Source organism: Neobacillus sp. FW104-15D2, from assembly GCF_058790155.1.
In genome coordinates this window covers 1-57671 of sequence record NZ_JBYTCJ010000032.1, presented here as the reverse complement: position 1 = coordinate 57671, position 57671 = coordinate 1, and the positions used below count along the sequence as shown (strand labels likewise).

Here is a 57671-nt window from a genome sequence, read left to right as displayed (position 1 = left end):
CTAATATCTTGTTCAAGGAGCCAAGGCTTTTGTGTGATTAGCTTTTTTGAAGACTGATAAATTTGGAAGTTATCTTTTCCTAATTCCTTTGCACGGTACAGTGCAGCATCTGCATTTCTGATTAGTGTTTCTGGATCCAATCCATCATTAGGGAAAATAGAGATACCGATACTTGATGTAATATAAAGTTCATATTCCTTTATTAAAAATGGCTTTTTAAATAAATCTAAAATCATTGTTCCCAAGTCAATCAGTTTAGAAGATTCGGTTAAGTTAGACAAAATGATGACGAATTCATCCCCAGAAAGACGCGCTGCAAATTGGTCTTCCGTGAGTAGGATTTTAATCCTTTCAGCAATGCCTTTTAATACTTCATCTCCAATCAGATGTCCCATGGAATCGTTAATCCTTTTAAAACCATCAATGTCTAAGTAAGCAAGGGCAAATTTCTCTCCTTTTGTTTTTTTATTTCTCCCAATCAGTTCAGTCAGTTTTTGCTCAAACAGTCTCTTGTTCGGTAAATCAGTAAGATAATCATGATGGGCTAGATAATGCATTTTTTCTTCAGTTAATTTCTGATCTGTAATATCAGAAACAATTCCATTTAATTTTATTAACTTTCCTTCACTATCTATCACAGGAATAGTATAGGATTGTACCCATCTTATCATTCCATCAGCATGAACAATTCGATATTGCTGATGAAAGGAAAGGCCTTTTTTAAAATCATCCTGTCTGGAATCGTAATGTGGTAAGTCTTCTTCAAAAATAATATTCTCCCAAAGAAAAGACTCCTCAATCATCTCAGCAGTTGTATAACCGCAAATTTTCTCAAATCCCTTTGATAAAAACTCCATTTTGTTCGTTTTTAAATCCTGGGACCAAATACCAACATCAAGATTGTTATAGATATTATGGGATTGCTCTTCGCTTTCTTTGAGTTTTTCCTCAGCCAGCTTTCTATCGGTAATATCATTAATAATACCAAGTAGTTTAATTGGATTATTTTTTTCATCAAAAACAACATCCCCTTTTTCGTATAGGATTCGTTCTTGACCATCAGTTCTTAAAATACGGTATTCAATTTGATAACTTCTATTTTCTTTAAGAGCTCGATTCACGTATTTTTGTACGCGGTTACAATCATTCGGATGTACAATGTCTAGGAATTTATCAAAATCCGGCGATTGTTCCCCTTCCTGAATCATCCCTAAAATTCGGAAGACCTGTTTAAACCAGATAGCTTTTCCAGTAACAATATCCTTTTCCCAGGTTCCAACATTCGCCGCTTCCTGAGCAAAATTAAAACGTGATAAGGTATTATTGATTTCACTCGTGTCCTTAGCAATTCCAAATACCCCAATCACTTGATCATTTTCTATTATTGGGATGGTATGTATATTAAAATCTATATATCTTCCTTCTTTATGGAGAAGAGAAATATCGGAAATCTGAGGATTTCCTTTAATCGCCTCTTCAAATTTAAGGATCGTTTCTTTAGCATTAGGTTTATCAATGTAATTTATAAACGTACCTTTTTGTTTCATCTGGCTGGTACCCCAATTTGTCTACCCTTTTATTAACCGATAAAATATTACCGCACAGGTCCATGGTAAAAATAATATCAGGATGATGGTCAAATAATATCTTGTAAGCTTTATAATTATACAAGTCTATTATTTTATCTGTATCAGCGGCAACAATTTTCTCAAATTTTCTTTTATTTGAAGGTTCCAAAAAATCATCTCCTTCCTGTTGGAGAAAAACATATATTAATACTAATAATATTACAATTTACGACAAAATTGGCGGTAAATTTAAAAAAATTTTAATACAAAAAAGCCTTGATAACTTTTTAGTTACCAAGGTTTTATTTTAATATCGAAAGGGATTGGAATTTTTTCTAAATATTTACTTCCTGCAGCTTGGAAAGCAAAGGCCGTGAATTCCTCCATAGCACTTCGACAGAAACGTTTAAAAAATGAGAAAGGATTTTGCTGCTTATCATCTCATTCGTGTCTCCAGAATCAAAAACTTGTCCTTCTTTTAATAAAATCGTTTTATTAAAAAAAGGCAAAACTTCTTCTACATGATGGGTTACATAAATAATGGAAGGTCCGTTGTGATTCTTTGCAATTCGTTCGACCGATTCCAAAAATTCTTCTCGGGCAAGAAAATCAAGTCCATTTGTTGGCTCATCAAAAATTAGTAAACCAGGATCAGCCATAAGTGCACGGGCAATTAGAATTCGCTGTTTTTCACCTTGAGAGAGAGATTCATAATTTCGATTCGCATATACCATGCATCCCATTTCCTCAAGCAGAGAGATTGCCTTTTTTCTCATTTCATCCGTTGGTGTTTCGTAGAGACCTATAGATGCAAAAGCACCGCTTAATACCACTTCGAAAGCATTATAGCCTGGATGAAATTTTTCCTGTATGGATGATGAAACAAAACCAATCTGCTTACGGAGCTTCTCTCCAAGATACGTTTTTCCAAATTCTTTTCCAAGAACCGTAACTTTGCCTTTAGTTGGGAAATAGTAAGCATTAAGTAAGTTGAGAATGGCTGTCTTTCCTGCGCCATTTAATCCAAATAACACCCAGTGCTCACCTTTTTTAACTTCCCAATTAATGTTTTGCAAGATCCTTTTTCCTTCTCGTATTAATGAGACATTCTCAAGGTGAAGAACCATACTGAAACTCCTTTCTCATTAAGTTTTATATTTTTTATCTATTCATAATTATTACATAATTAGAGATTATATCAATAATAAACTTTGTTTCAGAAAAACTTACAGCAGCCAATCACACTCCAAAGGTCGAAAAAACCCACCGTAATATTACGGTGGGCTCAACTTAATGTTTCAATTATCATAAACCTTTTACTCTATATAAATAGAAATCATCTAAACTTCCCCATGCACCGCCATCCGCTTTTATTCTCGCCCCTATGGTAATGATTCCATCTGTTACTAGAATTTCATTGATTTGAGGATTGTTCCAACTTACCCAGCCACTCACAGAAGTGTTCATCTTATACTCTTGGCCGCCGTTCTTAGAATAAAGATACATCTCAGGATTCTTAGCATCACCGCCCTGCACGAACATTGATAAATTATAATATCCTGGTTCCAGGCCGGTAATCGTCTGCTCTACTTTGAAATTAACAGCATCACCTGAATAAAAATGCAGAGAATAATTTCCCGATTTAGCATCTGAAGCCTTGTCTTGATAATCAGTATGTGGAGTGGTTCCGTTCAGATAAGTGACTGTCCACATATTTCTATCAGCCTCTTCAAACCCTGCGTTCTTTACGAAGTTTTCTGGTTTAATCTGAAGGTTTGCAGATACAGTGTTTCCACCTTCAACAACACCTTGAATAACATAAGATCCTGCGCCATTGCTAATTGCCTGTTTCAGTGCTTCTTCATCCCATGTAACATTAACGGATCCTTTACTGCCATCATTTTTAGATTTCTTATTGAACCTTCCTGGGGATAATAGTAAACTCAAACTAGATTAATTAAATTAATTAATTAAGTTTATTGACCAAAGACCTTAATAACCATCCCCGTTTAAAGGGCTAAGCAATTCAAAAAGATTTTAAACACATAAATTAGAAGGTGGAAGCTTAATGAAGGTGACTAAAGAAATATTAGGACAGTGGACGGAATATACCCTAACCAACCAAAATGGAATGGCTGTAAGTGTTTTGGACTATGGTGGAATTATTACAAAAATTTTAGTTCCAGACATTAAAGGTAATCTTGAAAATGTCGTATTGGGATATAAGGATTACAGCGAATACAAATCTAACCCTAATTACTTCGGTACTATTGTTGGGCGTGTAGCTGGCCGAATTCGAGGAGCTTGCTTTCAACTGGATGAAAAGATTTATAACTTGCATGCAAATAACGGAAATAACCACTTACATGGCGGACCAGAAGGATTTCACCAAATTATTTGGAACGTTACCCCTTTTCAAACAGTATCCGAAGTAGGTTTAAAGCTTGCTCACCACAGCTTAGATGGTGAAGGAGGCTATCCTGGAAATGTCGATCTACTCGTCACCTATACTCTGAATAATAAAAATCAGCTTATCATTAACTATTGGGCCAGAAGTGACAAAACAACAGTATTAGCTTTAACTAATCATTCCTATTTTAATTTAACCGGAAACTTAAAAGATACGGTTAAAAATCACTATTTGACAATCGACAGCAGTCAATTTGTTGAATTAAATGAGGAGTTAATTCCTACCGGAAAATTATTAAATGTTGAAGGCACCCCTTTTGATTTCCGAGATTGCCGCAGACTTGGAGATGGGTTTAACGAGGAGTTTGAACAAAATAAAATAGTTGAGAGTGGATATGACCATTACTTTACTTTTGATAATCAACTTACCAACCAAGTGATTTTGAAAGATCCGAACAGCGGTCGCATGATGTCAGTGGAATCCAATGAACCGGGAATAGTCGTATATACTTCTAATAGCTTAGTTTCAGGACTCCAGTTAGCAGAAGCAAAGTCCGAAAAATACCTTGGAGTTTGTTTTGAAACCCAAGCATCTCCTGCTTCCCTTGATATAAGGGAGCTTCCGAGCATAATTTTAAAAGCAGGAGAAGAATATAAAAAACAGACCAAGTTTACCTTTAGTACTGAGAAATAAGGAGGCTCAACCCCTTTAATCAAATGGGCCAAGTCAGCCAAAATTAACGGCCTAATAAAGGAAACTATATTTAGGAAGACAGAGGGGAAATGTTTGAGTACATCACAGAAACTATTGCTTTGCATCCATGGTTTTTACGGCTTAGCAACTACAATGGCAGCTTTGTTCTTAAATCTATATTTATGGAAAATTGCCCAGGACTTAAATGTGAACGCTTTATTTATTCTAGCTACCTTCTTTTTTGGGACCATTGCCTTTATCATTGATGCTATACTTTCGAAGCGGAAAGACCGAATAGTAAGTTTCCAAATTGGGATTGGCTTAACAGCATTCTTTTACCTAGTTGTCATTATTTTACAGAAAAAAACGGCAGCTATTCCAATGCTTATTGGAATATTAAATGGTCTTGGAGCAGGTTTTTATTGGCTCGGCTATCTGGTATTAATTTATGACTTGGTCGATAATAAATCACGCTCCTCCTTTATGGGAAAACAAATGGCTGTATTTGGGATAGTAACCACTGTTGGCCCTGCATTTGCTGGCTTTATTATTACCCGTTTAAGTTTTACTGGGTACAATATTGTTTTTACCCTCTCTTTAATATTGTTTTTTATTGGTTTTCTCCTAAGTTTTCGATTGCCTAAGGACCCTTCTTCCAAAAAAACCTTGCATTTACGATTATTATGGAGACTTAACCGCCGGAAGCCGGCATTGAAACCAATGTGGGGCGGCTGGTTTTTATGGGGAATGTGTGAGGGGTTACTCGGGTTCGTACCTGCAGTTACTCTTTTTATGACAGTCAAAAACGAATTTCTTGTTGGAATTAGCTCTATCCTTTTTGGAACAGTCTCTATTCTTTCAAGCCTATGGCACTCTAAATATAATCACAAGGAGAGGGAACCATATACCATACTGACAGCCTGGTTAATTTATTTCCTTTCTGCCGTCCCTATGGTCATTAACATGAATATATGGTCCGTCTTTATCTTTTTAATAGTTAATGAAATTGGTAAAGCCCTTCTTGGTGTTTCATACTTTAGCTTTATGTTCAGGTTAATAGGAGATTTGCCAAAGTCCGGGCTTCGAACAGAATCAATGGTTATGAGGGAAATATATCTTAATGGAGGAAGAATCCTTTCAGTATTAACCTTTATTCTGATTTACTTTTTAGCAAAAGAATTTATTCATTACTACTTACTCTTTGCTATTTTTATTCAGGGCATGTTGTTTAAGATAGTCATGATTGATAAAAAGGGATTGGAGCTTAGCAAACAAACCCTTTCAAAAACGGTATAGTGTTAACCCTTACACGAAAGTCCTTGGTAACGTAGAACTACCAAGGATTTTTTTCTGCGAGGATTTGAACCCCGGCCACTCCCAGTTATCCTTTAAATTCTGGCACAAAACGGTATGAAAAATAAGATTCAGCGTTAGGGGCAGATTGAGGAGAGTAAACTAATCAAGGACTCCCACATTTTTTCGATTCTAATCAGAGGAAATAATGCATTTTGTGCAAACTATCTTTGTGTTACCTAAATCTTAATTATAAACTAAGTTGAAAAAACATTTTGTCCTTTTTTAAGGTATAGAATTCGTTTGGAAACCTTACGTTAGCAGGTAGTACGGAAATAAATGAACAAATACGAAATTATCTTCCTCACCTTAAGTAAAATATAGGACGCTAGCCTTTCTCTCCCTTAAACCATTCCACAATTCCTTCTCGCTTCAAAATAGCCTTAATGGTCTACCAAACCCGAAGATAAAATACGTTGGCTTTTGTCTTTTGTTACTTAAATTAAGTTGGTTAATTATAAATTGTAGAGATTTATGATACCTTAATAAATATATCCTTCTGGTTCTTAACCCTATAAATTGATTACAAGCAGGTGTACATATTGGATATCAAACATTTACAATACTTTATTGAGGTTTCAAATTTTAATAGTTTTTCCCGTGCGGCGGATAACTTATTTATCACTCAACCAAGCATAAGTAAAATGATTAAAAGACTTGAGACGGAATTAGGAATTGAACTTTTTGAACGCTCACGTAAGCAATTAACCCTGACAGATGCAGGTAAAATTATTTTGGAGCAAGCAAAATTAATTGATAAAGCATTTAAAAATTTAGAAACAGAATTAGACAACCTTACAGGACTAAAAAAAGGGCATATTCGTATTGGTTTGCCGCCGATATTTAATGCGCATACTTTCTTGGAAATTGTTGGTGAGTATCATGAAAAGTATCCCGGAATTACTTTTCAATTAGTCGAAGATGGTTCAAAAAAGATAGAAGAAGATGTAGGCAACAATTCTCTTGATGTTGGTGTAATTGTTCTTCCAACTAAAAATGAAATCTTTGATCATTTCTCCTTTATGGAAGAAGACTTAAAACTCATCCTTCATCCATCACACCCACTAGCAGAAAAAGAGGAAGTCAATTTAGCTGATTTGGCAAATGAATCGTTTATTTTGTTTAATAAGGACTTTGTACTAAATGACCGAATCATTAATTCATGTAATAGTGCAGGTTTTACTCCCCACATTATCTCGGAAAGTTCACAACGGTCTTTTATTGAGGAAATGGTTGCATCCAAGCTCGGAGTTTCTCTTTTACCGGAAAGTGTTTGTCATAATCTAAATAAAAATGTAAGGTCTGTAAAAGTCGTGAACCCATCAATCAGTTGGAACTTAGCGATTATTTGGGGCAAGAATCAGTACATGTCCTTTGCAGCAAAAGAATGGCTTCATTTCACTATAGAACGTCTCTCAAAAGTTTATCAAGAAGATTAATCTATCACCGAAAAGTATTTTCTTACATTTGAATAGCTTTATATTTATCGAACGGTTCTGTTTAGAGGACCGTTTTTTTATTCCTCAAAAATATAGTTGCGTTGAATATATGGAAGCGTTTACATAGCCAAAAGCTATACTGAAGATGAAATATAACCATTTTACTAATCGAATAATGCGACGTAAACTTATTTCAGACAAGAAAAACCTTTTAATAACGTGGATATAGGAATTACCAACTAGGATCCAATCATGAAAGGAAGCAACCTTATGAAAGCAAAAAAAGTAAAAGAAAGCCGTATTGTTAATACTGCTCAAGTATTATCTTGCGATTTAAATAACTATAATACTTTGTTTGGCGGCATTTTGATGAAAAAATTAGATGATGCTGCAACCTTATCAGCCCGCAGGCATTCCAGAGTTAAGGAATGTGTAACAGCCTCTACTGATTCAATCGATTTCTTATGCCCTATTCATCAAACGGATTCAGTTTGTGTCGAATCGTTTGTGACATATACAGGAAAAACCTCTATGGAGATTTTTTGCAAAGTTATAGCCGAAGATATGCTGAATGGCGAACGTAGAATTGCTGCTACAGCATTTTTGACTTTTGTAGCTTTAGATGAAGATAAGCGTCCAGTAGAAGTTCCAAGTATTATACCAGAAACAGAAGAAGAAGAGTTCCTCTACAATACAGGTAAAGAAAGAGCCGAAATGCGTAAATTAAGAAGGCAAAAAAGTAAAGAATTAGCTGCATATATTTCATTGGAAAAGCCATGGGACAAATAAAGGAGGAAGAATTTATGATAGCTTTATCTAGTATTGATGAATTAAAAGCCACTAAAGAAGCCATTGAGAAATTAAAAAATGATTATCCTAACCTATTTGAAAAACTGTTGGATACCGTTAATCTTACACGTGCATTCCAATTTAAATATCAGTATATGGGATGTTTACTCATGAATGAGAATCCTGGCGAATCTGCCCCGAGCTTTGTGTATGGCTCTGTTCTACGATTGTATAAGAAAGAATTACAAAAATTAAAAGACGATCAAGATTCCCAAGTATTAAAGCAAATTTTTTCTAAATTTAGAAATACTGGTTACGCCAAAATTAGCCTTTTAATCATGGGTATGAAACCTGAATCATTAGTGGGCCCTTCTTCTATTAGGTAATTGGGACTTAAATTTTTTAAAACTGCTATTAGCAATCCTAATAAAGGAAAGTTAATATATATCGTAACTAGCAATTCCCCCTTTTACACATTCTTTCCCCATTATAAAGAAAAAGCAGGAACCATTTACATGGTTCCTGCTTTTGTTTTTGGCTTCCCCTCAAATAACTGTGGATAAATGGTATTTCAGTACTTTGGTGCCAACTTTTTTGCATGGGTGTCTGTTAAACAATGTTGATTTTCACTCGCGGCGCTCCCAATCAAGATAGCGAAAAATCAACAATATACTTTAACACAGCCTTGATTTTTAATTCCTTCTTAAATTTCCCGTTTGTCGGCTATACGATTTAGAAGACTTATCCTCCTTAATTAGGGTAAGAAAACCCTAAATTTCATTTAATCCATACCGGTCATAAAGAGTATTAAGGCTGGCTGCCATTGAGAAAATTAATCTAATACTTTTAATGGGTATGTTATTTATCCTTTAATCCCCTTTTTAATCGATTTGTAATTAAATTGATTTAGTTTAATTTGGCTTTTTGATGAAGAATGATAGGGCAATATTCACCACTGCTAAAACGAAACTGATCGTGAACACGACCGAGGATCCTGTTGCTGCTGCCATTGATGGTTCATCCCCATGAGTTGCTAAGTAACTATTCTGGGTCGCCGATAAAATCGAAACCATAACTGCAATACCAATTGCTCCAGCTACTTGCTGGATCGTTTGAGTCAAAGCGATTCCATCTGGATAATACTGCTTTGGCAGGGAATTTAGAGTGTTTGTTTGTACAGAAGCCAAGACTGCTCCAATCCCTAACATCATGACAATATGCGTGGCAACAATCATCCATAGAGCAGTATCTGTTCCAAATTGAGAATATAATCCATAACCAATGGCAACTAAAATGGTACCGGGTGTAATAACCGCTTTCGGACCATAGTTGTCAAAGAAACGGCCAATGGCTGGAGCTAATATACAGTTTAGCAAGCTGCCAGGCAGAAGGATAAGACCCGTTGTAAAAGCAGCCACAACCAAAGCCATTTGCATATACATAGGTAAAATGACTAGCATAGACAACATATTAAAGAACGTGATAAAACTCATAATGACGCCAAGAACGAAAAGCGGATAAGTGAATGCTTTGAGATTCAGAATCGGATGCTCCATTTTCGTTTGGCGTATCGTAAAAATAATAAGTGCCACCATTCCAAGGATGATGGTTCCAATCACAGTTGGACTTATCCAACCGCCGTGTTCTCCACCTGCACTTACTCCGTAAACCACGCCACCAAATCCAATTGTAGAAAGAATAACGGAAGGGATATCTATCGAAACTTTACGAACTTCATTCAAATTCGGTAAATAAACAAGCCCGAAAATTAGAGAGAACAGTAAGAAAGGAATGGTAACCCAGAAAATCCAATGCCATGATAATGTATCTAAAATAAGGCCTGCTACAGTTGGACCAAGTGCCGGGCCCGCTAACATGACTAAGCCCATTATCCCCATCGCGCCCCCTCGTTTATTTGGAGGGAAAATCGTAAAAATAACGTTTTGAGTTAATGGCAAGTTAATGGCCAATCCAGCGGCCTGAATGACTCGTCCCGTTAAAAGAATAGGAAATGCCGGTGCTGCCGCTGCTATAATTGTTCCGATAATTGATAGTGATATAGACGTTAAAAACATCTGTCGGGTTGTAAATTTTTGCATCAAAATACCTGTAACCGGCACTAAAATACCTAAGGTAAGAAAGTAGCCTGTTGCCAGCCATTGGATTGTTGTGGCATTTACGGTGAATATCTGACTTAGTTGTCCTAATGCAATATTCAATGCTGTTTCACTAAAAAGTCCGACAAATCCCGCCACTAAAAGTGCAGCCATTATCGGGCCTGTTTTGAATTGCTGTTTCGTTACTGAATATGATTTGTTATGTTGTTTCGCGATTTCGCCTGTTTTGGTTTGTGTATTCACCTATTAAGCTCCTTTAATCATTTTTAGAAGAATTTATTTTTCCAACTGACACTTTATATACTCCTGGATCGTAGTGTCATTTGCTGAAATAGATAAGCCGTGATTTCCATTAACAGCAAAGCTCCATCTTCCGCAGTACACCCCCACATACTTACGATTTGTACACTATATCAAACTTTTTTTCAAAACGTCAACCTTATTGACAAAAACTTTTATAATGATATAATCAACAAAGTTGACAAAATGTGCTGGGGGAGAAAAAGTGTATAACATTGGAGATTTGATCATTTATTTCGCACATGGAATTTGTAAAATTGATGAAATATGTGAAAAAACCTTTCGGGCAGCACAGAAAGTATTACGTACTGCAATCAATAGAAAACAGTTAAAACATTTAACGATTAGCATTCCTGTCAGGAACGATAAAGTCATCATGCTGGATCTTCTTAAAAAGGAGGAAGCGTATGAATTACTCTAATCTTTTAAAGTTCCAGGGATTAAGTGGAATGACAAGCCTATATAACAATATTGTTAATACAGGTGATCGGAAAGAAAGCGCAAACGTTGTAAATACGCTGCTGACTAAAAAATGGAGGCCAGTCTTCATGGAAGAAAACGGTATGTACAAGATCGGAAACTTTAGGCACGGCACAAAATATCCTTTTTAATGAAATGGCTATTTCATTGAACACTACGTGGGAAGACATTAATGAGATGGGTCCTAAAGCTGATTAAGCTGATAAAATAACTTTTATCCATGATGACCTTATTGATCAATATTATTGAATAGTAAAAAGCGCCCACCTTGTTCAGCATGCTGACAAAATGGGCGCTTTCACGTATAGCTAGATTCCCCAATCTAACTTTAAAAGGTCTTTAAGAATTTTGACTTGCTCAATACCTATATTTTCTGCAATTTTATTCTCAAGCTGGGCTTTAAGAGCCTCATTTTTTTCATAGCACTCCTCACCCAAAGCTGTTAACTGGATACACTTTTCTTTCTTATTGTTTTCTACATTTTGAATTTCCACTAATCCTTTTGCGGAAAGATTTTTAATAAACTTATGTATCGCCTGCCGGGAAATTTCTACATTCTTTGTTACATAAGAAATCGCAGGCCTTTTTTTATAAATTCTGGCCATGATATACCATTCAGAATTTGAAATATAAATCTCACTTTGATGGTTCCATGTTTTCTCAGCGATTCTTCTCACCAAATTATGACGCTCGCTCAATAGGTCTATCAGATCTAAATTTTGTAATTCAGAGTTTGAAATCATACGATTCACCCCAATCATAACCTTCGCACCCTACTATACAAAATACCGTTTTTGATGTCAATTTGGTTTACTAGAGTGACTTTATCCTAAAGATAAAATCAAGCCTATCTACAAAAGCTGAAGCTTATGTTTAAGCCTTTTGTTTATACTAAATTATATTCTTTCAGGAATGCTGCCTATTTAGAGTTGCAATCTCTTCCTTTTCATGTTATTCTAATAAAGAATTATTTTTGTTCGGTGTAATGAATTGTATGAATATCGACTTTTCGTCTTGAAAATCACTTTGGGCAAGGATAGTAATACATTGTGTGTAACGCACTAGGAGGCAATAAAAATGGAACAAGGTACAGTTAAATGGTTTAATGCAGAAAAAGGTTTTGGATTTATCGAACGCGAAAATGGAGACGATGTATTCGTACACTTCTCAGCAATCCAAAGCGAAGGCTTCAAGTCTTTAGACGAAGGCCAAAAAGTAACTTTTGACGTTGAGCAAGGTGCTCGTGGAGCTCAAGCTGCTAACGTTCAAAAAGCTTAATCTTAAATGACTTATACAAAACAGGCTCTCTATATAGAGCCTGTTTTTTTATGTGTCTCTTTATAATATACAATAAAAAACCCTACTCAATGTTTTGAGCAGGGAGATGGTACAGGTAATATAAAAAGATTTAAAGCTTCAAAGGTTCATTTACATTATAGCATACTACTTGGCAATATGCGAATAGAGTTCCAAGGTATGCAGAATTGGTTGCTATTTGTGGAGTCGCTTACGCTTTTAGTCCTATAGATTTAATCCCTGATTCCATTCCCATATTGGGTTATCTCGATGACCTAATTATTGTTCCATACCCCCTTATCTAATCGAAGAAAATAGAGAAACGACTGAAGAAATTATTAGGAATGAGGGGAAACCAAAAAATTGGTTTGTTGCCGTACTATTCATTCTGATTTGGCTGTTACTTGCGTACTGGGGTGGGAAAACTATATATGGTATATATTTCATTGATTAATAATAATGGGAAATTGGGGATGATGTTCCTCCTAAGAAGATGATATTGACTGATCAGGTACAAAACCTGGGTCGATTCATTCTTAATGAGCGCAGGAAATATATGCTTCATGAAAAGCAGTCCTCTACACTAAAGTATGGTCGGCTAAAACATAAGTGTCTAACTTGAAAAACACATTTGTAAAGATTCTTATACCGGGAAATTATTATTAAGCTTCAAAACTTGTGCTAAAACCAATAGTTTGTTAAAAAGTAAAGTGTGTGATGTACCTGATCTTATTACAAACAATGGGAGGAAATCACGTGGATATTTTAGAAGTAATTAAATCTCGTCGTAATATAAAGGTTTTCAAGTCAGATCTTGTAGATCCTGATAAGCTTCAATTATGGTTACAAGCCGCCGCTATGGCTCCTAATCATCGAATGACAGAACCATGGGAAATTTATTTAGTAGGGCCAGAAACAAGAGTAAAGTTAAATCATAAAACAAATTTTGGCAATGCTCCTGTTGTTTTAGCGGTATTGTCAAAGTACGGTAAGACCAATATTGAAACAGAGGAAAACGCACTAGCAACAGCATGTTTCATCCAAAACTTCAATTTAGCCGCTTGGGCGGAAGGTGTAGGAACATTTTGGTCTTCTATAGGTGGAAATGCGAAAAATCGTGAAATTCTTGGTGTTCCGGAAGGTTATGATGTAATTGGAGTTTTAGGTGTGGGTTATCCGGAAGAAATTCCTGAGCAAAAACAACGTACACCAATTGAAAATAAATTAATCCAGCTTTCTTAGAAATACTTTGGCAGTTTAAATTTTAAAACTTTTCACTTAAAGATGAGAAACTAGTGAATACAAAAACCACCGATAGGAAGAATCGGTGGTTTTTCGCCATAACTTATTTTGTTTTTTCATCCAATTCCTTCAATGCGCCTATGAGCTGATCATTCAGCTTACCTAATGTCTCTTTATCAAGAGTGTCCGCTTCAGAACCAGCGATTGTTGGATCAAGGTATTTTTCGACTTTCTCATACATATCTTTGTTGTCTTTTTTTACTTCATCTTCGAATGAGGACCATTGGTCTTCAAGTTTTGGTCCTACTTCTTTTACTTTTTTCTGATCTCCGCTATCAATTGCTTTTGAAAGTTCACCAGTTGTGTCCAGCATCTTATTTACGCCTTCAGACACCTTGTCATTAGAATTGCATGCAGATAATAGTAATGAAGCCCCTATTCCCATTGTTAAAGCCATTAATTTTACTTTTTTCATTTTACTTTTCCCACTTTCTTAGTTTTTAACTGTAATTGATTTTTTGTTTTTTAAGCTCCTATACACCAAGATCATTACTGCTGCTAAAACAAGCATGATCTGAGGGATGGTACTTTCCCATGAAGGATAGAGCGCAAAAAACTCGATACTCGGTATATTTTCACTATTCGATGTTGGAATCACACCGGCTAATTGAAGACTATGGATTCCCATTCCTGTAAACTTGATGCAAAGATAAAAAACAATAATACTAGAAACCAAAAAGAATGGCCGAAGCGGTAATTTTAATCCAACAAACACCATCAGGTATGCAAGAACTCCAAGAATAGCAGCTCCCATCAAAAATCCTAACAGGAGGGATTGAAGCTGGATTTGGCTAGCCATACCGATATAAAACAATACCGTTTCGGTACCTTCCCGGAAAACCGCGAGAAAAGCAAGAACTCCTAAGGAAACCAGCTTTCCTGTTGATAAGGCTGTCTGGCTTTTTTCTCTTATATACCGATTCCACTCGGCAATATTGGATTGGCTGTGAAGCCAATAGCTCATATACAGTAACATAACGGCTGCAAAAACACCGGTCCACCCACCAATAAGGGCATTGTTATTACCAAAGGCACCGGATGATATAACAAACTTAACAACAACGGCAAGGATGATGCTAACCCCAAGGCCCGCTAATACCCCTGTCCAAATCCAGCCTCTTCCTTTTGATTCTCCAGATTTATTTACAAAGGACATTAAAGCAATGACGACAAGCAAGGCTTCCAAGCCTTCGCGAATAAGGATCATGGCGGCATCCCAATAAGTGTATTGGGACTTCTCCGCTAAAGGAGCAAGATAAGAAACCATATTTGTAACAGTTTTTTCTGCCTGTTTATAATTTGGCGGTTTATCATTTAGCATTGCCTGAATCACGACCAAGTCCCTTTCGGAATCCGCATATACGGAAGCGGATTGGGCAACCACTGTCCCCTCAACACTTAACCAGCTATCGCTGGCTTCTTTGATTTTTTCAAGTGCTTCTTCTTGATTTTTTTCATGTATTTCTTTCTTGGCGTCTTGTAGAATGAGAATGTAATCATCTAAAGAAAGATCTTTTTCTTTAAATCCAGGATCTTTTGGATAACCGCCGCTAATAAATTTTTCATTTACTGACTTTAATCCCTCCAATGACTGAAGGACTTGATCTGATTTCTTAATCGTAAAAGCGTAAACCACTTTACCCATATTTGACTCAATATCTCTGTAGGCGGCTGCAGATTCCCCTTTTATTCCTTCCTCAAATACACGCCACCTTTTATTAAATTGATCATATGATTTCTGAGCTTCATCTAAGTCCCCTTTTGAAACAAAGCCAATTGCCTGATCCACTGAAACCTGAGCACTTTGTAATTCCGACTTCGCATCTTCAGCAGCCTCAGCAGGTCGTTGTATCCCTAAACCTATTATTAATAGAAAAAGAATAGTAATCTTCAGTAAGTACTTACCCATGGGTTCCTCCTTGTGAAACGATCTATATGTATAAATGAGAATAAATATCAATAACATTTCCCAAATTTTATTGTATTTTGATTGAGAATGATTGTCAATGTCATTTGGAGGAACATTTAGCAAGAATACTAATATTTTTTTCACAAAAAAATCCCCACTGGTATAAGACAAGTAGGGATTTCTTAATTATTACTGATACTGGCAATTTTATCTCCGCATAATAAGAAATGAAGATTAAAATTAGAATATTACCTGCCTTTAGGCTAAAGCCTTCTTGACTATTGTTCCATCCTTTATGAACTCCGAAGGATATTGATAAACAAATGGATCCTTTACACAAACAGCTTTCCACGCATCCACACATGCAGGGTCAAAGTGCGCCCCTTTACTTTCATCCAAAAACTCCATTGCCTTTGCATGAGTCCATGCTTTTCGGTACGACCTTTCAGAGGTGAGTGCGTCATAAACATCTGCCACCGCTGTTATTCTTGCAAATAAAGATATGTTCTCACCGGCAAGTCTATCTGGATATCCTGTACCATCCCACTTTTCATGGTGGGACCTTATGATACTGAGTTCTTCTTTGAGTAAACCAAGCCCTCGACACATATCAAAACCTGTAACTGGATGAGCTTCAATCAAATTTCTTTCTTCGAGTGTAAGTTTACCAGGTTTATTAAGGATTTGATCTGGAACACTTATTTTCCCTACATCATGAAGAAGCGTTCCTTGTAGTATTATACGTAATTCTTCTGGCTTGAGTCCCATTTCTTCTGCTAATTTCAAAGCATACAATGTTACCCTGAAAGTATGTCCGGCTGTATAGCTGTCCTTCTTCTCCGTAGCAGTAACAAGAGCCCTTACACTTGATGGAATACTGTTTGTTACTCTTTCAATTGGGTCTGTAACAAATAGGGACCTAAGCGAATCAGCAACAGAACCTTTAACCGAATATTGTTTGTAAAGACCAATGATCATTACAGTCATCGAACCCAGTAGAAGATAATGATAAATCCACCAGCCAAAACTCCACAGCAATCCTCTTACCATAATAATCTGAGAGACTATGATCCATCCGGAACTATAAACAATTGCGAGTTGCAATGGAAAACGGGTAAAACGGTAAGATTGAATATATCTATACATCGTCAGAGCGTTAAATAATAGAACAAACGTAGAAACAATAAGATTCAGTGGGTGAATGTTTAGCGGAACGATGTCAACAATTTTTGGAAGTGCCATTCCGATAGAACAAAAAATGATTAAGCAAATAGTCCAAAACGGCACCAGCACTTTTTGCTTTGAAGAAAGGAAATCTATAAATTTATTATTCGAAGAAAATGAAGAGAACCACAGCCATATTGTAGCCAGCAGCATGCTTAATTGGGCTGATATACCTGGCAGGTTTGTTGGTCCAAGGAATAAAAAAGGTGTTGAAAGTCCATGAACGGAAAACATTATAGAAAGAGATAAAAAAGCAAGTGAAAGTATACTGACTTTTATATTCCTTAACCTTCTGCCAGCTACACCTACCAATATGGCTATTCCAGCAGCAAGAATGGAAACAAGGGAAACAATATAAAAATGGCCATGCGGATGGACCATGAGGGGATTCCTTACAAATCCAATGTTAAGCAATTCAAATAAAACATATGGAAAAATCATAAACAGTATTGGTCCTGCAATTACTAATTTTTTCATTTTTCTCCTCCGGTTTGAACAGTAGCCTATTACGTGTCTATTTTAGCATGAATAGAGATTTGAAAGACTATTCTTTTATCATTGAGGGGAAAAAATACTCTCACTATCTTCTTCTATAAGAATAACTCAATCCATTTAAACTAATAGGACTTTCTTCTTATAAAGTTGTCACTTGATATTTTTCAAATCAATTTTTATTTCTCTTTTTCAGGTAATCCTTGAAATATATAATATGTACGCCGGACCAATGTATTTTACCAGTTTCTATCATGAAGTAACCCAATAGAAGTTAATTCGATCAAAAAAGTGCTGCCTTTTTTTCCCTGTCAAAATAAAGTTGCAGAAAAATGGCGATAAATTAAAATCAATTCAGTTAATAGAACTGTTAAGGCATCTTTTATAGAAAATAAGTAAGCAATCTTTGTATATTTGATGTGCAGTAACACGGGTGTAAGTATATCGTTAAATCTGACTTTAGATTTAAAATTTCCTTATTATGAAATAACAATTTCGTTTCCTCACTCTACTATTCCAAGCAGCTGAAACTAGACTCAAATAAGCAGAAATCAGATGTAGTCGGTTTTCTCTATCACACCCTTACTTCATTTTCTGTAAATATAAAGAAAAGATATTTGGAAAAGATCATGAGGAAGTCACTGCTTGAATGTCGCAAAAAAAACCCTCAGACAAAGTCAAAGGGAATTTTAAATAAACAATCAAGATCTAATGCAGAAGCTGCATTACCTTTCGTACGGATTCAGCCGACCTATCTAATTCCTGCTTTTCCAGTTCGCTTAAAGGAATTTCGAAAATCTTTTCGACCCCTTCTCCTCCAATAACAGTAGGAATGCCGAGATAAAGATTTTTATATCCATATTCTCCTTCCAAGTAGGCAACAGCAGGGAGTATTCTTTTTTTGTCTTTAAGGAGGGCATCAGCCATTTGAACAATGGATGCAGCAGGTGCATAATAAGCACTTCCGTTTGCAAGCAGATTGACTATTTCTCCTCCCCCTTTTCTTGTTCGCTCCACTATCGCATCCAATCGATCTTTAGGAATCAACTTTTCTAAGGGAATACCTCCCGCATAAGAGTATCTGACCAGTGGAACCATATCATCTCCATGTCCGCCTAATACGAATCCGCTAACATCTTCAACTGAAACATTTAATTCTTGAGAGACAAACGTATTGAACCGGGCAGTGTCCAGTACACCCGATTGTCCAAAGACACGATTTTTAGAAAATCCGGTAGTTTTAAAACATACGTAGGTCATAGCATCAACAGGATTGCTTAATACAATTACAAAACTGTTAGGGGCATAATTCCGTATATTTTCTGATACATCCCTAATGATTCCTGCGTTTATTGACACCAAATCATCACGGCTCATTCCCGGTTTTCTGGCTACACCTGCAGTAATAATCACCAAGTCAGCATTGCTAATATCTGTATAATCTGAAGTCCCGGTTATGTTAGCGTTAAATTTTTGAATTGGGCTTGTTTCGAGCAAATCCAGGGCCTTTCCCAGAGTTGGATTTGTCTGATTTGGCATATCGAGTAAGACAACATCCCCTAATTCCTTCTGTGCCAGCATTAAAGCAGTTGTGGCACCGGTAAAACCGGCGCCAATGACAGCAATCTTTTTTCTTTTAAATCCCATAGAGTTTCTCTCCTATATTGTTTTGTTTGCCTTTACTTGAACATCTTGGCTGTTGAGCCGAATGTTAACATCCTCATACGTGCCTAGATGCGGTCCATTGTAAGAACGTCTTGCAAAGGCATAATACAGGAAGAAAACAATAGCCAGTATCACTAAAAACGCCTTCCCTGTTGTGTAATGCATGGTATAACTTCCAAACGTTACATCGTTAGGAGCTACTACAAATAAAATATCGAAAAATACGATCCATAGCAAAGCGATAATATTCACTGGAACACTCCATTTTCCTAAATGCCAAGGTCCATCGTCCTTTTCTGTCCAAACATTACGATTGATCGCACGAAGCTTAAGAAAAATAGGAATGAGGTAAGAAGTGTGCAAGCCCATTACTGAAATTGCGGTTACCGCTGCATAAACACCGGATTGAAGACCTAACAAAAGTGCTAAAAGAACTGAAAGATAGATTGCTGGAGCAGGTGTATGAAATTTGGATGATACTTTACCCCATATTTTTGAAAAAGGAAGGCCGTTATCACGAGAGAAAGCGTAAATCATTCTGGAAGTTGAGGTTGTGGATGCCAGACCACAGAACCACATAGCTGCTGCTACCATCCAGGATATGAATGATCCGAATTTAGTTCCCAGAGCCTGCTGTACTGCTGTTAGAAATGCATTCGGAGCAGCTGCTACCTGCACCTGATTTGTGATGGAAACGGTCACCATCGAAAGGAGCACGAATCCGAATATCCCTGAAACCACAACCGACATGTATACACCCCAAGGAGCTCTAATGCGCGGGTCAATCGTTTCCTCACTGACGTGAGCGGATGCATCATAACCAGTGATGGTCCATTGTGCTTGAAGAAGCCCGAATAGAAATGCTACACCATAAGGAATATGGAGGCTATTAGCTTGGGTAGAAAAAGTTGTATCGAATAAATAAGAAATAGAATGATGGCTTGGTGCAAAAAATGCCAATGCTGCTACAATTACTACAACCCCTGCCATATGATAAACAGCGGAAACATCATTCAGTTTGGCAACAAGATGAATTCCAAAATGATTTAGAAGTGCATGACTCAATAATATCCCTGCACAAAGGAGATTTACTTCAGTATGAGTTGGATTTTCCCAAATTAAAGCTGCGGAAAATCCAGCCAGACCGTAGTCTATTCCAGCCAGTGTAGCAATTTGGCCAATTGTATTAAGGATAGCGGAAAACCAGCCAGTTGTTCGATTACCAAGAATGGATGCCCAGTGATAAACGCCTCCTGATGTAGGAATAGCTGAGGTTAATTCCGCAAGCGAGGCAGACATGAACAAACAGAATAAAGTTACTAATACCCATCCTATCCCAATAATTGCGGGTCCTCCATTAGAAAAACCTAAACCATAAAGTGTGACTCCTCCAGTAAGAATCGAGATAACAGAAAATGAAACCGCGAAGTTGGAAAATCCACCCATATCACGAAGCAATTCTTGTTTATATCCGAAAGCATTTAAATCGTCTCCAGCATTCCCTTTTGTACGTGATTTCTTGATTCCCTGATTGGCTTTCACAAAAATACCAAACATGGATATCAAGGTAACGATAATTAACAAAATACCGATTACCATGATTTATACCCCCTATATTAACCGTTTTTGAAAAACACATTCACTTAATACTTCCACCGAATTAGTTTGTTTCAAGATATCGTTTTTGTGAAAATCGAACTCCGCTGCACTTGGTTATCAACATGTCTGCCAATAAGTCTGAGAGATAAGCTCCTGCTTCTACAGGAGACAGACCACCTTTGTGAATATTTGATATAACGGTACGGTCAGCCTCAACCGTTTTTTCATTTGGACGATATACCATGTATGCGGATAGGCTTTCGGCAGTTGCCAAACCAGGCCGCTCCCCAATAAGAGAAATAATGAGATCACAATTTACAATAGAAGCAACATGATCTTGTACCCACACGCGTGACCTTTTTACGAACAGAGGAGGACCAACTGTAATATTTTTAAGTTTAAGTCCTTGTATAAGCGCTGGAAGCAGATCTGGCATATTCGATTCCACGGCGAAAGAACTTAAACCGTCACAAACAAGAATCTGAACCTGGTTCCCCTTTTCAACATTTTTCTCTAACCACTCGGCTGAAGAATCGCTTAATTTTCTTCCTGCGTCAAGGTTCATTAAGTAAGTATCCATATCAGCAGCAATCGTTTGTAAGATTGGCAGATTATATTGTTTTAAGATTTCCTCATTAACATCTTTCCTGACCGCATCCTGTGCAGCCGCATGATCGATCCGAAATCGAAGATAACTTGATGTCCTCATACGCGTTCCCGCCCTGCCAATTCCAATCCGGGCAGGTGTAATTGCTTGTGCCCGAACTATCGAGTCCCGGTTCCGAGGATTAAGCACCCCTATTTCGGAATACTCTGAAAATTTTATGTTTAAAGAAGAATCTTCCTGCTTCTCGTTTGAAGAAGATTTTTGTCCTTCCAATGCTTTTATGACCATCTCCACAACTTCTTCAGTAAGAGTTTTCATCATTCACCGCCTTAGTCGAATATACTTAGATCTCCTGCCATTTCCGTAAGTTTGCCGTTTTCCATAATCCCCATTCGTTCCAGCCATTTTTCAAACTCACGTAATGGCCGTAATCCAAATAACTCACGTAAGCTTGCATCATCATGGAAGCTAGTATCCTGGTAGTTTAACATCACATCGTCTCCACCTGGAACTCCCATATAAAAGTTCGCTCCCGCTAATGTGGTAAGCATTCCTGCCATTTCCTGGTCGTTTTGATCAGCGTACATATGATTTGTATAGGTAGGAGCAATTCCCATTGGCAATCCATGCATTTTTCCCATAAATAGATCCTCTAAGTCTGCACGAATCATTTGTCTGCCGTCATATAACGTTTCAGGCCCTATAAAACCTGATACATTATTAACCATGAAAGGTTTCCAGTGCCTCGCAAACCCGTATGTCCGGGATTCAAGTGTTTGCATGTCCACTCCCAGGTGGGCATCTAATGAAACCTCTGAACCCTGCCCTGTCTCGAAATACATAAGATTTGGACCGATTGCAGTTCCATATCGTTTCATTAATTCGAACCCTTCGTCCAACAGGCTTTTAGACAGCCCAAAGGCTTCATTGCCTTTTTGAGTACCCGCTAAACTTTGGAACATAAGTGAAATCGGAGCACCTTTCTTTAATGCCTCTATTTGTGTGGTAATGTGTGCCAATACACAGTTTTGAGTGGGGATTTTCCACTTTTCCATAAATTCATGTGTCATATGAAGAAGACGAGAAACTGATTCAACTGTATCGATATTTGGATTGATGCCAATTACCGCATCGCCGGAACCATATGATAAGCCTTCTTTCAATGAATATAAAATACCTTCAGGATCATCATTGGGATGGTTCGGCTGACACCGAAAGGCCAATCTTCGCTCTTCCCCTATAATGGTATTGCACCGTGCCTGGAACCTCATCTTTTGCGAAGCCATTACCAAATCGATGCTTGACATCAATTTTGCAACTCCCGATATTACCTCACTAGTTAAGCCTTGTGAAATTCGCGACAGTTCTTGCAGGCCGGTTTGGTGGGATAAAATATACTCGCGTAATTCTCCAACGGTCCACTCCCGGATTTCACGGTAAATCGTCTGATTAAGATCATCGTAAATGACACGGGTAACTTCATCCATTTCATAGGGAATGACTGGATTTTCAAAAAAGGTTTTTAATTGAATTTCACTTAAAACCACTTTTGCCGCCATCCGCTCAAGGGAAGATACTGCTGAAATACCAGCCATTTTATCTCCTGTTTTCTCCTCACTGGATTTCGCTAGAACCTCTTTCAATGAGGAAAATTGAAACTGTCTGTTTTTAAGCTGTATAGACCAAGTCATTCGTTATTCTCCTCTGTCGTTTCCGTTGGTATTTCCCCTTCTGGTTTGTACGTATCCCAATACATGTTTATCTGTATCAAAATGAATAGGTGTATCTTCCGACTTAGCCTAGTATTTTTCTTTTTTCTGATTTATTTGAACTTCACCCACACCGGCTTTGGAGTCTAAGGAAGGATGTGAAATAGGAGCAGAAGCCGTTGATTTTACATCACTTTTTTTTAAAAATTATATCTACCTCGTCATCAGGCCTTGGGATTACGTGAGCAGAAATTAATTGTCCAACACGCTGTGCTGCTAATTTACCAGCTTCCACGGCAGCTTGCACCGCGCCGACATCACCTTCGACAAGGACGGTTACCAATCCCCCATCAATTTTTTCCTGTTTAATCAGTTGTACATCCGCTGACTTAATCATAGCGTCTGCGGCCTCAATTGATCCGATTAATCCTCTTGTTTCAATCATCCCTAAAGCTTTTCCCATCTTTCTCACCTACTTTCCACATCTATAGAATCAACTATCCCAATTATTACGGCATCAATTGGCAGATCCTCATCTTTAAAAATAAAGCGTGCGGCACTCCCTCTAGTAATTAAGACACGATCTCCAATCCCTGAACCGATACGGTCAGCTGCAATTAAAGGAGTATCCACAGGCAATCCTTGTGGATCTTCTAACTGTACAAATAAAAATTTAAGTCCTGTCAGGCCTTCCTCTTTACGGGTTGCCCATACATTTCCAGTAACTTTACCGATATGCATTATGATTGCCCCTCTAAATCGACTCTTATTTGAATTCCTCTTTCCCTGGCTGTATCTTTTGCCAATTGAGTGATAACTGTTTTTGAAGAAACTCTTATTTCCGTTGACTCTATGTTCCGAATGTCGTTTTCCGTTAATAGTTTACGATCGTAAAGAAGTAGAGAAGGATGTAAAGTTTCTATAAGACCAAACCAAACTCCAAATTCCACAAGCTTACTTTTGTACTGTAATAAATGCCTGCGGTAACGATCGACACGTTCCGGATTGGAATGAATATCTTGTTTTAAAAGCCATTCGATTTCTTTCGACGGCTCAAATAGAACATAGTCTCCCTGTCGCAAGGCTTTTGCCAGCAATCTGCTTCCTGGAGTATCCGTTAATCCCATCGCTCCTCTTACAAGCAAATCCTGATTAACATCCAAAAAGGCCAGATGCTGATAGTCAGATTGCTCATAAAGACAGCTATCGGTATCACTACAGGACTCGACCTGCCAAGAATCCTGCAGTGTTGAGATAAGATACTCAATTTTTTCCGGCTTTTTTACTCCCTCATACACTAGTAAAAGTTTGGGCTTATCATTTAACCTGGCTATTACTTCAAGAATAATTTGCTCTAAGACCTGTTGATCGATTTTCATGGCCGTCCACTCATATAAAGGATTCCCAGGTCTCCAGTCACACACATTGCGGCATTTGCCTCATCCGTGTCAATGTGCATTTCCAGTTGATATCGGGGGGAAACCCGGATTAAAACTTGTTCGAATAGAATCGGGCGTTTTCCTTCTATCTTCACCTGAGCGTATTGTCCATTGTGTAACTTAAAACGTTCCGCATCACTCGTTGTCATATGAATGTGGTTCTGGGCGATTATCAATCCTTCTGGTATATATATGCTCCCATTCGGACCAACAATAGTTGCGGGTGACGAACCCTTAATATTTCCAGATTCTCTTAAAGGTGGATTTAATCCTAATTTAATAGAATCGGTTTTACTAATTTCAATTTGCGTTGCACTTCTGACGGGGCCAAGAATGCGGACTCGTTCAAGGCTTCCTTTAGGACCAGCCACGGTAACCGTTTCGTTTGCGGCAAATTGACCAGGCTGAGAAAGATTCGCTTTTCTTGTCAGTTGATAATTTGTTCCAAATAAAATTTCCAAATGTTCTTTACTTAAATGAGCATGACGGGCAGAAACGCCAATCGGTATCGAAGGTGCTTCCCTCCCCTGTTGTATTTCTTTGATAACCTTTTCAACAATTGACTGAATGACGTGGGAGTTCATGAATCTTCCCCCTCACTTTCCTTACTCTGCCTGAATTTGCGGTAAAATACTTTCCAATTCGTTATGTGGACGTGGGATTACATGGGTAGATAACAGTTCTCCAACTCTTTGTGCTGCTGCAGCTCCTGCGTCAACTGCTGCTTTTACTGCACCTACATCTCCGCGTACAAGTACTGTTACCAGTCCTCCCCCAACATGAACTTTACCAACCAAATGGACATTTGCAGCTTTTACCATTGCATCCGCAGCCTCTACCGAAGCAACTAATCCTTTTGTTTCAATCATTCCTAGAGCAGTAAGTTCTCTTGTCATATCAATTTCCTCCTAAAATTTAAATTTATAAGTTTTGTTTTCTATGAATCCGTTACATTTGAGCCAATACTTTGGACACCATTTGGGTAATGGTTTGCTGGTCTACTGAAGTATCTCTTCCGACCCCCGCAAGAACCTTTTCTACGACTGATTGGATTTGGTCCTTCATCATTGAAGAGCTATCCGGCTGGACAGTCGTTTGTGTCAATGGAACTTCGATTTCCTTTATGCCATATGCAATACGTTTAATATTCATTAAATGTTCAGCACTAATATTGTCACTAGTGATATTTCCTCCATAAGCGCCACATCCAAGTGTTAAAGAAGGTTTTAATCCTGTTGTTCCGCCTACAGCACCGATTGAGGATGGTGTATTGACTAATATTCTAGATACAGGCATCTGAAGTGAAAATCTGCGAATGACCATTTCATCAGTAGAATGAATGGCCAAGGTATGGCCTCTGCCTCCTATTGATAAAAGCTGGTCACAGATTGAGGCGGCTTGCTTTTCTCCATCAACCGTATAAAAAGGAAACACTGGTGCAAGTTTTTCAATTGAAAGCGGAACATCTTTGCCCACCTTTGTTTCTTCAGCAATTAGAATCCTTGTGTCCTCCGGAACCTCAATCTGAGCCATTTTTGCTATTACCAATGCATGGCGGCCTACGATTTTCGGATTTAATTTTCCCGGTGATGGAGAAACAACAATTTCGAGCTTTCGTTTTTCTTCATCATTTAAGAAATAAGCACCGTGTTTCTTAAATTCCCGAATGACCATCTCCCGTATGTTTCGATCAACCACCAAAGCTTGTTCAGTAGCACATATGGTTCCGTTATCAAATGTTTTACTGTCCGCAATCCGTTTCACAGCCTTTTGAATATCGGCTGTTTTTTCGATGTAGCACGGGACATTGCCTGGACCTACGCCATATGCGGGTTTTCCTGAAGAATAAGCTGTCCGGACAAGTGCTCCTCCTCCTGTTGCGAGTATTAGGTTCACATCACCATGCTGCATTAATTCCTGCGTAGCATCCATGGTTGGTTTTGTGATCCAGCCGATAATTCCTTCAGGAGCACCTGCATTTACAGCAGCCTCCAGACAAATCCTGGCTGCTTCTACCGTGCATCTCGCAGCGGACGGATGCGGACTGAATACGACAGCATTTCTTGTTTTTAGTGCTATTAAGCTTTTAAAAATAGCACTAGATGTTGGATTGGTTGTTGGCACAATCGCTGCAATTACACCGAAGGGGCTGGCAATCTCCAGTATTTTTTCATTTTTATTCTCACGAATCACCCCCACAGTCTTCATTTCCCGAATGGATTCGTATACTCCCATAGAAGCTACTTCGTTTTTGATTGCCTTATGCTCGGGGACTCCCATACTTGTTTCTTTTACTGCCATTTTGCCAAGCTCATCCTTTTTAGCAAAAGCTGCATAAGCGGCGGCTTGCACAATCCGATCGACTGCATCCTGTGAAAATTCCTCATAAAGTTTTTGTGCCTCTTTTGCTTTTTTAACCGCATCTCTCATCTCCTGGAGTGAGAGAAGGTCCTGATCCATTTGCATTTGTTCCCCTCCTTTCCGAGTTAATAATCGATTGGGTTCCGGGCGATCTCCCGAATGCTCTGCCTGAAAGCTTCTGCGGCTGCATGGCAGGCTGACTGGCTTCCCGTTAAAAGTCCTCCGCCGAAATTTGTTTCAGAAGGCGGACCGTAAAAGGCAGCCAATTGAACATCAGCGGCTTTTAATGCAGCATCCAGACCATACATGGCCTCCAATGGCGGGGCAATTAAGTAGGCAAGCGGAGCACCTTCTTCAATGTTTGCAACCTTGGATAAATAACTTCCGGTTCTTGTCACAACATGAGCGTACATTGAATGTGTCCCTTCCGGATTAATGGCTTCAAAATATGCTTCATTTTCAATTACATTTTTTGCAGTATCTATCCCGCTAATTACTTCATCAGGAGAAGGTCCTGCAATAATGCCAATAAATTCCCCCGACAACGGACCTGATGCGTGACTTGCTCCCGCATAAAATGATCTGGCATAAACAACCTCTACATCCGCTTGTTTTGTAGCTTCGTCAAGAGCCGTATACCCCACATCATCAATGGTGCACGTCAATATTGCGAGGCTTCGCTGATAAGGCTTTAGACTAAAAGGCTGAGCAAGTGCTAAATCTGCATTGGGGATGATACGAACAGCTAAAATTTCTGCTTTAACAGGCCGAATCTCCATCGATTCCATCCTTCCTAACCTTCTTTTTGCACCAGTGAGACACCGCTCGCCTGGTACTTTAGAACCTTTTGTACTACACTGCCTAAATAAGCACCTGCCTCCACCGGTGGAATACCGCCTCTATGAATGTTTGAAATGACCATTCGATCGGCTTCGATTGTTCCTTTTCTTGGCTTGTAACAAATATAGGCACTAAGAGATTCTGAACTTATGAGCCCAGGACGTTCACCGATAAATAGAACTACCACTTCAGGCTCTAAAATCTCTCCGACATCATCCATTGAAGCCACTCTGCCTTTCTCAATATAAAAAGGTGTTCCATAGCCAATCCCTAGATGATCAAGCGATTGTAAAAAAGATAAATAAACATCCTCTAGATTTTTTTCAATTGCCTGTGAACTAAGCCCATCCGAAGCAATAATTTGCACCTTCGATTTGAATAGGCATTTTTCCCGAATGGTCATTCTCGCTTGTTCGGACAATTTTCTTCCCAGGTCAGGCCGGCGGATATATTCCTCTTTATGGTCTGTCATCGTACTGACTGAAAAGAATTTAAGAGATTCAAGCAATTCCTCTGGAACGTTTCCATACACTGCATCTACAGCAGCTCCGTGATCCAAACGAAATCTCAGCCATGTTTCCGTTTTAGGACGAAGACCCGCTCTTCCGACACCTACCCTTGCCGGTGTTTTTGTCACCGAATCCCGCAATGCTTCTGCATTAAGTGGGGAGCTGACACCTATTCGAGTTTGCAATTCGGGAAGAATCCTATCCTCCACCGCCGTCTCGCTGCAGTCAATATTGGTTTCAGGAGATTCTGCATGACCCAAAAGTTTCACTAGCTCATCTGAATTCAATGCTGAATATGGATCTGCTGCTTTTTCGGTACCCACAACCATATAGTGATTTTCAGATGATAAATGGTCCCATAGCTTCACCATTCCAGCGTCTAATTCGGACGAAGTGGCCGGAACCTCTTTATATTCCGATGCATCTCCGATCTTTTCCAGTATCAGTTTTGTAATGGTCTCAATTAACTCTGTGTTCATCATCTCACCTCCTTACTTATGAAACAGGGTTAAATCTCCCGCATGGGATGTAAGTTTGCCATCTTTCATGATCCCGACGTTCTCCAGCCATGCTTCAAACAATGGGGCCGGCCGGCGATTCATCGTCTGGCGTAATGTTGCCACATCATGATAACTAAGAGATTGATAATTTAGCATGCAATCATCTCCCATCGGAGTTGCGATAACAAAGTTTACTCCTGCAGCAGTAAGCAGCACCCCTAAATCCTCAATATCATTTTGATCAGCTTGGATATGGTTCGTATAACAAATATCCACTCCCATTGGAATCCCATGCATTTTGCCCATAAAGTGGTCCTCAAGCCCTGCACGAACCACTTGCTTACAGTCGTACAAATACTCCGGTCCAATAAACCCGACAACCGTGTTTAAAATATATGGATCATACCTTTTTGCAAAACCGTAATTTCTGGATTCCAGCGTCATTTGATCAATCCCAAAATGTGCTTCAGCAGAAAGCTCTGAGCCCTGGCCTGTTTCAAAATATAAACGCTGTGGACCTGCAGATGTCCCTAGCTGCCGGATCATTGCATTTGCTTCATCCAATAACGATGCTGTGATGCCGAATGATTTATTGGCCGCTTCGGTTCCGGCGATACTTTGAAAAATCATATCAGCCGGAGCCCCCTGCTCAATGGCCTTCATTTGAGTGGTGACATGCGCAAGTACACAATTTTGTGTTGGGATATTCCAATTTACTATAAAATCACGGGTCGCATGCAGTAATCTTTTTACACTTTCAACGGAGTCATCAACCGGATTAATCCCGATTACCGCATCGCCAATTCCGTACGAAAGCCCTTCTTTTAAAGAAGCAAGCATTCCATCTACGCTGTCTGTAGGGTGGTTGGGCTGAAGACGGGATGCGAGTGTACCTTTATGGCCGATGGCTATATTACATTTCGTGACAATTTCCAATTTGTTTGCGGCATGTATCAAATCCAGATTGGACATCAGTTTAGTGACTCCGGCAATCATTTCACTAGTGAGTCCACAGCTTAATCTCAGGAGGTCCTCACCTGTAGTTTTGTCATCAAGGATGTATTCCCGGAGCTCTGCCATTGTCCAATTTTGAATTCTGCGATAGGCTGGTTCATTTACTTGTTCCTCAATAATTCTTGAGACTTCGTCTTCCTCCGGTGATAGGAGTGGATGATTGCGAATATCGCTGATGGTGAGCGATGCTAATACTTGCTTTGCCGCAATCCGCTCCTGGACAGATTCAGCTGCTATTCCTGCCAACCGGTCTCCTGACTTTTCTTCATTGGCTTTGGCAAACAACTCTTTCAAGTTACGAAATTGGTATACCGTGCCTAACAAACGAGTCTTCATAATCATGAAGCTTTCCCTCCTTCCTACGAATGAAATGCGAGCGTTTTAATGACAACTGGAACCACTTCTGATTGCAGCTTATTGCCTATATCGAGATAATCGCCTTGTTCGACAAGGATCTGGTCAATACAGATTACATCCCGCTCAGACTGCATTGCCAAAAGGGTTTGCCCAAGCACCTTAGCCATGTCATCCTGAAGGACAATGACAATGGGATTCGTTTGGTTTGGCTGCAGCCTGTAGGCATCAATCAACCAATTCCCCAATTGCTGGACATCCCGAAAGCGAAGAAAAGGAAGATCCGTTAAATATAAGACAAAGTTTTTCCCTTCAAGTGCCGGGTCGTAAACTTGAAGGGCCTGCTGGATCGCATTTTTAATTTTTTGAGAACCATCCTCGAGATTTCGATCCATTCCAATTTGATAAACAGGCAGATTTTTTAATGGGAGCCTGGCTGGATCCACTTGTATGGTTGCTCCGCTGATATGTGTAGTTTGCGTTCCGGCACCAAGAACTGTTGCCCTAACAGTTTCAGCTGGCGGAATCCAATCCCAGTCCTGGAGTTCTGTATTATCTTGAAGAGCTTTTGCAAGATGCATCCCGATATCCGGGTAAGAATCAGATGAGGGTTCCTGTCCATAAATGCACTCACTCACACCTCCGGAAAACATGATTTGATCTATGGGAACCTTCCAATCAGGAGGATGTCCGAGAAGCAAGACCTCGTCATCTCGGGTAATTTTCCGCTGCAATATATGGACCAAAATTCGCGCCATTGCTTCTGTTACGGGACGTATAAAGTCAAATGACACTTCGTCGCCAGCTGCAAGGGGTATTCCTAATTTCATCAATAATTCCCGTACAGGTGGGGAAATATTTTTCACCTGGCCATTATCAAATTCTATCAGGCGTCCCCCGATATGCAGAGTGCAGGTTCCCCGTAATAACCCTGCCTGGTAGACTGCAATATTAGCAGTTCCGCCTCCAATATCGATATTGGCAATGGTTTTACCTGTCTCCTTTGAGCGTTGGAACGCACCCGACCCTTTTCCTGCTATGATTCCTTCAAGATCAGGTCCGGCAGTTGCAACTAAAAACTCACCTGCCTGTTCGGATAAAAGATACAGCATTTCTTCTGCATTCTGCTTTGTTGCTGTCTCTCCTGTTATTATGATTGCACCCGTCTGGATATCCTGCGGCCGCACACCAGCTTTTTTGTATTCCTGCTCAACAAGCCCGAGAACAGACTTCATATCAATCAATGTTTCGTTTAAAAGCGGAGTTCGATAAAGGGAGCTTTTGTAGATAATTTCTTTGTCAATAATCTCAATACGAGGTACATGAGAAGACCCCGCAGTATTCATAAGGGTAAACCTGCTCAAAATCAGCTTAGTCGTGCTTGTTCCAATATCAATACCCGCGCTAATGATTTGCTCATTCCTCTTCATACATCCTCACCCCCTCTTTTAAAACAAAAAGACGCCTAAATAGCGATCTGATGATCGTTATTCAGGCGCCATTGCCTATTTTTATGCTTTTATCATTAAACTGCTGTGACATCGGTTTCCAATCGTCTATGGATAATAATCGAATCCGCCACCGCCTTCATCGATTTACCATTGTTCATGCTATAAGATCTTAACATTTTAAACGCTTGCTCCTCACTCACCTGGTATACTTCCATAAGAATTCCTTTGGCCCGCTGAATCAGCTTTTGATCTTCGATTTTCTGTTCCATTTTTTTAATATCGTTTGCCATTGTTTTTAATCGGCTCGCTTGGGCTAATGCAATTTCCACAGCTGGAATAAGATCTCGTTCAGATACGGGTTTTACCAAATATCCAAGAATATATGCGTTCTTGGCCTCTTCCACCAGGTCACGCTCACTGTAAGCAGTTAGCAGAAGAACTGGAATCTGGTACGCCTGATAAATGATACGGCTTGCTTTAATACCATTCATCCTGGGCATTTTGATATCCATTACAATCAAGTCAGGTCTGTGAAGGGCGGCTAATTCAATCGCTTTATCCCCAGAATTCGCTTCTGCTACTACATCGTAGCCAGCTTCTATTAACATTTCCTTAATATCCATGCGTAAGATTGACTCATCTTCGACAACCATCATTCTTAATTTGCCCATGTTCATTCAATCCTCTCTATTAGGGAAAGTCACCCACGCCTCCGTCCCTTGCTCGCAATTCTGTAAAAATTCAAACTCCCCATTCAAGTCATAATTTGTAAGGTTTTTTACAATTTCAATCCCTAAATGATCTATCTCTAGGTCATTGTCCATCCCATTCCCATCATCAATCACCCCAAGTTCAATGGATCGGCCATTTTGCTTAAAGTGTATCGTGACATTGCCGGCGGAACGTCCAATAAAAGCATGCTTCATACAATTTTGAATCAATTCCGTTACAATCAGAGCCAAGGATACTGCTTGAGAAGAATGGAGCTCAATTTCATCTTTGGTACATAAGTGAATTGCTACAGAGCAGTTTGGCTGATAAGGATAAAACACTTGTCCAGTTGTAATCTTTTTGATTATGTTCACCATATTTACCCTTTCAATCCCACTGCTTGACAGCACATCGTGTACCGCAGCAATACTCGTAATACGGTTTAGACTTTCCTGGTATAAAAGTTTTGTTTCCTCCGGTATACCCCGCCTCATCTGCATGCGTAGCAAACTCGCTACCGTTTGTAGATTATTTTTGACTCGGTGGTGAATTTCCTTAATCACTACCTGATTCACCATCAGCTGTCGCTCCTTATCGCGTAAATCTGTGATATCGCGAATATAGAGCAGTATACGTTTGGAATCAGCCTTTTTGTTCAGTAAACATATTGAACGGAGAATAAAAACCTTATCCATGCTCCTCACTTCGCGTTGCGTAATCCCCCCATGAGTAAAATCCGCCTTAACAATAAAAGGTAAAATTATAAGTATATTTTGATTCGTTAAATTCTTTTGTTGAGTTGGATTGTGTTCCTTAATGAGGCCTATTGCAAAATTATTAGCATACTGGATGGCACCATCTTCCCCTAAAAGGATTAATGCCTCTTCAAGATAATCAGGTATCATTTGGTCCTTCAAAACGATGTCCCATGTTCGCCCAAATTCCGCGGTTGTTTCTGATAACAAGGCAAGCTCGTGTTCTTGCTCTACTTGCTGAGTAATGTCTGTTTCCAAAATCAATAATGCTATTACAGAGCCTTCATCATTTTTAATCGGAGTTACATTTTGACAGACATGCGACCCTTCATGTGTCAAAGCACGATTCATCATTGCTGGCTTCCCGCTATGATATGCTTTGTAAACTGCTGGCTCATACGAGTATAAGATCTTTTTTCCAACTACCCGGTCCTGGTATAGTGAAGGAACCGTCGTCGGAACCGCTTCCGCGACCACTATGGCTGTTTCAGGGTCCTCAGTTGCACAATCAATAAAAACATTTCCTTGGGCAAGATCAGCGATCATCTGTAATGACTTGCTTTTTTCTTCGAGAACCTCGATATCTTTCTCAGGTAAAGAGGTATACATTTTGCAAAGTCTTGAAACTTCCCATTTAAGCTCGATCATGTGTTGATGCCCCTTTATGAAAAAAGGCACCAATCTACATAGATCTTCTATGCGGATAGGCGCCTTTGCCTAAATTCCCTATTAATTTGTTAGGACTATTATACAAAATATTCTGTAATTTGAAAAGGCTTACTCAATAAAAAAGACTCAAACTTTTCTCATTTTCGCAATATCCCTTCATCTCTTTATAGGAATTACACGAAACCAAGCCTTTAATCTCTTCAATTCCTTGATTTTTATAAGAGGATGTCACGACAATAGGTCCCTGAACCATTGCTTTCTTTAATTTAGAGATGGATTGTTCAACATCAGCTTTATCTGAATCCGCCTTTGTAACTACCCCAATTGCTAATTTTGGAATTCCTGAAGAAAAACCAGGAGGAAACGTTATTTTTAGATTTGTGGCGTCTTGAATAAACAATACATGCGTTACTTCCAGTGCTGTTGCCATAATGGATTTATAAAATAGAGGATTTTCAGTATATTCACCTGGTGTATCAACAATCCAGTCATAATAATGAAGGGATTGTGTTTTCACAGCCTCCACTTTCCGTCCTAATAAGGCATTAGTTAGTGTGGATTTGCCTGCACCAATCGATCCAATCAGCATAGCACGGTTTGACATCGTAAATACCTCACCTCCTATGACATCGTTATGGAAGCGGGAGTATAGCCAAGTGTTTCTGATAAGAATTGATTAATTCTCCCCATCGCCATCTCAACTTCAGATACACTGCCTACTAAAACCAAGCTTCCTGTAAAACGATCCAAAAACCCAATTGACACATGGGCCGCCTTTGTGGCTAAATCTCCGGCGATTATGACAGTTTCACTTGGAGTCAAAGTTAAAATGCCAATAGAGCCTGATTTTTGTATTCCTAACTTTTCAAATAACTCTACTTCTGGATTAGCAATCAAATGGCTTAATGTTATTTGTTTCCCAGGGACAAATTCTTGAATAAATCGCTTTTTTTCCTCAGTCATGTATAGTACCTCCTAAAAAAAGAAAAAGCCCCATTCCAAAAGGAAAAGGGCTTCGTTGCCTTAGTTATTTTTTCATTATTATATCATAGTTGAGGATCATCTGCTAACTTTTTTGAATTTTCACAAAATAAAACTTGCTATTTTTCGTTTATAAAACAGAGGTAGGTGTTGGTAAGGGTATATTTAACCCAAGTAATAAGAGAATAGAAAAAAGCTTCCTTTATTAAAAGAAGCACCCTTTAAGAATGTTAATTTAGTTTTCTTTCATTAAACCAATCGCCTTCATTTCCCGCCGTCTCTCTTGAAAGGTTGCAATTTCCTTTATCCCTTTTTCTAGAAGGCTTTGTGTATTTTGATCAATAAATGACCCAATATCATCTGGAAAATGAGAGTCAGATGAAGTCGTAAAACTCACACCGGCATTTACTAAAACAGTCAAAAAGGCCGGGCTAGGACACATTTCTTTAACCGGATAACGGTAATAAAGACCGGCATTTATCTCTGTAGCCGTATCTGTTTCTATTAGTGCTTTTGCTATTCTTTCATAATGAGGTAAAAGCAAGTCTTCGTCTGGACGGTAATTAAAAACCTTGAGGTTATCCAAATGAGCTACGAATTGGAATATTCTGCTACGGATTGCCCTTTCCACCACGCTAAAGAAGTCTTCATATAAATTTATTAATGGGTATTTATTATATTCTTCCTGAGTATCAGGATTATCAAATCCCCACCCATATATATAATGAACAGAGCCGATTATGTAATCCCACTCATAATTCCCAAGAAGGTCTATCAGTACCTCTTCACTTCCGGGAAAATAGTCTGCTTCAATCCCCAGGCGAAGAGTTACGCCTTCATCAGCCCATCTCTTCTTGGCTTCAGTCATTGCTCTAACGAAATTACCCATTGATTCGGTCATAACCTGATTGAGCCAAACTCGCTGCTTTTTGCCAATTTCCGAATCGCTCAGGTCTAGGTTTTTTTCAAAATAAGCCCTGGCCTCCTTAAAACGGTATAAATGATCCACTATTCCTACTTCGCTCAGGCCTTTTCGTTTCGCTTCTATTAAATAAAGATCAATCCACGAAGCGTCATATGCCCCTTTTTCCATTCTCTTAGCTAAACGTTCCATACTTTTCGAAAGCCACCCCCGTGTGTGGGGTGTTTCATCCAGCGGCCGAAAATAGTTTAAAGCTTGATTTGTCCGATCCATCCAGCGGAATGAATAGGGGCCTTCTTCAAGATGTAAATGATAGTCAACCTTCATGTTTTTCGCCACCTTTGACTGTAATCCATTGAAGCATGGTATCCATGTCCTTTTCTATCCATAAGTTTGGCATATCTTGATTGCAAATCACATTGTCTATTGTAGTTAATGGACATATTTTATAGAAGGATTCCTGATTTATTTTAGAAGAATCGGAGAGTAAAAAAACCTGGTTCGCCCTCTCAACCATCGCAGTTGAAACAAGGCATTCCTCCAAATCATAATCGCTTACATCCGTTAGTGTGAATCCTCCACATGATAAAAAGACTTTGTCAAAACGAAATGAATCAAGCATCTTGCAAGTCAATGCACCCACAATCGATTTTTGTTCAGGAATCGTAACTCCCCCAAGTACGATGACTTTACCTTCAAATTCCTTATTTTCTAATCGGTGATTCAATATATCCGCGGCAGGAAGTGAATTGGTTACAATAGTTACACCCTGAACATCTGAAATCGCATCTGCGAGATGGACCGTCGTGGTTCCAATATCAATCATGATGGTATCTCCATCCTTGATAAACTCGGCTGCTTTGTGTCCTATTGCCTTTTTATCTGAGGCTCTTAAATTCATTTTTTTTGAGAAATGTGGTTCATTCTTTGTTTGCTGATGCTTAACTGCACCCCCGTGTACCCGCTGCAGTTTTTTCTCTTTTTCCAAAAGATCAAGATCTCTCCTGATTGTCTCAGGGGTAACCCCTAATTCTATTGCCAGGGAAGCTACCAGTATTTTGTTCTTCTGCTCTAGCTGATTTAGAATGTAATCATGGCGTTCGGTTACCAAGAAGCTCATGCCAGAGGAATCACATCCTTTTTATCAATATAAAGAGTTTTCAATGTTCCCTCCTGTATATCCTCATTCGATTTGTGCAAGTGTTCCGCTGTTACGGAAACACCCTTCGAAAAAAGTTCATAACGGGTTACGTTTCCTAGCATCATCACCTTATCGACTTTACCAATAATCTCCAGATAATTATCAATCATTTGCGAAGAGAATGCTTCTGGCCTTACTGCATACAGTTTGTGAGGGAATTCTGTTCCTTGAGTTAAAAGCGATAATTCTTCCCCTTTGAAAACATTATAGTTTCCGATAAATCTTGCAACAAACTCGTTTACAGGCTTCGTATAAATTTCATGAGGCGTACCGCTTTGTGCAATATAGCCTTCATTTAAAATATAAATTCGGTCACTGACAGCCATTGCTTCCTCCTGGTCATGCGTTACAAGCACCGTCGTCATGTTCAGTTCCTTCTGTATAACACGCAGCTGTTTTTGCAGATTTTTCCGTATCTGTGCATCGAGGGCACTTAATGGCTCATCAAGGAGCAATACCTTTGGTCCCGTAACAATGGACCGGGCTAAGGCCACACGCTGCTGCTGCCCTCCCGATAATTCCCTTGGATAGGAATTTTCCTTACCTGATAATCCTGTCAATTCCACCATCCGAGCTACTTTTTTCTGAATGGCTGCCTTATCAAGTTTTTTCATTTTCAGGCCAAAGGCTATATTTTCAGCGACAGTCATATTCGGGAAAAGGGCATAAGATTGGAAAACCATTCCGATTTGCCGGTCCTTTGCTTTTAATTTCGTGACATCTTTTCCTTCTATCTTTATTACACCGTGCTCCGGGTCAATTAAGCCAGCAAGAATTCTCAACAATGTAGTTTTCCCACAACCGCTTGGTCCTAGTAAGGTAACAAATTCACCTTGTTTTAATGAAAGGTTGATGTCATGCAGCACCGTTTGCCCTTTGAAAGCCTTGTTAATTTTTTCAATCGTTACATAAGTCATTTTACACCGTCCCCTTTTTTGACCGAGTCACTTTTACAATCACGACTGAAAGAATGCAGATTAAAATAAAGTAGCAGACTACAATTGCACTTGCTATATGTCCGCTAACATTTAATTTTTTATATAAAAAGACCTGAATGGTTTCAAAGCTTCCTCCTATCAAAAGGTTAACTAGCACAAATTCCCCGAATAATATTGAAAATGACAGTAGTGAAGAAACCAGAATGCCAGTCATAATGTTTGGCAAAATGACTTTCATAAACGCAGTGAATTGGCCAGCCCCTAATATTTCTGCTGCCTCCATAAGCGATACTGCATGAATGTTCCTTAAGCTGTTTCGTGTCCCCTGATACATATAAGGAAGAATTCCCACAAAATAGGCACCCACTGTTACAACTACCATAGAAATTCCACTGTTTGAATAAGCTCTAATTAACCCAACAGCAATGATAACTCCTGGCATCGCGTAGGTCATAACAATTAAGGATTGTATGAACTTCTCAAGCCTAGGTGCATACATAACAATCGAGAATATAGTCGGTACCATGATGACAAGTGAAAGGACCGTAGCGCCAAATGAAAGGATAAGTGACCGTCCCATTGCTTTTAAAAATACTGAATCACCAAATAATTCTTTGTACCATTGAAAGGTTAAGCCTTCAGGCAAAATGGTCTTATGCCATTGTGTGGAGAATGAGTAAATTAGTGTACCAAGAAGCGGAACGATCAAGTAGAGAAGGACTGCTCCAATCGTCAGATAATGATAAAATGAACGTTTTATTTTCAAGATAAATCCCTCCGAACTTTGCGGGTTAACCACTCATTTATGAGCATGGCCGTTACTAAGGTTATTCCCAATAACACCGCAATGGCACTGCCGAGTTCTGGTTTTGCAAATATATCTCCGGTGGTTAATGCTCCAATTCGTATTGTGAGCAGATTATAAGTACTTCCTGTCAAAGCATAAGCGGATGCATATGCTCCCATCGCATTGGCAAACAGTATACTGAACGTACCAGCAATACTAGGCAGGATAACTGGTACTCCAATACGAAGCCAAAACTTCAGCGGACTAGCGCCCAGCAGGAAGGCCGCTTCTTTCCATTGAGACTGTATCCCCTGGTAAACTGGGTAAAGAAGCATGACCGCCAAAGGAAGCTGAAAGTAAATATATATAAGAACGAGTCCTGACCAGGAGTAAACATTAAAGGAACTAAGCATTTCCCAGCCGATATGCTTAAACAGCAAGGTAAACAAACCGCTGTTTCCTAGAAGAACAATAAAAGCAAAAGCCAATGGTATTCCTGCAAAGTTAGATGTTAAGTTTGCAAAAATCAACACACGGTTTTGAATATTACTAGAAAAAAGTGTTAACGAATAGGTTGCGAATATGGCGAAAAGGATAGCTATTAAACTTGATAGAAACGAAATCAGAATACTATTTTTAAAGGCTTGGTGGTAATAAGCATTTCGAAAAACTTCTGCATACTGGTTCAATGAAAATCCTGTTCTTCCATCCGCTTGAAAGCCTCCATATATCATAAATATCAACGGAACAAACAAAAACAAAACAACCATCAAAAGAAACGGCAAGAGACTAAACAATAGCATTCCATTTATTCGTTTCAATTGGAAAACCCCTTTTTTTTCTGTTTGAATCAATAATGTCTAACCCTATTAAGAGAAAAGGCGCCTTCTTAGGAAGACGCCTTTTTCAAGTTGGGAAGGGACAGTTTTTGCATAGCTTTAGACGGCAGTATATTCAATAGCTTGCATGCTAAAGGCGCAACCTGCAGCTGAGGAATTACTTCTTCATAAGTACCTGATGACAGTTTGTCACTGATTATGAATAAGGGAACATCCCGGTCAGCTGTTGTCGTGCCGCCATGCTGCCCGTCATTATTCATGCCATGATCAGCAGTTACAATGATTTGATAGCCCGCATTTATCCATTTTGGAAGTATATTTGCCAAAACAACATCTGCGGCGATGGCACGATTCCGATACTCTTTTGAATCAGCAGTAAACTTATGACCATCATCATCGATATTCATTGAATGGACATACAGGAAATCCGGTTCATACCTATCCAGCAAAAAATTGGCATCCGAAAATAAATGCGAATCCGGATAATGGTCTTCCCAGTAGAAAATGCCCTGCTCAATCGGTTTATCTGTGTCTAACTGTATTCGATCTGTCATCTGGTTAAACGGGGCAGAATTATAGAGCTCACTCACCCAGTAATAAGATGCTGTGGCATTTTTTAATCCGTTTTTCTTGGTTAGATGAAACAAACTTTCTTCATGAGACAATCGGACTGTTTGATTTGATGTAATCCCATTTTCATAAACAGGTGTACCCGTTAATAGCACCTCATAGAGAGGTCGGGATAAGCTCGGCAGTTCAGACTTAACCTTAAACCGTGAGGCTTTTTCCATTTCAATCAGATGCTGCATGTAGCCCATTTGGGAAACAGCCGTATCAAAACGCATACCATCAAGCATAATAAAGGCAAGTTTATTTGACATTTATTAACACTTTCTCCTGCCATAAAGATAGCAACTGCTGCATACTTTGTTCCCATGCTTTCGCATCTTTGACAGGTTTAACATTTTTGTACATATCATTCGGAAGTAATTTCGCTTTAGCATCTTCCGGCAATTTTACATTTTCACGAATTGGGCGGGCATAACCACGTGCCAGATTCGCTTGTCCGGCGTCTGAAAAAATATACTCACGTGCAAGCTTTGCAGCGTTTGGATGCTTTGCGTATTTGTTGATAACTGATGCATAACCTGAAATTACGGAAGCTTCCTTCGGAATCACAACATCAAATCGGGTTTTATCAACTTGATCTCGATAACCAAGCCCATTGAAATCCCAAACGACTGCTACATCGATTTCCCCTTTTTCTAGTGCTGTTAACTTGACATCGTTAGTTTGAAGACGGCCTTGCTTTGCAAGCTTCTCAAAGAAATCTACACCGGGCTTAATATTTTTTTCATCCCCACCATTTGCTAAGGCTGCTGCCAATACTCCGAATTGGGCCTGGCTTGCTTTTAAAACATCTCCAATGGCTACTTTATAAGTGCCATTTTCAAGATCCTTCCATGACTTTGGTGGATTTTTTACATTGTTTTTATCTGTAATAAACGCGATTGTACCGGTATAACCGATCATCCAGTCTCCATCTTTATCTTTCGCCCAGGCCGGAACATCATTCCAATACGATGTTTTATATGGAAGTGTTAAACCTTTTTCTTTTGCTAAAGGACCAAAAGCAGCTCCTACATCACCGATATCCGCAGTTGCATTTCCTTTTTCAGATTCAAATTTTGCTAACTCTTCCGCACTGGACATATCTGTATCAGTATGTTTAATCCCATATTTTGAATTGATATCTTCCCAAGTCCCCTTCCAGTTTGCCCAAGAATCCGGCATACCTACAGAGTTTACTTCGCCTTCTTGTTTTGCTTTCTTCGTCACATCTTCAATTGAAAGTTTTTTAGAAGCTTGAGCATTCTTCGGTTCTTCACCCTTGCTTGAACATCCTGTAAATATAGATACAGATAAAACTCCTACAGCTGCCATTTTAATAATGGAGCTTTTTCTCATCGTAACATTCCCCCGGACTTTGTATTTTGTTTGTTTTTTGTTTGTTTTTTGTTTGTTTTTTGTTTATTTATATTTGTTTTACGAGATTAATATTACATATCAAAGGTAAATAAGTTATTAAAAAAATATAATGTTTCTCTCAAGCTTGCTTGAAGATTGTAAATCCTTTTTTTCAATATAAAAAGCCTGCAGATTTAGCTGCAAGCTTAAACCGTATATTTAGGGGTGAAAATCTTGAAAATTCCATTTGCACTAGCTTTTGAATAGCGTTCGTATTGAAATCTCCAATTATATCCTTGAACACCCCATTTACCAAATGCGACAATCGCATTTGGAGATGTCTTTCGAAAGTGGGTATCCGTCGTAGCAGCTAAAACTCGGTAATGACCCGATTCGCCATTCCAACTAAGCAACGCAATAAGAAATCTTAAAGGTAGTACAATTTAGTTCTAATACGAAAGTTCACAAAACGTACATTACCTAAACACTTATTTTATTGGTAAAATTATCTTGTACCAACCACCCCAGGGAGGTACAAAGTTGGCAATTTTTCTTGGCCGTCTTCGTGGACTCCAAACACAGCCAAGTTTTCTTTATTTTCGTTTCCTTCCAAGGTTCCCTGTTATAAGTGCACAATCGCTTAACAGGTTATACTCCATCGCATGACATATACGTTGGTCAAAATCTTCCCTTTCGTATTCATCAATGATTGGCTTTTTCATTCGCTCCTGGTCAATCCATAGATCACGTAATATTGGGTTTATATAATGTATGTGACCAGTTATAACGAATGTAAAGCCGTCATATAGTTATCTTTATTGACAGGTTATTGTGCCTTAATCAATTCTTGCATCCCAAAATCAAACTGCCATTTCTGTTTACCGTGGTCACGTATCGCCATAAAACTCATCTCGATATTATCACATAGGAACAAACATTCTGTATGTGATTAAAATAAAAAAGGACCATTTTAGGCCCTAGAAATTTTGCTCTATAAATCTTATTGTTCACAAGCAATCAAGTCATTATCACGGTCACTCTTTTTATTAGCGTCATAAAGTGCTTTAGAAACAAATGGTTTATATTTTGTTTTACCGCCTTTGTTTTTTATATTAGCACCACGGGCCACCCCGCCTTTGTAAACTTTATTCATCTCAGTACAATTTTTAAAAGTTACAACCTTTGTTGCTGCTTCTGATTCCTGTGCATATCCAAAATTCAACCCAAATAAAAGCGCCAACGGAACACCTACAGCTAAAACCTTCTTCATTATAAGTACCTCGCATTCCATATTTTACTATCACTAGACTTATAATAATAGAACTCTATTAGTTTCACAATCAAAAATCCCAAATAATAGGATAGTGCCTTCTGCCGTTTACCTAATAAATTATTCCCATAGATCATTGGCTAACTTTTCGATTCGTTGTTTCCGTTCTTCCGTTTCCCCTCTATCCAATCGTGACTTACCATTTTCAATTATTACAACATCTCCTGGCTTTACATCACTTGGCAGTTCTTTCTTTGGAATATCAACCATTGATTTGTCTTCTTTTTCACAAACAGCTAAGTCTCCTTCAAAACGATCAACAATAACTTTCATTTTGATTCCTCCTTATTGTGGTACAAAGGATGTTTGTGTGGTATATGTTTTTCCGTTTGCGTGGGCCACAATATCTATGACTACTTCATACCCTGAAGCTGCTCGACTTATTCTTATTGGAAGAGCAGTTCCGACAGTTCCGGTATATTCTGTGTCCGTACTCTTATAATGCACGGTTGCTGTATAAGAGGCACCCGGTAATCCTGTTACCGTTAAATGTATCGTATGATATTGTTGCGGTTTAGCATTATCAAGACTCGCTTTTAATACGACGTTTGCTGGTGCCTTCGGTGTAGCAGCCACACTAGGAGTTGGCTTTTTCGCCGGTACTGGTGCAGGGGCCAGTGTTGGAACCACTTTCAGAACAGGGTGATTGCTTACAATATTTGGCGTTAAGTTTGCAACAGACTGAAAGTGAATAGTATTTCCATCAGCCACTGCTAAAATGGTTTTCATTTGATCCGTACGATAAATTTGTACACCATTTTGCTTTAATCGGTTAAGCACTTCCTCGGTAGGATGCCCATAACGATTACCTTGTCCAACTGAAATGATAGCGTACTTTGGTTTTACAGCTGTTAAAAAACTCTGACCAGTTGAAGTCTTTGCACCATGATGTCCTACCTTTAGCACATCAGATTGAATATCCTGGCGGGTTGCAATCATATCTTCTTCAGATCGTATTGGAGCATCTCCAGTAAATAAAAATGTGTTCTTTCCAAACGCTAACTTAAGTACAGCACTCCAATCATTGAGTTCACTTCCATAACTCTGTACAGGACCTACAAACTTCGCCTTGGCTCCTTTTAATCCTAAGTCGACTCCTGCTTTTGCTTCTTTCAACTTTAACCCTTCCTGTTTCACAGCCAGCAAGAAATCTTCATAGGTTTGTGTCGTATGAGTTACTCTTGGAGTAAAAACAGACTTTACCACAACGTTTGATAAGACTGTATCAAGGCCCCCTATATGGTCGGCATCTGGATGTGTCGCTATCATGACTTCCAAATCATTTACGTGTAAAGCCTGGAGATAACGGACTACATCATCCCCTTTATCATTGTTTCCTCCATCAATTAAAATATCTTCCCCCTGTGGGGTTTGTATCAAAATACTATCACCTTGACCAACATCAAAATAATAGACTTTCAATTGTCCGTTAATAGATGTTGCTTGTTTTGTTGTAGTTTGAGTAGCACCTTGCTTATTAACAGGCGCTGTTGTTGTCTGCGCTTGCGGTTTTATCACCGGTTTGGCAACTTTATTTTCTTTTTTTGATTGTTCCTTTCCTGCCGATGATTTAGTAGTTTCTTTAGTTGGGTTATTTTTTACTGTAGAAACATCGCTACAAGCTGTTCCGAATACAGTTAATGATAAAATCATTCCCAATGATAGGATCCATTTTGATTTTTTCATCTGTTCTTCTCTCCTTTAAATCTCTCAACCTATTATCTCTTTTAACCCTTTATGCGGTATCTGTTTTTACAAAATTTTTAAGTCATAGCAGAAATTATAAACAGAAGTCCAATAATTGATATTAACTTATTTCGTTTCAAAAATATCATTCCTAAATTCTAAAATAGAGCCTATTTTCTCTGAGTAATAAACATTAATTAATTGAGTTCTAGTTTTAACATCAGTCTTGCTAAATATTTTACCAAGATGAGCCCTTGCTGTTGAGATGCTAATGACCCAGACAACGGAAAATGGATATATATTTAAAGAACCAAAAACAAAAAATTCAATACGAACAATTTCTCTAGCCGCTAGAGTAACGGAAAAGCTAAGGCGATATAGGGTATATAAGAACAAACAGAAATTACGTTTGGGAGACAAATGGGAAGGGCAAGGCCGTAATCTGTTGTTTTCTGCTTGGAACGGTAGCCCTAGCATCCATCTAGTATTTCGGGATATTGGAGAAATTCCACGACCTATGACACACTCCAGCTACCCTCTTAATAAACCAGGGGGTGCATAGGAAAACTATAAGTGCTAAATAGGAACAACAATGGATTTATATGGGCACGCTTTAGATAGTGCAGATGAGGCAGCCGCGGATAAATTTGAAAGTTTATTTAATCCTCTAATAAGGAAAAGGCATAGGAATATGCCACCAATCTGCCACCTTTAATTTTTCTGTATAAAACAGAAAAGCCTTGATAACACAGGGTTACCAAGGCTTAGTCTTATGATCTGAGAGGGATTCGAACCCCCGACCCCTTCCCTGTCAAAGCGAATTTTACTAGCTTTTTAACTTTAAATATTATAGGTAAGACCTTTATTATTTGAAAAACGTTGATACAACAAGGTTTACATAAATTCAAAATATGAAAGGTTTAACCTAATATATCGAATGGCACCATTTGGGCACCAAAATGGGCACCAACAAACACTCCTCTAAAGGTTGATATGACAAGCTTCAACAATTAAAGAGGAGAGTAATTATGAATCACGATGCAAAGAAAATTCTTTTAAATAAAGATGAAATGTATAGACTTTATATTGAAGAAAATATTTCAATAAGAAACATTGCTAAACTGCTTAATGTCAGTGTATGGACTGTTAAGGATTATTTAAATAGAAAGTACGGTATTTATAAAACTCAAATAACCCCTGATCCAAAACAACATATTACAAAGCAGTATTTAAGTAACAAGGATTGGTTAAAAAATGAATATTTAATTATAAGAAAACCCGCTTCTCAAATAGCTGCTGAACTAGGGGTTTCGGATGGGCGTGTAGATAAATGGATTAAAACTCATGGCTTCTATGGCTTAAAAACATATAAACATACTTGTAAAGATTCCTTATTCGATTATAAGGACCCGATTTTTTGTTATTATGCTGGATATGTAGCTACAGATGGACATGTTGATTCGGGCACAACACCAAGAGTTTCAATAAGGTCAAATGACGAATGTTCAAAAACATTATTTAAGGCTTTAGCAAGATACTTTGAATTTACTGGTGAAGTGAGGTTATACAATAAAAGTTACGATTTAACTATGACTTCTAAGACACTAATTGATGAATTGTTTAATCATTTTAATATTACACCCGCGAAAACCAAAACCTTAAAATTCCCTGACAGTTTTTTCAATGATACGTGTGCAAGCATGTTCTTAAGAGGGGTTATCGATGGTGATGGTAATATTAGAAAAGATGGTGGGGTTAGACTCTATTGTGGATCTAATGATTTTATAGATGGGTGTATTGCATTTCTAAACAAGAGGTTCACTTGGAATATTAACAAAACATTTATTAGAAAAATATATCCCGGTTTTTCTTTAAGCGGAAGAAAGGCTAACCAATTGTTAGATTGGATATATAGTAACGATACAACATATTTTCTCGATAGAAAATATGAACGCTATTTGAGTACAAGAAAAAAAGGAATTAAAAAAGATTATTTATAAAACACCGCAAAAATTCATTAAAAAGCACAGTTATAAAAAGCTGTGCTTTTTTAAATAGTCCTCAGTCCTCCATAAATCATCCTTTATTTCAATCAGACAATCTATTAGAAAGTTAAAAGAGATCCAGAACATTGGAGAGTTATTAAAAGCGTATCAACATTCCATTTATTTCTAGCTTGCAACATAGCTATAACCGGTTGTAGCCCTATCCACAATATGGTTAAAAACAATATCAAGTTTTTGTTTAAATATTACCCTGTCATAACTTTGTGGAAGTGTTTTATCGAGTACATCCTGAACTACTGATTGCACTTTTAGCTTTGGCTGTTCATCTTTATACCAATCTACAATAAGTAAGCTGTTTTTCTTTTCCACCAAAGTTTCATATAAACTTTTAGCAGATAGCTTAACTTGTTGTTCTTCCTTTTTAGTTAGTTTATCCTTCAATAGAAGGTCAAATAACTCCAATTCTTCCTCTGAAAGATTCTCTTTAATATGCCGCTCTTCTTCTTCCATCATTTTATCAACGAATTTTAATAACTCCTCATAGAAATTTTCATTTTCAGAACCACCTGCATTATATCTGTCTATAATACCTTTGTAAATTTCAGAAAACTTAGTCCGGGTTACATTTTTTTGGAGCATAGCACTAAGCTTCTCCTCTATAAATACTCTTAAATCACTGATTTCAATATTTTTATATGGAGTTGCCTTGAATTGTTCTCTTATTTTTTCTATATCCAATTTCGATAGGTCAATCACCTTGGACTTTACAATTCCATATTCACCGTTTGATTCAAGTACCTTGACTGCTTCGATACTCTGGTCCAACAATTCATTAACCTTTATTTTTGCTTTTTCTATACTTTCATCTCTGACATTTCCATCAATAATCCCACGTAAATACAAAATTACCTTTAACATGGGATTATCCCATGAAGTAGAAAAGATTTCTGGCTTACTAGCTTCATATAGATTTTCAGCCAAATTAGAATAAACTTTATATTGATTTTTGTTATCGTCATTACCAAGAATTACATTCGCATAATTCTTAAAAATGCCTAATTTTTTAAATGTATTTTCCTCAACAAGAATGGAATTTAAATTAATTCCAATAGAATTACAAAATTCAGATGTCTCATCTATTGTTCTATTTATCAATACTATTAAATTATCTATATCCTTTACAGGCATTTCATTATTATTATTAGAATCCGCATATTCACCAAGTGCTTTTTTCATATACTTAAAGATATTGAGATAATCAACTACAATACCGCCTGTTTTTCCAGGAGCCACTCTGTTTGCTCTTGCAATTGCTTGCATAAGTGTATGCCCCTTCATAGGCTTATCTAAATATATAGCAGAAACGCTTGGAACATCAAAACCAGTTAGCCACATAGAACATACAAATACCAGTGAAAGCTTGTGTTGTGGATTTTTAAAGTGATCTTCAATATCAAAACCATTTTCATCCACCAAATTCATTCTATCCCTATGTCATTTAATGTTTAAACCCTGTTTTGAAAATTTTTCATCTTCTCCGTCTTCACGGCTGATTACCACCGCCATTTCAACTGATCTCATATACTCTACAATCTTTTTTAAAGTTGCCCTTTTTAATTCATCAGATTCCTTTTTAATTTCTTTATTTAAACGCTTAATTTCTTCGCTCCAATGATACTGGACCTTATCATACATTTTAACTGCAGTAAATTTATCAACAGAAACAACCATACCTTTTCCAAGGTAACCCCTCCGCGGAAAATGATAGACAATATCCTTTGCTACAGCCTCAAGGCGATCGTCACGCTTCAACACTTCCATTTCATGGCTATAAAACTTTTTAAGGCGTTTTTGTTCCTCTTCAGTTAAATCCTCACTTTCAATAATATCAGCGAAATCATTATCTAAATTAATGTTAATTAAATCAACAGTTGGAACACGTTTTGAGTAAAAAAGAGGTACAGTTGCACCATCTTCAATAGATTGTGCAAAGTTGTATTCACTAATATAATCTCCAAACCAAGCATTAGTAAGATGCTTATTTCCTAATAACGGTGTCCCAGTGAAGGCAATATACTGTGCATTTTTTAGACCAGCCCGCATATTCTCGGCTAGGTCTTTATACTGTGTTCTATGTGCCTCATCAACTATTACAATAATATCATCACGATTAGAAAGTACTGGGTACTTTTTTCCTTTATCATATCGAAATTTATGAATCAGCGAAAAAATAAATGTTTTATTCGTTTGCAAATATTCTCTTAGTTGAGAACTGTTCTTAGGGCGGACTTGTTCATCTTTTGAAATAACCCCGGTTCGCAAGAAATTTTTATAAATTTGGCCATCTAGATCTTCTCTATCAGTAATTATTAAAAAAGTAAAATTACCTTTATATTTGCGTATTATTTTTCTAGCAAACATGACCATTGAATAGCTTTTTCCGCTACCTTGTGTGTGCCAAAAAACTCCTAGCTTCCCTTTGAGACTTTCTCTGTTTTCAAATGCTTTCACGGCATTATTAACACCTAAATATTGGTGGTTTTTTGCTATAAGTTTTGTTTGTTTTCTATCAAATAATATGAAGTTTTCGATATAATCTAATAAATTATCTTTCTTCAGTAATCCCTTAGCCAGATATAAGAGACTAATACCATCAGATTTTATTTTTTTTCTATTTGGTGTTTCTTTCTCATCCTCAAGTTTAAGCCATTCAAAAAAGTGTTCATATTCTGCATTAAAACTCCCCAGTCTTGTTTCGATTCCGTTCGATAAAACACAAATCTGATTAAAATAAAAAAGCTGAGGAATATCTCTCAAATAGTCTGTTAAATTTTTATCATAAGCATTTTTAACTTTTATATCTGAGTTTTTCAATTCTATAAATACAATTGGTAGACCATTTATGAGTATTATAAGGTCTGGCCGTCTATAATATATTTCACCTTTAATCCACATTTGAGTACAAACAGTGAAATCATTATTCTTTTTATTATTAAAATCAATAAGCTTTACATATCCTACTTCTCTTTTACCATTTTTCTGATATTCAACTCTAATTTCATTTCTAATATTGTTATAGTTTTCGTAGTTAGCTTTCATTATATCAACATTTAAACTTAGAGAAACTTGATCCAATGCAATGTTTTTTAAAGTATCAATCGGTATGTTAGGGTTGATTATCTGTAATTGCCTGAAAAGAATATCATAAAGAACAACTTGCTTTTTATTTTCACGATTGGTACCATCATTCAAATCATCAGGATTTATTGTAAAACAGTTCAAGTGATTAAATTGAAAATCGGAAGAAACTAAGGTTGCTATCATAGCTTGTTCTATCATATCTTCAGTAATTATTTTTGGCATAGCATCAACCTCCCCATTAAATCAATTCAAAAAATAAACATCTTTTCAATTACAATTGTACTTCTAATTTACCGCTCAATAGCCGAGGTAAAATTAAATCACGTTGTTTTACTAAGTTACGATTTTGAGTTTGTAAATTATTCACTTCTATTAATATTGGCTTTACCAGTTCGGTAAACTCCTTTAACACTTGATCACTGGGTTTTATTATTTTATTTTTATTTAGATTTTCTATTGTCAATGCACTTTGGGATGTTCCAATGGTCGAAGATAATATTTGCTGTTTCCCAAACTCTGAATTTAACCAAATGTACAAATACAATGCAAAATTTGGATTAGAACTGCTTTGAAACCATGTTAAATTACCGTCTTTAAAGTAAAATGGATTGTCATCACTTATCAAAATTGAAACACCTATTGTTCCTACAGAAGTTAGCAAAATATCATTTACTTTAGGTACTCCATATTTATCCTTGAACTCAAAATATTTTTGCTCATCTATATAAATTGGTTCCGAAATTGGTTGTCCATTTGCTAACTGAATAACCTCTTTTGAGCGATAAAAAGGAATCCCATTTTCGACATAATCTGAGAGAAACACTCTCTTGCTCGAAGTGATATTTATTTGATCACCTAACCGAACAGTTTCCCATCCCTCAGGAATACCGTCTAGAAATTTTGAAGTATTATATCCACTAAACCTCATACGAACAAACCATTCTTTATAAATCTCTTGTGATATCTTTTTTAGAAGTTTAATCCTTTTGTTGTTGTTCTCAACTAGATAATCATATGTGGAAAGTATTTCTGCTATTTTTTTTTGAGTTGGTAATGGAATATCAGGAATTAAATATTTCATTATCGCGGATTTACTACCTCTAGGCATTTTCGTACCTTTTGAAGTAACCGTAGCATAATTGAAAAAATTATTATCGGACAATGCATAATATAAAAATTTAGGATCGGTTGTTTTGTTTGCTCTAAGAACCAATACATCATTTGAGCAGCCGCCAGTTTTAGTTGCAAACCATATTTTCTTGAAATAAGGTCTAATATTAGATGTTAAAATATCAGTTTCATAAAAATATGAAACTGATTTTGCGTCGGGCAAAGATGTTGCTTTTTTAACTCCACCTTTTTCAGCTAACATATTTTCGGTAGAAATATAATTATTTATACTTATTTCATCCAAATTAATTCTTTCATTTACAAACTTGCAGGCTTGACTTAAATGCTTATATTTAACCATTGCTATTTACCAAAAACTGCAAATTCATTGCAATTTGCCTTTCGAGCTCTTTAGCTTTGGCGTTAAGTTGTAATAGTTCTTCGTTTAAAGATAACATCTCAGCATTAAATTCCAGTTTTGTTAAACCATCCTCTTCAATAACTACTCCAACATATCTTCCTGGATTAAGAGAATAATCTTGATCCTTTATTCCGTCTTTTTCTCGAATAGAAGAAACTTTACACAGTCCTACTACATCTCTATATTTTCCATCTGGAAACCGCTCTAATAGCCAGTTTATATTATCTTGCCAATACTCCTTATCCTCTGATTTTTCCATGTTTAACTTATATTCATCTAATAATGAGAAAAATTCATTTTCCTTACCCTCATAAAGTCTTGAAATTATTGCAAGGTTTTTAATTTGCTCATCAGAAAACTTACGATGTGATCTATCAACTACTGTAAAAATATTTCTTGCATCAATAAATAATATTTCATCCTCTTTAGGCTTTGATTTATTAAAAAACCAAAGGGTTGCAGGTAATGTAACAGTATTAAACATATTAGATGGTAGGGTTACCATTTGGCTGATAATACCGCTCTCAATAAGCTTAATCCTTATATCCTTTTCACTATTACCTGCATCCGAGGCGGAATTTGCCATAACAAGCGCTGCTCTTCCATTAGGTTTAAGTGCAGTAGCAAACTGGTTTATCCAAAGGTAATTTGCATTTGGTACCTTTTCAGTTCTATCACTATTTTTCTTTGATGATTTTGTTTTATTTTGTGGTATACCATACTCGTTAAAGCGTGGCTGCCCCTTAACTAAATCAAGTTCAACTTCATCAACATTGAAAGGTGGATTTGCCATTACATAATCAAAAGCACCATAGCTATTATGAGGGTCACTATAGTAAGAATTAGCCTCAATTATTTCCCCTCTAATATTATTTAGAGCTAAGTTCATTTTTGCCAATTTTACTGTTTCACTTGTTTTCTCTACACCGTATGCTCGAAGATTTAATGCATTGCTCTCTCCATGCTTTTCTTTATTTTTTCACTTATAAGGAAACGTTTCGCACAATACATTTATTCACAATCCTGTTTAGAAGATCTTTGTTGTTCTAGCTCCTGCCACAAAAATTGTAATAGTGGTTATGGATCAACCTAGTTATTTTAAATTTATATGTATTGACCTACTGAGAAAACCTTAAGATTTTCTGAAGTTTAACTGGACCATATGTACAATTATAAAATGCCACCTATACTTAATAGACACTTAAGTTAATTTTAATTTAGGTTTAATAAATAGCTGACCAATTTGTAATATAGTAGAGACTAGCGTCATCTCAAACGAACAAGAGATGGAAAATACTTAGAAACAATATACTTCATAAAAGGAGATGAATTCTTTACTTAGCCGTTTCAAAACATACAAAAATGCTACAACCTTCAAGTCTTCAAATGTTAAGCAAATCACCAGAAGTTACTATTTGATTTTGACTTACCAAGGTTTTAGGATTTGTACAACTACACTAGGCGTACTAGCTGAAGATATGTTATCAACAAGAAAGATTTGCAGCTGTATTAACGCCTTTGTCATTGAAGATTATTGGAAGAAGGTCCTTAAATATGAACAAATCTTTATCGGTCACCATGAATCAGGCAAAAGAAATGTTTGCTAAAGTTCCGGAAATTACACTTTACTTTTGGATTACTAAGCTACTGACTACCGGAATGGGTGAAGTAGCATCCGATTATTTATTCGAGAATCTAAATCCGCTTATTTCAGCACCGCTAAGTGTTCTTATTTTCGTAGCCGCAATGATATTACAGTTCAAAGTACGCCGATATATACCAAAGGTCTACTGGTTAGTTGTCATTATGGTTAGTATATTTGGCACAATGGCTGCAGATGTGGTTCGGGTTGGACTGGGCATACCCTACATCGTTTCAACCATTTTCTTTATAGCAGCACTCGCCGTCGTTCTCATAGCTTGGTATTCTAAAGAAAAAACTCTGTCCGTACACAGCATTTTCACCCGTCGCCGGGAGATCTTTTACTGGCTCACCGTACTGGTTACATTTGCACTCGGTACCGCAGCAGGGGATATGACCGCATCAAGCATGCACTTGGGCTACTTCTCTTCAGGTTTATTATTTACTGTCTTGCTTGTAATTCCAGCTTTGGGTTACCGATTATTTGGTCTTAATGAAATTTTTGCCTTCTGGTTCGCTTATATCATGACGCGTCCAGTAGGTGCCTCGTTCTCGGATTGGTTAGCAGCGTCTCATAGCCACGGTGGTCTGGGGATAGACAAAGGTATAGTTAGCCTTGTTTTACTGATCTTTATTATCCTCCTAGTCATCTTTCGGGGAGGCTCACCCGCAAAAAGCGTGGAATTTAACGAAGAAAAGGAAAGAGCATCTTAGTAGTTATACGCTGTACCCTGGATGGGCACCCTTATGCAGAGTGAGAGAAATAAATTTAAGATGTGGGGAAACCACTTAAAGAAAGGAAATTATATATGCAAGAAGACCAAAATAAAATGAAAAATTTACTTAACAAAGTGCCACAAGTGACGATTTTCTTTTGGGTTATCAAAGTGTTGTGTACAACTGTTGGTGAAACATTTGCTGATTTCATCAATTTCAACATTGGACTTGGTTTAACTTTTACTACCATTATTATGGGAGTTGCATTTTTTATTGCATTGTTTTTTCAATTTAAAGCAAACAAATATGTTCCAGTCATTTACTGGATAACAGTTGTTCTTATAAGCGTATTTGGAACATTGGTAACGGATAATTTGACAGATAATATGGGTGTACCACTTGAGGTTAGTACAGCTGTTTTCTCGGTGCTACTAGGACTGACTTTTCTATTTTGGTATCTTAGTGAAAAAACACTATCGATCCACTCGATTTTTACTAGAAAAAGAGAAGTTTTCTACTGGCTTACGATTCTTTTCACCTTTGCCCTAGGAACAGCGGTAGGCGATTTATATTCTGAACAACTTGGTTTTGGTTATCTTAATACAGGAATAGGCGTTGTTATTATTATTGCTCTTGTGTTCTTAGCTTATAAATTTTTGAAACTTGACGGAGTATTAGCTTTCTGGATTGCGTATATTTTAACTCGTCCGCTTGGAGCGTCTCTTGGAGATTACCTATCTCAACCAAAAGTAAATGGCGGATTAGGACTTGGGACAACCGTTACAAGTGTGATTTTTCTTATCGCTATTTTTGCGATCATCGTTTTCCTTGCCGTTTCAAAAATTGATACAAATGCTAAAAGTGATATAGCGGAAACAAACCAAAGTAATGCAAATAAGAGAAATGTGATAACACAAACGATTATTGTACTCGTAATTTTCTTAGTTGTTGGTATAGGTGGTTACATCTGGCGCAGTCATTTTATTGCATCCCAAGGTGCTGCAGAGCAAGCTACATTAGCAGGTCAATTAAACGATTTTGTTAAAATTGAAAATGATATGCTAAACGCTGTAAATAAAAACGACTTTGCATCAGCAAAAAACAGCGCTGATAATTTGGAACATCAGTGGGATACACAAGAACCTAAGCTTCGAAAAATTGATAGCACTACATGGACAAAAATTGATGGAACAATTGACTCTGTGCTAGCAGCGGTTCGTTCTTCAAGACCTGATGTTAATCAAAGCAAAACAGCACTTAATAATTCAATTAGTGCCCTAAAAGATGCAAATAAATCAACATCAAAATCCGGTGCCTCACAAACTACATTATCTGGACAGTTAAACGATTTTGCAAAAATCGAAAATGATATACTAAACGGTGTAAACAAAAATGACTTTGTTTCAGCGAAAAAAGGGGCAGATAAATTAGAACATCAATGGGACACACAGGAACCTAGGCTTCGAAATATCGATGGCGCTACATGGACGAAAATTGATGGAACAATTGATGTTGTATTAGCAGCAGTTCGTTCATCTAATCTCGATGTAAAGAAGTGTAAAACCGCAATTAACAAGTCACTTAGTACCATAAACACAGCAAATAAATAATAATCTTAGGAATCGCCAATCGCGGTTCCTTTTTAAAATGGAACTCTTATTAAACTAAACAGCCATGTTAGTGGAACAACAAAAAAAGCTCTACCCCTTATTGATGTAAAGCACCCGTTTGTTTAAGAACATTCCTGCATAATATCATCATATTGTGCAATAACAGTCTTCAAATGATAAGATTTATTTAACCTTTGAAAGGAGGAGGCTCTTTTGGTCATTCAACCAAATATGTCACCCAAAGCTATCTCTGAAATTTGGACTAATACTAAAGATGTTTTTAGTATATTTAATGTACCTATCTCAGAAAAGCCCTTGGAAAAAACAGTTGAAACAAACATCCTTAATTTAGTTATTAAAGAATTAAATAAAATTGTTGGAAGCTCCTCTTCTACTTGTATCGAAGGAGGCTGACAACTTTCATCTAATAAGGAGTAGGTTACTCCTTTTATTTTTTTTATGGGTTAGTTCACGTATGTATCTAATAAGCATTAAGGGTTTTTAGACAATTAGTATATATATCTTCATTAATAGAGTTGATCACGGTCAATTTGTAATAGCAAGAACATCCCTTAAGAGTTATAATAATAAAGTTTTTTCAATACAAATACTAAGGAGTTAATCATGTTAACTACAAAAAAAATCACCCCTCAATATGATCCATGGGAAGCTTATCTGGATATTGAGCAATATGGCAAACCCCAACTTACTAATATCGAATTCACTACTACAACTCTTTGCAATATGCGCTGTGAGCACTGTGCAGTTGGTTACACTCTCCAGACAAAAGACCCGGCAGCACTCCCGTTAGAAATGATATTACATAGATTAGATGAAATTCCTACACTTAGGTCCTTGAGTATAACAGGTGGAGAACCTATGCTTTCCCTTTCTTCAGTAAAAAATTATGTATTGCCGATATTAAAGTATGCTCATGCTCGCGGTGTGCGTACGCAAATCAATTCTAATCTCACCCAGGATTTAGCTCGGTACGAATCAATTACTCCTTATCTAGATGTCCTTCATATCTCACACAACTGGGGCACCGTAGAAGATTTCGCGGAGGGCGGTTTCGCACGGATGGACAAAAAGCCCACCTATTTACAAATGATGAAATATTTTGAAAAAATAACAGAAAACAGCAGAGAGTTAGTGAAAGCGGGTATAATGGTTTCTGCAGAAACAATGTTAAATAAACGAACTTTACCACATTTGGAAAAAATACATAAGCAAATTGTTGATGACATGTTCTGTCAACGACATGAGATACATCCAATGTATCCTAGTGATTTTGCAAGCAGCCTTGAAGTATTATCACTGGAAGAAATCAGAGGAGCCGTTCATCATTTACTCGATGTCCGTGATGAAAATGTGTGGATGTTATTTGGAACACTGCCATTCTATGCATGTAGTAACAATCCAGAAGATTTAAGTCTATTAGAACGTCTTTACACTAGTAAGAATGTAACGATCAGGAATGATCCTGATGGCCGTTCACGTCTGAATATTAATATATTTAGTGGCGATATTATTGTCACAGATTTTGGCGATACTCCACCTCTTGGAAATGTTCAAACTACCAATCTGCAAGAAGCGTATCAGAAATGGCAGGATTCGAAAATATCTCAAGAATTAAGCTGTCATTGTCCCGCTGTTTCTTGCCTTGGTCCCAATATTTTAGTAAAAAATACTTATTACCAAAATCGAGATTTTAGTATACTTAAAAATAATATAAGCAGATAAAAAACTGTTTACCCCGTTGGAATTTATTAATTTCTGGTTAAAGATAAAAATAAAATGCTGCTCGATAGAAAGTCTGGCAGCATTTTTGATTATTTTCAAAGAAGTAAAGTAATGAAACATAATATCATCAATCAGCTCAGGAATTATCCAGCTAAAATCTCCTCTGACTCAAGAATGGCAAAAATAATTGAGTTGTGATATTAAAATGCTTTTGGCAAATAAGACGCATTTAGACCTATTAAGGCATTTCCTCCTGAAACGTCCCTTTTGGGACTCGTCTTCAACTAACGCACCCTATAGTTTAAGTGCAACTCTTCACATTGCAGGTATTATTAGGTATTATCAATCGTTCTATATGGTCTCGGCGACGGTAACGAGGTTAAAGGCCTTACTAAATCTTTGTATTCTTCTTCGTTAATTTCAAAGGGTTCCCACTCACCAGATCGGGGAAAATAACCTTTTAGAAACAATTGGTTAAGTGTTTTAAGTGAAGGAATCACCAAATCGAAATCCGAATATAAAAGAATTCCTGTATCAACTATCAATTCAGCAATTGTAGCTTCCTTTGTTAAAAATGCACCTTTTGATCCATATGGTAACAATAGAAGTTATTTTAATTGGAGGAAAATATTCCCCAAATTATTTTGTTTTCCGGTTTAATCCTTACGGCCTTAATGTTCACCATTTTTAATATAATTACAATATAAAGATGAATATGTATTGATTCTCTATTTTCGGCAAATAAAAAAGGTAGGGAGTAAATGATCCATACCCCGAATAACGGACACGATTAAAAAAGTGCCCCTTATTCGGGGTTTTTGTGTTCCTCAGAAAAAATCCCGTTTATAATGAGTCCAATGAGTATGAACGGAGGATTATGATGAGTCGGAATTTTTATACTGAATTTCAAATTAAAGAATTGGAGAAAAATCCAAATATTTTACATGCTTCAGACCGGTCCATTTCCTATAAACCTGAATTTAAAATACAAGCTGTCCACGAGTATAAACAAGGGAAATCTCCTTCCCAAATCTTTGTGGAACACGGATTTAACCTTGAAGTGATCGGACCGAAA

The 57671-nt window shown here is 37.6% G+C and carries 54 protein-coding genes and 3 pseudogenes (1 of these 57 running past the window's edge); 16 read left to right on the top strand and 41 right to left on the bottom strand.

Translation table 11 applies throughout. The features are described 5' to 3' along the window. The 4 genes from AC3WR0_RS21030 to AC3WR0_RS21015 form a co-directional block, all read right to left on the bottom strand. Positions 1-1547, bottom strand: partial view of a sensor domain-containing protein gene (locus AC3WR0_RS21030; RefSeq protein WP_492554115.1) — the 5' portion only. It extends 754 nt beyond the left edge of the window; 1547 of the gene's 2301 nt are visible here — the first part of the coding sequence; its start codon is at positions 1545-1547; its stop codon lies beyond the left edge, outside the window. After that, positions 1513-1737 (bottom strand): PAS domain S-box protein, encoded by a 225-nt coding sequence (locus AC3WR0_RS21025; protein WP_492554114.1) that lies wholly within the window; start codon positions 1735-1737, stop codon positions 1513-1515. The genes AC3WR0_RS21030 and AC3WR0_RS21025 overlap by 35 nt, the downstream gene beginning before the upstream one ends. A 166-nt stretch (positions 1738-1903) precedes the next feature. Beyond that, complete coding sequence (locus AC3WR0_RS21020; RefSeq protein ID WP_492554113.1) at positions 1904-2695, bottom strand: ABC transporter ATP-binding protein; 792 nt, start codon at positions 2693-2695, stop codon at positions 1904-1906. A gap of 178 nt (positions 2696-2873) precedes the next feature. Beyond that, positions 2874-3515 (bottom strand): Ig-like domain-containing protein, encoded by a 642-nt coding sequence (locus AC3WR0_RS21015; RefSeq protein ID WP_492554112.1) that lies wholly within the window; start codon positions 3513-3515, stop codon positions 2874-2876. A 121-nt stretch (positions 3516-3636) separates the two neighbouring features. On the opposite strand from AC3WR0_RS21015, the gene AC3WR0_RS21010 reads away from it, so the two are divergent. The 5 genes from AC3WR0_RS21010 (at position 3637) to AC3WR0_RS20990 (ending at position 8638) form a co-directional block, all read left to right on the top strand. Next, positions 3637-4671, top strand: coding sequence for an aldose epimerase family protein (locus AC3WR0_RS21010; protein WP_492554111.1), 1035 nt, complete (start codon positions 3637-3639; stop codon positions 4669-4671). A gap of 93 nt (positions 4672-4764) precedes the next feature. Further along, complete coding sequence (locus tag AC3WR0_RS21005; RefSeq protein ID WP_492554110.1) at positions 4765-5967, top strand: MFS transporter; 1203 nt, start codon at positions 4765-4767, stop codon at positions 5965-5967. A 599-nt stretch (positions 5968-6566) separates the two neighbouring features. Next, positions 6567-7463 carry a cidABC operon transcriptional activator CidR gene (gene cidR / locus AC3WR0_RS21000; RefSeq protein ID WP_492554109.1) on the top strand — a complete coding sequence of 299 codons (897 nt, stop codon included), beginning with the start codon at positions 6567-6569 and terminating at the stop codon, positions 7461-7463. Between the two features lie 270 nt (positions 7464-7733). Then, positions 7734-8252 (top strand): acyl-CoA thioesterase, encoded by a 519-nt coding sequence (locus AC3WR0_RS20995; RefSeq protein ID WP_492554108.1) that lies wholly within the window; start codon positions 7734-7736, stop codon positions 8250-8252. Between the two features lie 14 nt (positions 8253-8266). Continuing rightward, positions 8267-8638: a hypothetical protein gene (locus AC3WR0_RS20990; RefSeq protein ID WP_492554107.1), complete on the top strand. Its 372-nt coding sequence runs from the start codon at positions 8267-8269 to the stop codon at positions 8636-8638. Between the two features lie 525 nt (positions 8639-9163). On the opposite strand, the gene AC3WR0_RS20985 is transcribed toward AC3WR0_RS20990, so the two are convergent. Next, positions 9164-10522, bottom strand: a complete 1359-nt coding sequence (locus AC3WR0_RS20985) for a DHA2 family efflux MFS transporter permease subunit (RefSeq protein WP_492554125.1) — start codon at positions 10520-10522, stop codon at positions 9164-9166. A 352-nt stretch (positions 10523-10874) separates the two neighbouring features. On the opposite strand from AC3WR0_RS20985, the gene AC3WR0_RS20980 reads away from it, so the two are divergent. Continuing rightward, a complete protein-coding gene (locus tag AC3WR0_RS20980) occupies positions 10875-11090 on the top strand; it encodes a CarD family transcriptional regulator (protein ID WP_492554106.1) in 216 nt (71 codons plus the stop codon). Continuing rightward, a complete protein-coding gene (locus AC3WR0_RS20975) occupies positions 11077-11280 on the top strand; it encodes a hypothetical protein (RefSeq protein ID WP_492554105.1) in 204 nt (67 codons plus the stop codon). The genes AC3WR0_RS20980 and AC3WR0_RS20975 overlap by 14 nt, the downstream gene beginning before the upstream one ends. Positions 11281-11457: 177 nt before the next feature. Here the strand turns inward: AC3WR0_RS20975 and AC3WR0_RS20970 are convergent, their stop codons facing one another. After that, entirely contained in the window at positions 11458-11910 is a 453-nt protein-coding gene (locus AC3WR0_RS20970; protein ID WP_492554104.1) for a MarR family winged helix-turn-helix transcriptional regulator, read from the bottom strand. Between the two features lie 316 nt (positions 11911-12226). On the opposite strand from AC3WR0_RS20970, the gene cspC reads away from it, so the two are divergent. The 3 genes from cspC (at position 12227) to AC3WR0_RS20955 (ending at position 13687) form a co-directional block, all read left to right on the top strand. After that, a complete protein-coding gene (gene cspC, locus AC3WR0_RS20965; protein ID WP_010331195.1) occupies positions 12227-12427 on the top strand; it encodes a cold shock protein CspC in 201 nt (66 codons plus the stop codon). Positions 12428-12633: 206 nt separating this feature from the next. Continuing rightward, on the top strand, positions 12634-12750 hold the full coding sequence (locus AC3WR0_RS20960; RefSeq protein WP_492554103.1) for a YkvA family protein: 117 nt from the start codon (positions 12634-12636) through the stop codon (positions 12748-12750). Between the two features lie 451 nt (positions 12751-13201). After that, a complete protein-coding gene (locus AC3WR0_RS20955) occupies positions 13202-13687 on the top strand; it encodes a nitroreductase family protein (RefSeq protein ID WP_492554102.1) in 486 nt (161 codons plus the stop codon). Between the two features lie 103 nt (positions 13688-13790). On the opposite strand, the gene AC3WR0_RS20950 is transcribed toward AC3WR0_RS20955, so the two are convergent. From AC3WR0_RS20950 to AC3WR0_RS20800, 31 genes and pseudogenes are all read right to left on the bottom strand, one after another. Then, a complete protein-coding gene (locus AC3WR0_RS20950; RefSeq protein WP_492554101.1) occupies positions 13791-14162 on the bottom strand; it encodes a hypothetical protein in 372 nt (123 codons plus the stop codon). Between the two features lie 18 nt (positions 14163-14180). After that, the gene (locus AC3WR0_RS20945; protein WP_492554100.1) at positions 14181-15656 is read right to left on the bottom strand and encodes an FTR1 family iron permease; all 1476 of its coding nucleotides are present in this window, start codon (positions 15654-15656) and stop codon (positions 14181-14183) included. A gap of 258 nt (positions 15657-15914) precedes the next feature. After that, complete coding sequence (locus AC3WR0_RS20940; RefSeq protein ID WP_492554099.1) at positions 15915-17357, bottom strand: HD-GYP domain-containing protein; 1443 nt, start codon at positions 17355-17357, stop codon at positions 15915-15917. Positions 17358-18080: 723 nt separating this feature from the next. Next, on the bottom strand, positions 18081-19019 hold the full coding sequence (gene mdh, locus AC3WR0_RS20935) for a malate dehydrogenase (RefSeq protein WP_492554098.1): 939 nt from the start codon (positions 19017-19019) through the stop codon (positions 18081-18083). Positions 19020-19031: 12 nt separating this feature from the next. Further along, positions 19032-20636: an amino acid permease gene (locus tag AC3WR0_RS20930; protein ID WP_492554097.1), complete on the bottom strand. Its 1605-nt coding sequence runs from the start codon at positions 20634-20636 to the stop codon at positions 19032-19034. Positions 20637-20697: 61 nt separating this feature from the next. Beyond that, positions 20698-21564 (bottom strand): ethanolamine ammonia-lyase subunit EutC, encoded by an 867-nt coding sequence (gene eutC / locus AC3WR0_RS20925; protein WP_492554096.1) that lies wholly within the window; start codon positions 21562-21564, stop codon positions 20698-20700. 8 nt (positions 21565-21572) lie between these two features. Beyond that, on the bottom strand, positions 21573-22934 hold the full coding sequence (locus tag AC3WR0_RS20920) for an ethanolamine ammonia-lyase subunit EutB (protein WP_492554095.1): 1362 nt from the start codon (positions 22932-22934) through the stop codon (positions 21573-21575). A gap of 232 nt (positions 22935-23166) precedes the next feature. Further along, a pseudogene (locus AC3WR0_RS20915) lies at positions 23167-23415 on the bottom strand (BMC domain-containing protein); the annotation flags it as partial. A 5-nt stretch (positions 23416-23420) separates the two neighbouring features. Next, positions 23421-23693, bottom strand: a complete 273-nt coding sequence (locus AC3WR0_RS20910; RefSeq protein WP_027322168.1) for a EutN/CcmL family microcompartment protein — start codon at positions 23691-23693, stop codon at positions 23421-23423. Continuing rightward, positions 23693-24331 carry a hypothetical protein gene (locus tag AC3WR0_RS20905; RefSeq protein ID WP_492554094.1) on the bottom strand — a complete coding sequence of 213 codons (639 nt, stop codon included), beginning with the start codon at positions 24329-24331 and terminating at the stop codon, positions 23693-23695. The genes AC3WR0_RS20910 and AC3WR0_RS20905 overlap by 1 nt, the downstream gene beginning before the upstream one ends. Then, on the bottom strand, positions 24328-24975 hold the full coding sequence (gene pduL, locus AC3WR0_RS20900; RefSeq protein WP_492554093.1) for a phosphate propanoyltransferase: 648 nt from the start codon (positions 24973-24975) through the stop codon (positions 24328-24330). The genes AC3WR0_RS20905 and pduL overlap by 4 nt, the downstream gene beginning before the upstream one ends. A 21-nt stretch (positions 24976-24996) precedes the next feature. Beyond that, the gene (locus AC3WR0_RS20895) at positions 24997-25287 is read right to left on the bottom strand and encodes a BMC domain-containing protein (protein ID WP_027322165.1); all 291 of its coding nucleotides are present in this window, start codon (positions 25285-25287) and stop codon (positions 24997-24999) included. Between the two features lie 52 nt (positions 25288-25339). After that, a complete protein-coding gene (locus AC3WR0_RS20890; protein WP_492554092.1) occupies positions 25340-26857 on the bottom strand; it encodes an acetaldehyde dehydrogenase (acetylating) in 1518 nt (505 codons plus the stop codon). Positions 26858-26877: 20 nt separating this feature from the next. Then, entirely contained in the window at positions 26878-27531 is a 654-nt protein-coding gene (gene eutL / locus AC3WR0_RS20885; protein ID WP_492554124.1) for an ethanolamine utilization microcompartment protein EutL, read from the bottom strand. A gap of 14 nt (positions 27532-27545) precedes the next feature. Beyond that, positions 27546-28580, bottom strand: a complete 1035-nt coding sequence (gene eutC / locus AC3WR0_RS20880; protein WP_492554123.1) for an ethanolamine ammonia-lyase subunit EutC — start codon at positions 28578-28580, stop codon at positions 27546-27548. Positions 28581-28592: 12 nt separating this feature from the next. Further along, on the bottom strand, positions 28593-29957 hold the full coding sequence (locus AC3WR0_RS20875; RefSeq protein ID WP_492554091.1) for an ethanolamine ammonia-lyase subunit EutB: 1365 nt from the start codon (positions 29955-29957) through the stop codon (positions 28593-28595). Between the two features lie 17 nt (positions 29958-29974). Further along, entirely contained in the window at positions 29975-31399 is a 1425-nt protein-coding gene (locus tag AC3WR0_RS20870) for an ethanolamine ammonia-lyase reactivating factor EutA (RefSeq protein WP_492554090.1), read from the bottom strand. Positions 31400-31494: 95 nt separating this feature from the next. Next, positions 31495-32091 (bottom strand): ANTAR domain-containing response regulator, encoded by a 597-nt coding sequence (locus tag AC3WR0_RS20865; protein ID WP_492554089.1) that lies wholly within the window; start codon positions 32089-32091, stop codon positions 31495-31497. Between the two features lie 6 nt (positions 32092-32097). Then, a complete protein-coding gene (locus tag AC3WR0_RS20860) occupies positions 32098-33534 on the bottom strand; it encodes a sensor histidine kinase (RefSeq protein ID WP_492554088.1) in 1437 nt (478 codons plus the stop codon). A gap of 133 nt (positions 33535-33667) precedes the next feature. Then, positions 33668-34159 (bottom strand): EutP/PduV family microcompartment system protein, encoded by a 492-nt coding sequence (locus AC3WR0_RS20855; protein ID WP_492554087.1) that lies wholly within the window; start codon positions 34157-34159, stop codon positions 33668-33670. 17 nt (positions 34160-34176) lie between these two features. Further along, positions 34177-34518 (bottom strand): ethanolamine utilization microcompartment protein EutS, encoded by a 342-nt coding sequence (eutS, locus tag AC3WR0_RS20850; protein WP_492554086.1) that lies wholly within the window; start codon positions 34516-34518, stop codon positions 34177-34179. A gap of 253 nt (positions 34519-34771) precedes the next feature. Beyond that, on the bottom strand, positions 34772-35785 hold the full coding sequence (locus tag AC3WR0_RS20845; RefSeq protein WP_492554085.1) for a histidinol phosphate phosphatase domain-containing protein: 1014 nt from the start codon (positions 35783-35785) through the stop codon (positions 34772-34774). Further along, on the bottom strand, positions 35775-36578 hold the full coding sequence (locus tag AC3WR0_RS20840) for a DeoR/GlpR family DNA-binding transcription regulator (protein WP_492554084.1): 804 nt from the start codon (positions 36576-36578) through the stop codon (positions 35775-35777). The genes AC3WR0_RS20845 and AC3WR0_RS20840 overlap by 11 nt, the downstream gene beginning before the upstream one ends. Next, positions 36575-37576 (bottom strand): ABC transporter ATP-binding protein, encoded by a 1002-nt coding sequence (locus tag AC3WR0_RS20835; RefSeq protein ID WP_492554083.1) that lies wholly within the window; start codon positions 37574-37576, stop codon positions 36575-36577. Before AC3WR0_RS20835 ends, AC3WR0_RS20840 begins: the two co-directional genes overlap by 4 nt. Position 37577: 1 nt before the next feature. Further along, on the bottom strand, positions 37578-38357 hold the full coding sequence (locus tag AC3WR0_RS20830; protein ID WP_492554122.1) for an ABC transporter permease: 780 nt from the start codon (positions 38355-38357) through the stop codon (positions 37578-37580). Between the two features lie 2 nt (positions 38358-38359). Beyond that, on the bottom strand, positions 38360-39205 hold the full coding sequence (locus AC3WR0_RS20825) for an ABC transporter permease (RefSeq protein ID WP_492554082.1): 846 nt from the start codon (positions 39203-39205) through the stop codon (positions 38360-38362). Positions 39206-39273: 68 nt separating this feature from the next. Beyond that, positions 39274-40104 (bottom strand): alkaline phosphatase family protein, encoded by an 831-nt coding sequence (locus AC3WR0_RS20820; protein WP_492554081.1) that lies wholly within the window; start codon positions 40102-40104, stop codon positions 39274-39276. Beyond that, positions 40094-41191, bottom strand: coding sequence for an ABC transporter substrate-binding protein (locus AC3WR0_RS20815; protein WP_492554080.1), 1098 nt, complete (start codon positions 41189-41191; stop codon positions 40094-40096). Before AC3WR0_RS20815 ends, AC3WR0_RS20820 begins: the two co-directional genes overlap by 11 nt. A gap of 1000 nt (positions 41192-42191) precedes the next feature. After that, the gene (locus tag AC3WR0_RS20810; protein WP_492554079.1) at positions 42192-42461 is read right to left on the bottom strand and encodes an excalibur calcium-binding domain-containing protein; all 270 of its coding nucleotides are present in this window, start codon (positions 42459-42461) and stop codon (positions 42192-42194) included. A 120-nt stretch (positions 42462-42581) separates the two neighbouring features. Further along, positions 42582-42794, bottom strand: a complete 213-nt coding sequence (locus AC3WR0_RS20805) for a DUF3006 domain-containing protein (RefSeq protein WP_492554078.1) — start codon at positions 42792-42794, stop codon at positions 42582-42584. A 12-nt stretch (positions 42795-42806) separates the two neighbouring features. Beyond that, complete coding sequence (locus AC3WR0_RS20800) at positions 42807-44207, bottom strand: ComEC/Rec2 family competence protein (RefSeq protein WP_492554077.1); 1401 nt, start codon at positions 44205-44207, stop codon at positions 42807-42809. Positions 44208-45235: 1028 nt separating this feature from the next. Between AC3WR0_RS20800 and AC3WR0_RS20795 the strand changes: the two genes are divergently transcribed. Then, positions 45236-46207, top strand: a complete 972-nt coding sequence (locus tag AC3WR0_RS20795; RefSeq protein ID WP_492554076.1) for a hypothetical protein — start codon at positions 45236-45238, stop codon at positions 46205-46207. Between the two features lie 171 nt (positions 46208-46378). Here AC3WR0_RS20795 and AC3WR0_RS20790 read toward each other — a convergent pair whose 3' ends face one another. From AC3WR0_RS20790 to AC3WR0_RS20775, 4 genes and pseudogenes are all read right to left on the bottom strand, one after another. Next, entirely contained in the window at positions 46379-47695 is a 1317-nt protein-coding gene (locus AC3WR0_RS20790; RefSeq protein WP_492554075.1) for a type I restriction enzyme endonuclease domain-containing protein, read from the bottom strand. Between the two features lie 12 nt (positions 47696-47707). Next, on the bottom strand, positions 47708-49576 hold the full coding sequence (locus tag AC3WR0_RS20785) for a type I restriction endonuclease subunit R (protein WP_492554074.1): 1869 nt from the start codon (positions 49574-49576) through the stop codon (positions 47708-47710). Between the two features lie 49 nt (positions 49577-49625). Continuing rightward, the gene (locus AC3WR0_RS20780) at positions 49626-50825 is read right to left on the bottom strand and encodes a restriction endonuclease subunit S (protein WP_492554073.1); all 1200 of its coding nucleotides are present in this window, start codon (positions 50823-50825) and stop codon (positions 49626-49628) included. After that, a pseudogene (locus AC3WR0_RS20775) lies at positions 50818-51831 on the bottom strand (N-6 DNA methylase); the annotation flags it as partial. The gene AC3WR0_RS20780 and the pseudogene AC3WR0_RS20775, both read right to left, overlap by 8 nt. Positions 51832-52403: 572 nt before the next feature. On the opposite strand from AC3WR0_RS20775, the gene AC3WR0_RS20770 reads away from it, so the two are divergent. The 5 genes and pseudogenes from AC3WR0_RS20770 to AC3WR0_RS20750 all read left to right on the top strand — a co-directional run. Further along, on the top strand, positions 52404-53240 hold the full coding sequence (locus tag AC3WR0_RS20770; protein ID WP_492554072.1) for a COG4705 family protein: 837 nt from the start codon (positions 52404-52406) through the stop codon (positions 53238-53240). A gap of 95 nt (positions 53241-53335) precedes the next feature. Further along, the gene (locus AC3WR0_RS20765; RefSeq protein ID WP_492554071.1) at positions 53336-54853 is read left to right on the top strand and encodes a COG4705 family protein; all 1518 of its coding nucleotides are present in this window, start codon (positions 53336-53338) and stop codon (positions 54851-54853) included. 213 nt (positions 54854-55066) lie between these two features. Beyond that, positions 55067-55267 carry a hypothetical protein gene (locus AC3WR0_RS20760; RefSeq protein WP_492554070.1) on the top strand — a complete coding sequence of 67 codons (201 nt, stop codon included), beginning with the start codon at positions 55067-55069 and terminating at the stop codon, positions 55265-55267. Between the two features lie 210 nt (positions 55268-55477). Further along, on the top strand, positions 55478-56596 hold the full coding sequence (gene yfkAB / locus AC3WR0_RS20755) for a radical SAM/CxCxxxxC motif protein YfkAB (RefSeq protein WP_492554069.1): 1119 nt from the start codon (positions 55478-55480) through the stop codon (positions 56594-56596). 880 nt (positions 56597-57476) lie between these two features. Beyond that, positions 57477-57671, top strand: a pseudogene (locus tag AC3WR0_RS20750) (IS3 family transposase); the annotation flags it as partial.

Coding starts and splice junctions, on each gene's coding strand:
- AC3WR0_RS20905 (WP_492554094.1), bottom strand. CDS start 24,331: ATGAAAATCGATCAACAGGTCTTAGAGCAAATTATTCTTGAAGTAATA.
- AC3WR0_RS20940 (WP_492554099.1), bottom strand. CDS start 17,357: ATGAAAAAATTAGTAATTGCAGGACCAATACTGTTTATGATTTTTCCA.
- AC3WR0_RS20845 (WP_492554085.1), bottom strand. CDS start 35,785: ATGAAGGTTGACTATCATTTACATCTTGAAGAAGGCCCCTATTCATTC.
- AC3WR0_RS20865 (WP_492554089.1), bottom strand. CDS start 32,091: ATGGGCAAATTAAGAATGATGGTTGTCGAAGATGAGTCAATCTTACGC.
- AC3WR0_RS20870 (WP_492554090.1), bottom strand. CDS start 31,399: ATGAAGAGGAATGAGCAAATCATTAGCGCGGGTATTGATATTGGAACA.
- AC3WR0_RS20790 (WP_492554075.1), bottom strand. CDS start 47,695: ATGAATTTGGTGGATGAAAATGGTTTTGATATTGAAGATCACTTTAAA.
- AC3WR0_RS20920 (WP_492554095.1), bottom strand. CDS start 22,934: ATGACTTGGTCTATACAGCTTAAAAACAGACAGTTTCAATTTTCCTCA.
- AC3WR0_RS20815 (WP_492554080.1), bottom strand. CDS start 41,191: ATGAGAAAAAGCTCCATTATTAAAATGGCAGCTGTAGGAGTTTTATCT.
- eutC (WP_492554123.1), bottom strand. CDS start 28,580: ATGAACACAGAGTTAATTGAGACCATTACAAAACTGATACTGGAAAAG.
- AC3WR0_RS20785 (WP_492554074.1), bottom strand. CDS start 49,576: ATGCCAAAAATAATTACTGAAGATATGATAGAACAAGCTATGATAGCA.
- AC3WR0_RS20860 (WP_492554088.1), bottom strand. CDS start 33,534: ATGATCGAGCTTAAATGGGAAGTTTCAAGACTTTGCAAAATGTATACC.
- AC3WR0_RS20840 (WP_492554084.1), bottom strand. CDS start 36,578: ATGAGCTTCTTGGTAACCGAACGCCATGATTACATTCTAAATCAGCTA.
- AC3WR0_RS20945 (WP_492554100.1), bottom strand. CDS start 15,656: ATGGGTAAGTACTTACTGAAGATTACTATTCTTTTTCTATTAATAATA.
- eutS (WP_492554086.1), bottom strand. CDS start 34,518: ATGACTGAGGAAAAAAAGCGATTTATTCAAGAATTTGTCCCTGGGAAA.
- mdh (WP_492554098.1), bottom strand. CDS start 19,019: ATGGGATTTAAAAGAAAAAAGATTGCTGTCATTGGCGCCGGTTTTACC.
- AC3WR0_RS20950 (WP_492554101.1), bottom strand. CDS start 14,162: ATGAAAAAAGTAAAATTAATGGCTTTAACAATGGGAATAGGGGCTTCA.
- AC3WR0_RS20975 (WP_492554105.1), top strand. CDS start 11,077: ATGAATTACTCTAATCTTTTAAAGTTCCAGGGATTAAGTGGAATGACA.
- AC3WR0_RS21010 (WP_492554111.1), top strand. CDS start 3,637: ATGAAGGTGACTAAAGAAATATTAGGACAGTGGACGGAATATACCCTA.
- AC3WR0_RS20835 (WP_492554083.1), bottom strand. CDS start 37,576: ATGACTTATGTAACGATTGAAAAAATTAACAAGGCTTTCAAAGGGCAA.
- eutC (WP_492554096.1), bottom strand. CDS start 21,564: ATGATGAAAACTCTTACTGAAGAAGTTGTGGAGATGGTCATAAAAGCA.
- AC3WR0_RS20970 (WP_492554104.1), bottom strand. CDS start 11,910: ATGATTGGGGTGAATCGTATGATTTCAAACTCTGAATTACAAAATTTA.
- AC3WR0_RS20765 (WP_492554071.1), top strand. CDS start 53,336: ATGCAAGAAGACCAAAATAAAATGAAAAATTTACTTAACAAAGTGCCA.
- AC3WR0_RS21020 (WP_492554113.1), bottom strand. CDS start 2,695: ATGGTTCTTCACCTTGAGAATGTCTCATTAATACGAGAAGGAAAAAGG.
- AC3WR0_RS20890 (WP_492554092.1), bottom strand. CDS start 26,857: ATGCAAATGGATCAGGACCTTCTCTCACTCCAGGAGATGAGAGATGCG.
- AC3WR0_RS20875 (WP_492554091.1), bottom strand. CDS start 29,957: ATGATTATGAAGACTCGTTTGTTAGGCACGGTATACCAATTTCGTAAC.
- AC3WR0_RS20810 (WP_492554079.1), bottom strand. CDS start 42,461: ATGAAGAAGGTTTTAGCTGTAGGTGTTCCGTTGGCGCTTTTATTTGGG.
- AC3WR0_RS20930 (WP_492554097.1), bottom strand. CDS start 20,636: ATGGTAATCGGTATTTTGTTAATTATCGTTACCTTGATATCCATGTTT.
- AC3WR0_RS20895 (WP_027322165.1), bottom strand. CDS start 25,287: ATGACAAGAGAACTTACTGCTCTAGGAATGATTGAAACAAAAGGATTA.
- AC3WR0_RS20795 (WP_492554076.1), top strand. CDS start 45,236: ATGAATCACGATGCAAAGAAAATTCTTTTAAATAAAGATGAAATGTAT.
- AC3WR0_RS20855 (WP_492554087.1), bottom strand. CDS start 34,159: ATGTCAAACCGTGCTATGCTGATTGGATCGATTGGTGCAGGCAAATCC.
- AC3WR0_RS20800 (WP_492554077.1), bottom strand. CDS start 44,207: ATGAAAAAATCAAAATGGATCCTATCATTGGGAATGATTTTATCATTA.
- AC3WR0_RS20805 (WP_492554078.1), bottom strand. CDS start 42,794: ATGAAAGTTATTGTTGATCGTTTTGAAGGAGACTTAGCTGTTTGTGAA.
- AC3WR0_RS20780 (WP_492554073.1), bottom strand. CDS start 50,825: ATGGTTAAATATAAGCATTTAAGTCAAGCCTGCAAGTTTGTAAATGAA.
- AC3WR0_RS20985 (WP_492554125.1), bottom strand. CDS start 10,522: ATGGCTGCACTTTTAGTGGCGGGATTTGTCGGACTTTTTAGTGAAACA.
- AC3WR0_RS20990 (WP_492554107.1), top strand. CDS start 8,267: ATGATAGCTTTATCTAGTATTGATGAATTAAAAGCCACTAAAGAAGCC.
- cspC (WP_010331195.1), top strand. CDS start 12,227: ATGGAACAAGGTACAGTTAAATGGTTTAATGCAGAAAAAGGTTTTGGA.
- eutL (WP_492554124.1), bottom strand. CDS start 27,531: ATGGAGATTCGGCCTGTTAAAGCAGAAATTTTAGCTGTTCGTATCATC.
- AC3WR0_RS20995 (WP_492554108.1), top strand. CDS start 7,734: ATGAAAGCAAAAAAAGTAAAAGAAAGCCGTATTGTTAATACTGCTCAA.
- AC3WR0_RS20910 (WP_027322168.1), bottom strand. CDS start 23,693: ATGCATATCGGTAAAGTTACTGGAAATGTATGGGCAACCCGTAAAGAG.
- AC3WR0_RS20820 (WP_492554081.1), bottom strand. CDS start 40,104: ATGTCAAATAAACTTGCCTTTATTATGCTTGATGGTATGCGTTTTGAT.
- pduL (WP_492554093.1), bottom strand. CDS start 24,975: ATGAACTCCCACGTCATTCAGTCAATTGTTGAAAAGGTTATCAAAGAA.
- yfkAB (WP_492554069.1), top strand. CDS start 55,478: ATGTTAACTACAAAAAAAATCACCCCTCAATATGATCCATGGGAAGCT.